The organism is Halomonas ramblicola (genome assembly GCF_030409215.1).
In the GTDB taxonomy this organism is placed as follows: Bacteria; Pseudomonadota; Gammaproteobacteria; order Pseudomonadales; family Halomonadaceae; genus Halomonas; species Halomonas ramblicola.
This window is the reverse complement of the sequence record NZ_JAUFPL010000028.1, coordinates 1-57,671: the sequence shown is the minus strand read 5'-3', so window position 1 is coordinate 57,671 and position 57,671 is coordinate 1. Positions and strand designations below refer to the sequence as shown.

The 57,671-nt window shown below is 60.1% G+C and carries 46 protein-coding genes and 1 pseudogene (1 of these 47 running past the window's edge); 40 read left to right on the top strand and 7 right to left on the bottom strand.

What is annotated here, in order from left to right; genetic code table 11:
• From QWY80_RS11320 to QWY80_RS11245, 16 genes and pseudogenes are all read left to right on the top strand, one after another.
• A pseudogene (locus tag QWY80_RS11320) lies at positions 1-247 on the top strand (UDP-glucose 6-dehydrogenase) (its annotated part extends 35 nt beyond the left edge of the window); the annotation flags it as partial.
• A gap of 143 nt (positions 248-390) precedes the next feature.
• On the top strand, positions 391-1,152 hold the full coding sequence (locus QWY80_RS11315; protein WP_290231500.1) for a hypothetical protein: 762 nt from the start codon (positions 391-393) through the stop codon (positions 1,150-1,152).
• Between the two features lie 128 nt (positions 1,153-1,280).
• On the top strand, positions 1,281-2,447 hold the full coding sequence (locus QWY80_RS11310; protein ID WP_290231498.1) for a nucleotide sugar dehydrogenase: 1,167 nt from the start codon (positions 1,281-1,283) through the stop codon (positions 2,445-2,447).
• Between the two features lie 27 nt (positions 2,448-2,474).
• Complete coding sequence (locus tag QWY80_RS11305) at positions 2,475-4,058, top strand: phosphohexomutase domain-containing protein (protein ID WP_290231496.1); 1,584 nt, start codon at positions 2,475-2,477, stop codon at positions 4,056-4,058.
• A complete protein-coding gene (locus QWY80_RS11300) occupies positions 4,055-5,488 on the top strand; it encodes a glycosyltransferase (protein WP_290231494.1) in 1,434 nt (477 codons plus the stop codon). Before QWY80_RS11305 ends, QWY80_RS11300 begins: the two co-directional genes overlap by 4 nt.
• Positions 5,489-5,515: 27 nt before the next feature.
• Positions 5,516-7,540 (top strand): glycosyltransferase family 2 protein, encoded by a 2,025-nt coding sequence (locus QWY80_RS11295; RefSeq protein WP_290231491.1) that lies wholly within the window; start codon positions 5,516-5,518, stop codon positions 7,538-7,540.
• A gap of 41 nt (positions 7,541-7,581) precedes the next feature.
• On the top strand, positions 7,582-8,493 hold the full coding sequence (locus QWY80_RS11290; RefSeq protein ID WP_290231489.1) for a glycosyltransferase: 912 nt from the start codon (positions 7,582-7,584) through the stop codon (positions 8,491-8,493).
• Between the two features lie 52 nt (positions 8,494-8,545).
• Positions 8,546-9,502: a hypothetical protein gene (locus QWY80_RS11285; protein WP_290231487.1), complete on the top strand. Its 957-nt coding sequence runs from the start codon at positions 8,546-8,548 to the stop codon at positions 9,500-9,502.
• 62 nt (positions 9,503-9,564) lie between these two features.
• Positions 9,565-11,343, top strand: a complete 1,779-nt coding sequence (locus QWY80_RS11280; RefSeq protein WP_290231485.1) for a hypothetical protein — start codon at positions 9,565-9,567, stop codon at positions 11,341-11,343.
• An 88-nt stretch (positions 11,344-11,431) separates the two neighbouring features.
• Entirely contained in the window at positions 11,432-12,169 is a 738-nt protein-coding gene (locus QWY80_RS11275; protein WP_290231483.1) for a glycosyltransferase family 2 protein, read from the top strand.
• 120 nt (positions 12,170-12,289) lie between these two features.
• On the top strand, positions 12,290-13,564 hold the full coding sequence (locus QWY80_RS11270; protein ID WP_290231481.1) for an exopolysaccharide biosynthesis polyprenyl glycosylphosphotransferase: 1,275 nt from the start codon (positions 12,290-12,292) through the stop codon (positions 13,562-13,564).
• 182 nt (positions 13,565-13,746) lie between these two features.
• Positions 13,747-14,271, top strand: coding sequence for a helix-turn-helix transcriptional regulator (locus QWY80_RS11265; RefSeq protein WP_290231479.1), 525 nt, complete (start codon positions 13,747-13,749; stop codon positions 14,269-14,271).
• Positions 14,272-14,488: 217 nt separating this feature from the next.
• On the top strand, positions 14,489-15,757 hold the full coding sequence (locus tag QWY80_RS11260) for an O-antigen ligase family protein (RefSeq protein ID WP_290231477.1): 1,269 nt from the start codon (positions 14,489-14,491) through the stop codon (positions 15,755-15,757).
• Positions 15,757-16,914: a glycosyltransferase gene (locus QWY80_RS11255; RefSeq protein ID WP_290231475.1), complete on the top strand. Its 1,158-nt coding sequence runs from the start codon at positions 15,757-15,759 to the stop codon at positions 16,912-16,914. Before QWY80_RS11260 ends, QWY80_RS11255 begins: the two co-directional genes overlap by 1 nt.
• 374 nt (positions 16,915-17,288) lie before the next feature.
• Positions 17,289-17,795 (top strand): hypothetical protein, encoded by a 507-nt coding sequence (locus QWY80_RS11250; protein WP_290231472.1) that lies wholly within the window; start codon positions 17,289-17,291, stop codon positions 17,793-17,795.
• 168 nt (positions 17,796-17,963) lie between these two features.
• Positions 17,964-18,794, top strand: coding sequence for a polysaccharide pyruvyl transferase family protein (locus QWY80_RS11245; RefSeq protein WP_290231470.1), 831 nt, complete (start codon positions 17,964-17,966; stop codon positions 18,792-18,794).
• A gap of 9 nt (positions 18,795-18,803) precedes the next feature.
• Here the strand turns inward: QWY80_RS11245 and QWY80_RS11240 are convergent, their stop codons facing one another.
• Genes QWY80_RS11240 through QWY80_RS11230 form a run of 3 tightly spaced genes read right to left on the bottom strand, consistent with a single transcriptional unit; the run spans position 18,804 to position 21,537 of the window.
• The gene (locus tag QWY80_RS11240; RefSeq protein ID WP_290231467.1) at positions 18,804-19,709 is read right to left on the bottom strand and encodes a glycosyltransferase family 2 protein; all 906 of its coding nucleotides are present in this window, start codon (positions 19,707-19,709) and stop codon (positions 18,804-18,806) included.
• Positions 19,710-19,745: 36 nt separating this feature from the next.
• A complete protein-coding gene (locus tag QWY80_RS11235; protein WP_290231464.1) occupies positions 19,746-20,456 on the bottom strand; it encodes a lipopolysaccharide kinase InaA family protein in 711 nt (236 codons plus the stop codon).
• 13 nt (positions 20,457-20,469) lie between these two features.
• The gene (locus QWY80_RS11230) at positions 20,470-21,537 is read right to left on the bottom strand and encodes a glycosyltransferase (RefSeq protein WP_290231462.1); all 1,068 of its coding nucleotides are present in this window, start codon (positions 21,535-21,537) and stop codon (positions 20,470-20,472) included.
• A 407-nt stretch (positions 21,538-21,944) separates the two neighbouring features.
• Here QWY80_RS11230 and QWY80_RS11225 point away from each other — a divergent pair, with 407 nt between their 5' ends.
• From QWY80_RS11225 to QWY80_RS11110, 24 genes are all read left to right on the top strand, one after another.
• Complete coding sequence (locus tag QWY80_RS11225; protein WP_494337375.1) at positions 21,945-23,033, top strand: polysaccharide export protein; 1,089 nt, start codon at positions 21,945-21,947, stop codon at positions 23,031-23,033.
• Between the two features lie 2 nt (positions 23,034-23,035).
• Positions 23,036-25,033: a polysaccharide biosynthesis protein gene (locus QWY80_RS11220; protein WP_290231457.1), complete on the top strand. Its 1,998-nt coding sequence runs from the start codon at positions 23,036-23,038 to the stop codon at positions 25,031-25,033.
• A gap of 29 nt (positions 25,034-25,062) precedes the next feature.
• The gene (locus QWY80_RS11215; protein WP_290231454.1) at positions 25,063-26,865 is read left to right on the top strand and encodes an ABC transporter ATP-binding protein; all 1,803 of its coding nucleotides are present in this window, start codon (positions 25,063-25,065) and stop codon (positions 26,863-26,865) included.
• 37 nt (positions 26,866-26,902) lie between these two features.
• Positions 26,903-28,966, top strand: a complete 2,064-nt coding sequence (locus QWY80_RS11210; RefSeq protein ID WP_290231453.1) for an acyltransferase family protein — start codon at positions 26,903-26,905, stop codon at positions 28,964-28,966.
• A gap of 8 nt (positions 28,967-28,974) precedes the next feature.
• On the top strand, positions 28,975-30,054 hold the full coding sequence (locus QWY80_RS11205) for an NAD-dependent epimerase/dehydratase family protein (protein ID WP_290231451.1): 1,080 nt from the start codon (positions 28,975-28,977) through the stop codon (positions 30,052-30,054).
• Between the two features lies 1 nt (position 30,055).
• Positions 30,056-30,835, top strand: coding sequence for a glucose-1-phosphate cytidylyltransferase (gene rfbF / locus QWY80_RS11200; protein WP_290231449.1), 780 nt, complete (start codon positions 30,056-30,058; stop codon positions 30,833-30,835).
• A 73-nt stretch (positions 30,836-30,908) separates the two neighbouring features.
• Positions 30,909-32,225 carry an NAD(P)H-dependent oxidoreductase gene (locus QWY80_RS11195; RefSeq protein WP_290231447.1) on the top strand — a complete coding sequence of 439 codons (1,317 nt, stop codon included), beginning with the start codon at positions 30,909-30,911 and terminating at the stop codon, positions 32,223-32,225.
• Positions 32,226-32,243: 18 nt separating this feature from the next.
• The gene (gene rfbC / locus QWY80_RS11190; RefSeq protein ID WP_290231445.1) at positions 32,244-32,792 is read left to right on the top strand and encodes a dTDP-4-dehydrorhamnose 3,5-epimerase; all 549 of its coding nucleotides are present in this window, start codon (positions 32,244-32,246) and stop codon (positions 32,790-32,792) included.
• A gap of 737 nt (positions 32,793-33,529) precedes the next feature.
• Entirely contained in the window at positions 33,530-35,065 is a 1,536-nt protein-coding gene (locus QWY80_RS11185; protein ID WP_290231443.1) for an asparagine synthetase B family protein, read from the top strand.
• A gap of 249 nt (positions 35,066-35,314) precedes the next feature.
• A complete protein-coding gene (locus tag QWY80_RS11180; protein WP_290231441.1) occupies positions 35,315-37,051 on the top strand; it encodes a PQQ-dependent sugar dehydrogenase in 1,737 nt (578 codons plus the stop codon).
• Between the two features lie 126 nt (positions 37,052-37,177).
• A complete protein-coding gene (locus QWY80_RS11175; RefSeq protein WP_290231439.1) occupies positions 37,178-38,155 on the top strand; it encodes a glycosyltransferase family 2 protein in 978 nt (325 codons plus the stop codon).
• Positions 38,156-38,483: 328 nt separating this feature from the next.
• The gene (locus tag QWY80_RS11170; protein WP_290231437.1) at positions 38,484-40,694 is read left to right on the top strand and encodes a polysaccharide biosynthesis tyrosine autokinase; all 2,211 of its coding nucleotides are present in this window, start codon (positions 38,484-38,486) and stop codon (positions 40,692-40,694) included.
• A gap of 16 nt (positions 40,695-40,710) precedes the next feature.
• Entirely contained in the window at positions 40,711-41,772 is a 1,062-nt protein-coding gene (locus tag QWY80_RS11165; protein ID WP_290231435.1) for an EpsG family protein, read from the top strand.
• A gap of 17 nt (positions 41,773-41,789) precedes the next feature.
• Entirely contained in the window at positions 41,790-42,590 is an 801-nt protein-coding gene (locus tag QWY80_RS11160; protein WP_290231433.1) for a glycosyltransferase family 2 protein, read from the top strand.
• 567 nt (positions 42,591-43,157) lie between these two features.
• Positions 43,158-43,829 (top strand): class I SAM-dependent methyltransferase, encoded by a 672-nt coding sequence (locus tag QWY80_RS11155; protein WP_290231431.1) that lies wholly within the window; start codon positions 43,158-43,160, stop codon positions 43,827-43,829.
• A gap of 51 nt (positions 43,830-43,880) precedes the next feature.
• Positions 43,881-45,053 carry a glycosyltransferase family 4 protein gene (locus tag QWY80_RS11150; RefSeq protein WP_290231429.1) on the top strand — a complete coding sequence of 391 codons (1,173 nt, stop codon included), beginning with the start codon at positions 43,881-43,883 and terminating at the stop codon, positions 45,051-45,053.
• 14 nt (positions 45,054-45,067) lie between these two features.
• Entirely contained in the window at positions 45,068-46,270 is a 1,203-nt protein-coding gene (locus tag QWY80_RS11145) for a carboxylate--amine ligase (protein WP_290231427.1), read from the top strand.
• Between the two features lies 1 nt (position 46,271).
• Positions 46,272-46,946, top strand: a complete 675-nt coding sequence (locus tag QWY80_RS11140; protein WP_290231425.1) for a sugar transferase — start codon at positions 46,272-46,274, stop codon at positions 46,944-46,946.
• Positions 46,947-46,989: 43 nt separating this feature from the next.
• Positions 46,990-48,147 carry a DegT/DnrJ/EryC1/StrS family aminotransferase gene (locus QWY80_RS11135; RefSeq protein ID WP_290231423.1) on the top strand — a complete coding sequence of 386 codons (1,158 nt, stop codon included), beginning with the start codon at positions 46,990-46,992 and terminating at the stop codon, positions 48,145-48,147.
• Between the two features lie 103 nt (positions 48,148-48,250).
• A complete protein-coding gene (locus tag QWY80_RS11130) occupies positions 48,251-48,661 on the top strand; it encodes an SRPBCC family protein (protein WP_290231421.1) in 411 nt (136 codons plus the stop codon).
• A 110-nt stretch (positions 48,662-48,771) separates the two neighbouring features.
• Positions 48,772-48,924, top strand: a complete 153-nt coding sequence (locus QWY80_RS11125; RefSeq protein WP_290231419.1) for a hypothetical protein — start codon at positions 48,772-48,774, stop codon at positions 48,922-48,924.
• A gap of 74 nt (positions 48,925-48,998) precedes the next feature.
• Positions 48,999-49,994: an NAD-dependent epimerase gene (locus tag QWY80_RS11120; RefSeq protein WP_290231417.1), complete on the top strand. Its 996-nt coding sequence runs from the start codon at positions 48,999-49,001 to the stop codon at positions 49,992-49,994.
• Positions 49,995-50,012: 18 nt separating this feature from the next.
• A complete protein-coding gene (locus tag QWY80_RS11115; RefSeq protein WP_290231415.1) occupies positions 50,013-51,341 on the top strand; it encodes a UDP-glucose dehydrogenase family protein in 1,329 nt (442 codons plus the stop codon).
• 2 nt (positions 51,342-51,343) lie between these two features.
• Complete coding sequence (locus QWY80_RS11110) at positions 51,344-52,252, top strand: LysR family transcriptional regulator (protein ID WP_290231413.1); 909 nt, start codon at positions 51,344-51,346, stop codon at positions 52,250-52,252.
• A gap of 70 nt (positions 52,253-52,322) precedes the next feature.
• Here the strand turns inward: QWY80_RS11110 and QWY80_RS11105 are convergent, their stop codons facing one another.
• Genes QWY80_RS11105 through QWY80_RS11090 form a run of 4 tightly spaced genes read right to left on the bottom strand, consistent with a single transcriptional unit; the run spans position 52,323 to position 57,291 of the window.
• The gene (locus QWY80_RS11105; RefSeq protein WP_290231411.1) at positions 52,323-53,879 is read right to left on the bottom strand and encodes an aldehyde dehydrogenase family protein; all 1,557 of its coding nucleotides are present in this window, start codon (positions 53,877-53,879) and stop codon (positions 52,323-52,325) included.
• On the bottom strand, positions 53,876-54,784 hold the full coding sequence (locus QWY80_RS11100) for an NAD(P)-dependent oxidoreductase (protein ID WP_290231410.1): 909 nt from the start codon (positions 54,782-54,784) through the stop codon (positions 53,876-53,878). Before QWY80_RS11100 ends, QWY80_RS11105 begins: the two co-directional genes overlap by 4 nt.
• Positions 54,785-54,796: 12 nt before the next feature.
• Positions 54,797-55,984: a M20 aminoacylase family protein gene (locus QWY80_RS11095; protein ID WP_290231408.1), complete on the bottom strand. Its 1,188-nt coding sequence runs from the start codon at positions 55,982-55,984 to the stop codon at positions 54,797-54,799.
• 11 nt (positions 55,985-55,995) lie between these two features.
• Positions 55,996-57,291 carry a DUF3100 domain-containing protein gene (locus QWY80_RS11090; RefSeq protein WP_290231406.1) on the bottom strand — a complete coding sequence of 432 codons (1,296 nt, stop codon included), beginning with the start codon at positions 57,289-57,291 and terminating at the stop codon, positions 55,996-55,998.
• Positions 57,292-57,671: the final 380 nt, after the last annotated feature.

Here is a 57,671-nt window from a genome sequence, read left to right as displayed (position 1 = left end):
CCTTTCCAATGCAATGTTGCTTGCGCAACAAAACAAGGTGGTGGCGCTAGATACCGTATCGGCGAAGGTGGCACTACTTAACGATAAGAAATCACTTATCGAAGATGTGGAGATCTCTGACTTTCTAGTGAACCGTGAACTGAATTTCACAGCGACGCTGGACAAGGAAGCGGCCTATCGCGATGCTGATTTCGTGGTGATTGCCACGCCGACGGACTACGACCCGGAGACCAACTACTTCAACACAAGCGGGAAGGCACACAACCTGCATTAGCAGCGTAGGGTTTGCAGAAACCAAAGCAAAGATTATTATTCAGGTAACCAAGCTTTTCAATGTGGCATGTTTTCGATAGCTTGTCTTAATATGGTGAGGGCTGTAGAGAGTAAGTTATGAAGGTTTTTATCCACGCGGGCTCTCATAAGACGGGAACTACATCAATACAAGTATTTATAAGGGAGAATGAAGATGCATTGAAAACTGCTGGCATTTTCATACCCCAATCAGGGACGTTAAATAAAAAATCGGGTCATCATAATATCGGCTGGGAAATGAGGAATGATCCACGCTTTAAGCCGGAGCGTGGCACTATTTCAGACTTAGTGGAGGAACTGGCTCAACGATCTGAATCTACAGCAGTCTTGTCTTCGGAAGATTTTGAATATTTCGTTGACAGGCCTGATGCCCTCACAAGATTTGAAGATATACTTGTAAGTAATGGGCATGACTTAGTATATATATACTTTTTCCGAAGGGCTGATATTTATGCAGTATCTTTGTATGCAGAGCTTTTGAAGCATGGGCTTGATTATAGTTTTAGGAAATTTGCGCTGGAAGCACTTCTCAAAGAAAAAGTGGTAATTAAGAATGATTGGGTATTTTACTTCAATTGTCGCGCATTCATAAAGAAGTGGAGGAAGCATAGTCGAGGTACTATCACGACTATAAGCTATGATCATGCCGTCGGTGGCGATGGAGTGTTGCCCTCGTTTTTTTCATTCATAGAGGCTCCCGCAGAACTGATTCAATTGTCTAAGAGCGCCGAGGTAAAGAATGTCCGAAAGCCTGCTGATGTATCGAGAATAGAGAGGGCGATATTTGGATGGCTCCTGCGTAGGAGGTTCTCAAGCACCTGTCGGCTCCCGGCTGATTGACTAGAAAGGGGCCCCCACAGTCAAGCTAGTTGGAGAAGAAATGCCGCTCTCGGGAAGTTCCACAGACCGGATGCTGAATTGTTTACCGGTTCCTTAGATGATGATTAATTACATTCTTGGTGGTGTATATGAAACTTGCTATCGCTGGTACTGGATATGTAGGCCTTTCCAATGCCATGCTCTTAGCCCAGCACAATGAAGTGGTTGCACTGGATATCGTGCCAGACAAAGTGGCGCTGCTGAACGATAGGCAGTCGCCCATCGAAGATGCGGAGATCTCTGACTTTCTAGTGAACCGTGAACTGAATTTCACGGCGACCCTGGACAAGGAAGCGGCCTATTTGGGGGCAGACTTCGTGGTGATCGCCACGCCGACCGACTACGACCCGGAGACCAATTACTTCAATACGAGCAGTGTCGAGGCGGTGATCCAGGATGTGCTGGATATCAATCCCGATGCAGTGATGGTGATAAAATCCACCGTGCCGGTGGGCTTTACCGCCGAGGCATGTGAGCGGTTCGGTACCCAGAACCTGATCTTCTCGCCGGAGTTCCTACGCGAGGGAAAGGCGCTTTACGACAACCTCTATCCGTCGCGGATCATCGTCGGGGAGCGCTCCGAGCGTGCCGAGACCTTCGCTAACCTGCTCAAGCAGGGGGCCGTCAAGCAGGATGTACCGGTGCTGTTCACCAACAGCACCGAGGCGGAGGCGATTAAGCTGTTCGCCAACACCTACCTGGCGATGCGCGTGGCTTACTTCAACGAGCTGGATACCTACGCCGAGACCCACGGCCTGGACACCCGCCAGATCATCGATGGGGTGGGGCTGGACCCACGCATCGGCAGCCACTACCACAACCCCTCGTTCGGTTATGGCGGCTACTGCCTACCCAAGGACACCAAGCAGCTGCTGGCCAACTATCAGGACGTGCCCAACAACCTGATCCAGGCCATCGTCGAGGCCAACCGCACCCGCAAGGACTTCATCGCGGAATCGGTGATGCGGCGTAACCCCAAGGTGGTGGGGGTCTACCGACTGATCATGAAGTCGGGTTCCGATAACTTCCGTGCCAGCGCCATGCAGGGGGTGATGAAGCGAATCAAGGCCAAGGGCATAGAAGTGGTGGTATACGAGCCGGTACTGGACGAAGAGCAGTTTTATGGCTCTCGTGTTATCAAGGACTTGCCTGTCTTCAAGTCGCAGGCCGATGTTATTCTCGCCAACCGCATGGTCGAGGAGTTGGCTGACGTGGCTGATAAGGTCTACACCCGCGACCTGTTCGGTAGCGACTGACGACACGGATCGAAGGAGGGCGTGCCGATGGAAGAAGTGGTTAAGGCGTTCCACGAACGCCATCCGGATCCGGGGCAAGCCGATCAGCAGGTAGGCTTCGGGACCTCGGGACATCGCGGCTCATCGCTGAAGGGTAGCTTCAATGCAGACCATATCCTGGCCATCGCTCAGGCGGTGGTGGATTATCGCCGCATGGTTGGGTACACAGGTCAGCTGTTTCTCGGTCACGATACCCATGCGTTGTCCAGGCCTGCCTGGGAAGTCGCCTTGCGGGTGTTGGCCGGCAATGGCGTGGATGTTCGTATCGCCCACGACGAGGGCGTCGTGGCAACCCCGTTGGTCAGTCGCGCCATCCTGCTGCACAACGCCGAACAACCCGAATGGCTCGCCGATGGCCTGGTCATCACCCCCTCGCACAACCCTCCGGAGGATGGGGGAATCAAGTACAACCCGTCCCATGGCGGTCCCGCGGGGACGGAAGCGACTGCCTGGATCGAGCACCAGGCCAATCGCTATCTCCAGGGACAGTTGGTAGGCGTTGAGTGGGTTTCGCTTGAGCGGGCCAGGGAGCTCTCCCGGCCCTATGACTACGTTGCCGCCTATGTCGCGGCCCTCGACCAAGTGGTGGATATGCCGGCCATCGCCACAGCAGGGTTGAAGCTGGGCGTAGACCCGATGGGGGGAACGGCCCTGCCGGTATGGCAGGCGGTGGCCGAGCGCTTCGAATTGGATCTTTCCATCGTCAACACCGAGCAGGATCCCTCCTTCGTGTTCATGCCGCCGGACCACGACGGCAAGATCCGCATGGATTGCTCCAGCAGCGCCGCCATGGCCAACCTGCTCGCCATCAAGGATCAGTTCGACCTCGCCTTCGGCAATGACCCGGATGCGGATCGTCACGGCATCGTGGATGCCTTCGGGCTGATGAACCCGAACCACTTCCTGGCGGTATGCATCGACTATTTGCTCGACCATCGCCCCGAGTGGGGGAGTGAGTTGAAATTCGGCAAGACGCTGGTGTCATCCTCGATGATCGATCGCATCCTCGCCTCCCGGGGGCGCGAGTTGCACGAGGTTCCGGTTGGCTTCAAGTGGTTCGTGGATGGCTTGCATCATGGCTGGTTGGCCTTCGGCGGAGAGGAGAGCGCCGGAGCCAGCTTCCTGACGCGAAGCGGGCAGCCCTGGTCCACCGACAAGGATGGCATCATCCTGTGCCTGCTCGCCGCCGAGATCACCGCGGTGACCGGCAAGACGCCGGGTGAGTACTACCGAGAACTGGTACAGCGCCATGGCGAGCCGCACTATCTTCGTGTCGATACGCCCTGTGCCCCGGAGCGGAAGGCCGCCTTCAAGCGCCTGTCGCCCGAGAACCTCGCCATCGATTCCCTGGCCGGTGAACCCGTTCGAGAGGTGCTGACCGAGGCACCGGGGAATCAGGCCCCCATTGGTGGCGTGAAGGTGGTTACCGAGAAGGGCTGGTTCGCCGCACGGCCAAGCGGCACCGAGGCGCTCTACAAGGTCTATGCCGAGAGTTTCAAGGGAGAGTGGCACCTGGAGAAACTGGTTGGGTCAGCTCAGACGCTGATGGATCAGGTACTGGTGGCGGAATGACACCGAATCGTGCCTCCTTCCTGGCCCAAGGCAACCAGGCGTTTCGTGACGGGGATTACAAGCTAGCCACTCGCCGCTATTTGGCCGGTGCGCAGTCGTTGAATGGTCAGAGTGAGCTGTTTCCGCTTCTCGAAGCCAACCTGACCCTGGCTCGTAGACATTATCTCCGGCAACGCATGGCAGCTCGTCGGGGAGGGGCTCCCGCTCGAGTTGCGGTATGTGGTTGGGACCTGGCACACAATCCCGCTGGCCGGGTACTGACGCTGGCCGATGCCTATCGCCGCGTAACCCCCCGGGTGGAGATCATCGGTGCGATCTTCCCACGCTGGGGCCGTGATCTGTGGCCTCCCATGCAGGGTAGCAAGACGCCATGCCATAGCATCTTCGTTGAGGATGAGGCTGACTTCGTGTCCCAGGCATTGCAATTGGTGGCTGAGCATCCATACGATCTGGTGCACCTCTCGAAGCCACGCTTCCCCAATTTGGTATTCGGGCTGCTCTACTCCTTGGTATGGGGAGCTCAGGTGGTTTGGGACATCGACGATGAAGAGCTGGGCTTCGTGGCGGCGTCCGAGCCGTTACCCCTGAAACAGGCCTTGGGGGAGCTAGGGCGGTTGCCTCCGTTCAATAAACTGCATGCCAGCTATTGGACGCGATTGACGGTTGGCCAGGTGTCACGCTTCGGCGTGGCCACCGTTTCCAATCCTGCACTTCAGCAGCGCTATGGTGGCAAACTGGTCCCCCATGTGCGTGACGAAACCCGCTTTGTGCCAAGCCAAAATCGCCGGGCTCGTGCCCGTCGTCGCTGGGGGATACCGGAACATATCAAGGTGGTACTGTTCTTCGGTACGCCGCGCAGACATAAGGGGCTACTGGAAACGGCCCAGGCCATCGCTGCCTTGGGCCGAGACGATGTTTGGTTCGTGATTGTGGGTGAGTTTCCCGATGCCAGCCTGAAGAATGAACTCCAACAGGTTGAAGTTGTGAATTGCCGCTTCATTCCTGACCAGCCCTATGGTGATATTCCCGATATTGTTGCTATCGGGGATTACACAGTTCTACTTCAGGAGGGCAGTTCTCTGGTCGCTCAATTCCAGTTGCCGGCCAAGCTGGTGGATGCCTTGGCCATGGGATTGGTTGTGTTCGCCCATGTAACCCCCGCGACGCAGTGGCTTGCTGATGAAGGGGCCATTATTCCAGTAAAGCCTGAGACACTTGGGCTCGCGCTACGCAGGCAACTTGGTGAAGAGGAGCATTACGAGAAGAGAGGGAGCGATAGAAAAATTTTCCTGGAGAAGCTAAGCCTGTCTTCCTGTGAAGATACTCTAAGAGACATCGTGTCGCTACCTGTGGTAAACTCACAAAGTTGGCAAGAAAATCTCCTTCCTTTGATAAGTGGAAGAATCGAGGGGCTGCTTGTTAGTAATTAAATATTTTTCTTTTATTTGAGATAATCAATGGATCTATCTTTTTATTATCGAGTCAAGTCAGCGGTAAAGAGACGTATCCTGCGTCCGGCACTGAATAGGGCGGTGAAGTTTGTGCCTGTTTCGATTCAAGACGCTTTGGGTTTGAATCTGGAGATGGCGCCTTTCTCTCCCTTGGCGCTGGAAAAGAAGCTGTGGTCGGGGTATTCCACACATGCCTTGCAGGACCTGCACTCCATTGTCAGCGCGCGGCGCATGATGGCCGGGGTGAGGGCCGATGCCGCCTGGGCATTGGCGCGCTGGCACGCCTCCCGGGCTGAGTATGCGCTGGGTTTGCAATATGCCTTGCTGATGCGGGCGCTGGAAAGGAACCGGGCTTGGGACAAGGGCCAAGTGCTGCTGGAGGTGGACTGCCTGAATCGTCTGGGAAGGGCCGACGAGGCGCGCCGAAGCCTGTCGCATGCCATCCAGCGGCAGGGGGAATTATCCGACTACTGCCTGGCCTATTCGAACGTGCTGTGTGCCGCCGGAGCCGATGACGCCGAGCGCCTCGACTGGATCAACCGTATCCTCTCCCGTAACGGGTTCGTCGAGGTGGCGTTGCTGAACGAGCAGGCTCCGTTGGCGATCGACAACCTCCGTGGCCAAGGCGATATCCCCGGTCGGGACGGCCCCAGGGTCAGCGTATTGATGCCGGCCTATAATTCGGCCGGGACCATCGAGAAGTCGATTCGTGGCCTGCTGGCGCAATCCTGGCGAAATATCGAGATCCTGCCGGTGGATGATTGCAGTACCGACGACACCTGGGCCGTGCTGCAGGCCTTTGCCGAACGGGATCCAAGAGTGGTGCCGATTCGCCATGAGGTGAACACCGGGGCCTATGGGGCTCGCCTGACCGCCCTGACACACGCCACGGGCGACTTCATCACGGTGCACGATGCCGATGATTGGTCTCACCCCCAGAAGGTCGAGACCCAGGTCCAGGCGTTACTGACAGACGATTCGCTGGTGGCCTGCATGAGTTCCTGGTGCCGGGTGTCGCGGAACCTCTACGTCAACCGGGTCGGGGCGATTCCCGGCCCCAACCTGCAGCGCCAGAACGAATCGTCGCTGATGTTCCGGCGCTCCCTCGTCGAGAGCCTGGGCGCCTGGGACCGGGTGAGAGCGGCAGCCGACACCGAGTTTATCTGGCGTATCCAGGCCGCCCATGGCCATAAGGCGGTCAAGGTGGTGCATGAGGATGTGCCGCTTTCGTTCTCCCTGAGCCAGGAAGATTCGCTCACCCAGACTGGGCCGACCCACGTGAAGACGATCTTCTACGGCACTCGTCGGGTCTACCGCGAAGCACAGAAGTGGTGGCATCGCCATGCCGCTGCGGAAGGGGAGCTGCGTATTCTGCCGACGGACAGCGACAGGCGCTTTGCCGCCCCCCCGCATTTGCTGAGGAAGAATCCAGAACCCGGTGAGTACGACTTCCTCTTCGTGGGCGACCTGGCCTTGACGAAGGGGGTCGGCGAGCTGCAGCAGGCACTGATCGGGGCTCTTGCCGAGTCCGGCGAGTATCGGATCGGCCTCTTCCACTGGCCGAGATACGAGAAATCTGTCCATCGACCGGTCGCGAGCTATTATCAGGAACTGGCTGCCGTGGGCAAGGTCGATGTCATCGCTGCAGAGGACGCCCTGAAGGCGCAACACGTCATCGTGGCGGATGTCATTGCGACCGAGCACTTGCTGGACAGGCTGCCGACCTGGGAGGTCCAGAAGGTATGGGCCTGTGCCGGGCATTGTGATGGCAGCGACTTTCCAAACGGCCGGATAGAAAAGGAGATGGTAGAAGCCAACCTGAAATCGGCATTCGGCATGAATGCGGTCTGGTTGCCGGTGTCACGTGAAGATGCCGACAGAATGCACAACGACGATAGTTACGAGATGGTCTCTACCGTGTTCATTCCATGGCACATGGGCGAATCCGACAGTGCTATTCGTCATGAGATACGGCAGGCTCTGGACGGCCTTGCACTAGAGTCCGTTGGCGTCCAGTCGGAAGTCGAATAATTGTTTTGAATTAACTTTTTATTTTATTGGTGATTGACTTTATGACGATCAGGGCTCTTCACGATAAGGGATTGGTTGACCTGAAGATAGAGGTGCAGGACAGCAACAGCACCACCACCGTGGCGTTTGCGCTTGATAGCGGTTATCTGGATTGCCTCAAGGTTATGTTATCCAGCATGGCGGTTGCGAATACGCTGGTTGATTGCCCTATCGCGATTTATACGGATGACCCCGAGGTATTGGAAGACCCTGTGGTCAAGCTCGTTGCCGACAAGCCCGTGCTGATATCAGGAAAGAGAAAAGAAGTCATCTACACCCTGGCCAGAGATAATGTCAAACGACCTGAAAGGTCTGCGTGGAATAAGGGGACTTTTCTCAAGTGGAGCATATTCGAGGAGCAGGAAACGGAGCAGTTGCTGTTCCTTGATGTCGATATGCTGTTTCTGAATCCGGTCGAGGCTCTTCTTGACTTCTACCCCAGGAAATCCCTGCTGACGTGCCCACAGTTCCAGAGCTATCTGAAGGAGCAGAACCCGGAAGCAAACCTCCGGGCAATGTTGGAAGGAAATTTTGATGGCAATCATCTTCGCCGTATCAACTCTGGCGTGATGCTGGCGCGGAAAGATCTGCTGAGTAATGGTTTTTTTGATGAAATAACTCATTATGCCAGTCAGCGTGTGGCGATACATGAACAAGGCCTCCTGAGCGATTTTTTCAAGGGAAAATCGGGCACGCATCGGATGGTGTCATCGGCATATAATTTCCAGGAGCACTACTTGAATGCCGTGTCCCCGGATGTGCAGGAAAAGTTGTTGAATGATATTGCAATACTGCATTATGCGGGAGGCAACAAGCCATGGACGGTACCTACCTCTAAGCTAAAGCAGAGGAAGTCCCTGAACCTATGGCACACCCACAAGGACAATGCCGCAAAAATCATCGAATTTTCCTGATTTTCCGGCCTTACATGATGGCTGAACCATTTTCTGGTTTGAGTGCTGTGGGATGAAAAAACTAGTCATACATATTGGTGCCAAGAAAACCGGCAGCACGACACTGCAAGCCGCGCTAAAGGAGAATGCCAGGCTGCTATCGGTGGAGGGGGTCTTTGTTTCCAAGATATGCGGTGCCACTGAAGATCTATGGGCTACGAGACCCTACATGGCTTGCCATGTCGAAAAGAGTAGAGAACGGATTATCCAGTGGTTCGACGGCGCGAGAAAATTCCAGTCGAAAGGCGCACCCTTGGCGATTCTCACGGCTGAATCATTCTCGGACCTCACCCTAGATGAGATCCTGAGTTTTAAAGACGATATTCCCGATATCTTTGATGATATCAAGGTCGTGTTTTACGTAAGAAGGCAGGATCTTTCAGCGGTAAGTCACTATAGTACCGCTTTGAAAGGAGGAGGGGATTCCAAGTCTCTCATGTCCAAGAAGATGGGGAAAAGAGGAAGGCGACCCTTTTCGTATGGAACCATTGCTTCGGACTGGGCCAGTGCATTCGGAAAAGAGAATGTGTTGGTAAGGCGTTATGTTGAAGGTAGGGTAGGCGGATGGGATATCGTAAAGGACTTTTTGGATCTCTTCGATATACCTTTTGATAGCCATGATCTGAAATACTCATCAAGAAACAAGTCTCTTGGCCGAGTCGAGGCGGCGTGCCTGAGAAGATACAATGAAATGGTCAAGAAGGGAGATATCGTATATAGCCAGAAAGTAAAGAGTGAAATATTAAAAAAGGCCCGCTCTTATGGTGACAATGCCGAAAAAGTGCCTTTCCCGAAGAAAGCTCATGCGTATCGGTTCTTTAGAAGTTTTGATGATGAGAACAGGCGGCTGAAGGACATGTTTTTCCCTGATTCTGAGTTCCTTTTTGATGAAGATTTTGGTATGTATCCCGAGGTTCAGTGTGATATCGATACATATGTCAAGGAAGATGTTTTTGGCAGTCAGGAGTAGTTGTTCGTTGTGATAAAATATTGAAAAGGTAATATTGTTTTTTTGTTTCGCCCTGAGGGGGCATGTCATTCATGAGTATTTTTTTAGAGACTTTCCAGGCGTTCTGCTGGGTGTCGAAGGTGCTGTCTGCCTTTTGGCGTGTTCGCGCTTGGACCACCTTAGGCATTATTCTTGCCAAGGTGATAGGTCGCTTTGCCAATCTACTTGCCTTCTTCCTACCTCTGAAGGTGATCCTCCTTGCAGGCTCGGAGGGTGTTCCTCGATATTTTCAATTCTTTGTTGGTCCAGATGACAAGGCCTTCTGGATTATCGTATTCGCTATTGGAGCAGTTGGTTGCTATGCCCTGAAAATGTTCATGGACTTTGTGGTCAAGGCTCTTGCCGAGGCTGGGGGAGTCGAGGTGCTACAGGGAGCCAATGAGATTGCTGTTGCCAGCCACCACCGGAATGAGATCAAGGGGTACTATGCGCGTTTTTCCGGTCTCGCGGCTAATGTACTAATTACGGTGCTGAGCTTCTCGGTATTGGGGATGGTGAATCCGGCACTGGGGATGGCCTTGGGTGGACTCGCGCTTCTGGAATACTTGTTTACCGCCTGTATCGTTCAATATGGAAATCCCCTGCAGCCTGGGCGTCTTTTCCGGATAATCAAACGAAAGCTTCAAGGTTATCTGGATGTTTTAGGCTCGATTAATTTTCTTTGTGGCTTCTTCGTTATCCTGATTCCTTTCCTGTCTCCAGAAGGTGGAAACCTTCTTTTCGCTATTCTATCGATCCTGATCATGCGTCAATCGTTTGGGGCGATGAAAGGAATTGCCCGAGGGACCAGTGAGCTTTGGAAAGAGCGTCCAAAGATTGATCCCATGGTGTTTCGCCACCGCCAGACGATACTTCGTGAACGGGCAGTAACCCTGAATTTGCGCCAAGCGTTTCCGAGGGATGGCAGGGCAGAAACCGCCAAGAAATACTTGGCCGATCATGAAGGATATGAGGATATCGTAATTGATTCCTTGTGGAAGGACTCGCCGGTAAAGGGTATTTATACCTTCCATTTGCAGGGTTTCGGTAGTCGGGTGCATTTGCTTCAGCAGGTCTTTCCCAAGAGCCAGCTCCATTTGCTCGAACATGAAGAGTTCTTGTTTGATATCCTTCCCCGAAAGTTCCTCAAGGCTCCCCCCATTGTGGTGAGATTCAGCGTAGGGCCTTTTGAGTGTCAGATATGTGAGTATGGCGATGGAGTTGGGGTGAGCCAGGCTGAGTGGGAGCAGCACTTGCCGGAGCTAACGCAGTACTTCTGGTCGATGGCAGTCCCGGATGAGTTGCTGAAAGCCTTTAGCACCTCACGGCATACTCTTGAAGGCCGCCTTACTGCCGAATATTTGCAACGGTTGGAGGTTGCCCTGGACTCTCCTGAAAAGGAATCGGCCTATGGAAGGTTGCTCGAGGTGCTTCCTGCCGTGAAAGCTTGTTTGTCTCAGGTGCCTTTGTATATTTACAATCCGGACCTTTCACGCGGAAGCGTCGTCAGGAATGGCAGTGATATCTTTATCATATCATGGGGGCGCTGGAGCATAGAGCATATCGGCGTATCGATTCCCAGGTTTTTTAGTAATGATATGATAGAAGAATTATTGATCGGCGTTAGAAGGGTAAGAGATCTTCCTGAATGTGAATTGACCCCTGCGCATCTCGATCTAGTCAACTCATGCCGAACGCTGGAGAGGCAGATAGCGCAAGCGGCTTATGGGCAGGGCCTTGAGGAAATCGTCAATATCGTTGAGAACCCCCTTCTGAAAAAGGAAAGTGAGCTTGTGGAAGTTCACGAGAGCAGTCAGCTATAAGGCTCTTTAAGTTATAAAGCGATTGGGATTCTGGGGTGGGTGTAAAAAAGGTGGATAGGGTAAGTACTGTCTTGGTGCAGCCGAATATATGTATGTATCCGTTGTAACGCCTGCTTATAATGCTGAAGCCTGTCTTCGGCTTACCATTGCTAGCGTCGGAAAGCAGGCCGGATGGGTTCGGGAACAGATTATCATCGATGATGGCTCCTCGGATGGGACGGCTGAATTGGTACAAGAGTTACAGCGTGACTTTCCTTGGGTGAAATACCAGTATCAATCCCACCTAGGCGCTAGTGCTGCAAGGAATCTTGGTATCGAGGCTGCAACCGGCCGCTATATTGCCTTCCTTGACAGCGATGATATCTGGCTACCCGGTAAACTCGAGGCCCAGGTAGGCTTCATGCAACGGGAAGGGGGCACACTCAGCTACGGGGACTACGAGCGTCGTGATCGTGAGTCGGGGACGACGCTTGGTACGTACGTCTCGCCGGAGCGGGTCAGTTACCACGACCTGCTGCATGGCTGCCCGGTCGGGTGCCTGACCGCCGCCTACGACCAGCACGCCCTAGGGAAGGTCTATATGCCGGACGTGAAGCGAGGGCAGGATTGGGGGCTGTGGTTGGCGCTCACCCGGTTGGGCGGGCCGGCTCGAAAGTATCCTGGCGTACATGCCGTCTATCATACCGGCGGGGTCAGCCTCTCGGCCAACAAGCTGGCCAAGGTGCGTGACGTCTATCGGATCTATCGCGACCAGGAGGGCTTCGGTCACTTCAGATCCAGTTGGTATCTGCTACATCATGCCGCCAGCGCCTTGCGAAATTCCTGAGCACGCCTTGCCTATCGTTTTCGTGGCGGGGTTGTGAGACCATTCGGCTCGTTCGGTATGGGGCCATTGGATGGTGTGCCAGGCGTCGTCGTACGGATTTGCAAGGGGCGTTGGACGCCGATGAGACATCAATATCAGCGCCGCCATTCGCGGTGGTACGAGGTGCTGCTGCTGGGGCTGTCGTTTCATGTGCTGGTGGGGATGCCGCTGGCGATCATGCTGCCTGGGTTGGAGCGCTGGGGGTGGGGGTTCTGGGAGTACCTGCCGGACGTGCGCCGCAACACCATGGCGGCCATCGGGTTGGCCTTCCTGGCCTCGGCGCTGACGCTGCGGCGCATGGCGCGCTTCCCGGGGGCGCACCTGGCCGCCAACATCATGCCCACGGTGTCCGTCGCCTTCCTGATCTGCGTGGCGGTGCTGTTCTTCACCCGGGAAGGCTACACGCGCCAGGTGATGTTCGGCGGTTACCTGATGTGCCTGGCCTGGTTCTACCTCGGCTACTTCATCGGGCGGCGTTTCCGCCGGCTCAAGATGGCCCTGGTACCGTTCGGGGAGACGCATCGCTTGCTCGGTACACGCCAGGTGGACCTGCGATTGCTCGAACGCCCCGACCTGGAAGGCATCCGGGTGGACGGCGTGGTCGCCGACCTGCGCGCGGCGGACCTGCCTCCCGAGTGGGAGACCTTCCTGGCCCGCTGCACCCTCTGCCATATCCCCGTCTACCATATCCGCCAGGTGTCGGAGTCAATCTCGGGCAGGGTGCAGATCGACCATCTGTCCGAGAACGAGTTCGGCAGCCTGCTGCCGCCGCTCTTCTACATCGGCTTCAAGCGGGCGGTCGATTTCATCGGTGCCGTGCTGTTGCTGCCGTTGCTGTTGCCGGTGATGGCGGTGGTGGCGCTGGCTGTGAAGCTGGACAGCCGTGGCCCGGTGCTGTTCCTGCAGCCGCGCATGGGCTACAAGGCCCGGCCCTTCCTGATGTACAAGTTCCGCAGCATGCATCACGACATGAGCGGCGAGGACTTCACCATCTCCGAGGACGACCCGCGCATCACGCGGGTGGGGCGGGTGCTCCGCAAGTATCGCCTCGACGAGTTGCCGCAGATCTTCAACATCCTCAAGGGCGAGATGAGCTTCATCGGCCCGCGGCCGGAGTCGGTGTCGCTCTCGGAGTGGTATGAGCAGGACGTGCCCTTCTTCAGCTACCGCCATGTGGTGCGGCCGGGTATCACCGGCTGGGCCCAGGTGGAGCAGGGCTATGCCGCCGAGGTCGATGGCATGACCCGCAAGCTGCAGTACGACTTCTACTACATCAAGCACTTCTCGCTGTGGCTGGATGTGCTGATCGTGCTGAAGACGGCGCGGATCCTCTGGACGGGGTTCGGGGCCAGGTAGGTCAGGGGGAGCGGATAGTGGCGCCCCGATGGTTGTCAATTGACAACCATCGATGGGCTCCCCTATGCTGACCATCAGGAGCTTTCATGAAGCGCTCACGTCATAGCAAGAAAGAGATTGCAGTTACGTCGTGTCGTCGACAACTGTACCGGTGGCGCATCCTCCGAGGAGGACGACAGATCATGACTGACTATGACTTTACCCTGAAATTTGCCATTCCCTACGGCCTCGACATGGAAGTCTTGGAGACCCGACTCTTCAAGGCAGGCTGTGATGATGCACTGGTCGGTCTCGGGCAGCAGGGCCGCTTGGCGCTGGAGTTTTCTCGTGAAGCAGCCTCTGCCGAAGAGGCGATCACCAGCGCCATGGTGGATGTGAAGCGTGCTATTCCCGGGGCGCGCTTGATTGAAGCGGGGCCCGATCTGGTCGGTGTGACGGATATGGCGGAGTTGTTCGGGTTCAGCCGACAGAACATGCGCAAACTGCTGCAGTCGCACCGCGCCACCTTTCCGCTGCCGTTGCATGAGGGGCGTGCTTCGCTGTGGCATCTCGCCGAGGTGCTGGAATGGTTCCGCACGCATCAGCAGAAGCTCGTTGACGAGGCCTTGCATGAGGTTGCCCGGGTCAGCATGCAGGCCAATGTCGCGCGCGAGGGACTGCGGCTGCCGGCCGAGGAGACCCGGCGCTTCGAGGCACTGGCCTCGTAACGGCTTCTATGCCCCAGTGTCAGGATGAGTGACGGAGTAGCCGCGCAATGCGCGGCTACGTCGTGTCTGGGGCGGGGTTTCTGCTACTATCCCCGCTTCCGTGGTAACGCAAAGAGTGACATAGGCAGTGAGGCATCCCCTTTCCCTTATCGAGCCGGGCGGCACGCCCCCCGCCTGGGCTTCTCCCCTTTGGTTGTGGTGGCTGGGCCTGGGATGCGTGCTGCTCTATGCCGGGTTGCGCCTGGTGGAGCCCGGCACCGGCGAGCTGGCCGGTACCCTGATGGCCCTGACCGGGTTGTTCGCTGTGCTGCGCTGGGGGCGTGGCATTCGGGGGGGCGGGGCGCTGTGGTTGCTGCTGGCAGTGGTCGTGGTGCAGGTGATCTCCTGGGTGGCGGGGTATCTGCATCATCCCGAATGGATGACCGACAATCCCCAGGTCGACCGGCTGGCCAAGTGGTTCCTGTTCATCGGCCTGGCCTGGTGGCTGGGGGGCAACACGCGCGCCACCCTGCTGGCCTGGGGGTTGGGGCTCGCGGGCCTGGTGGCGGTGGTGTTCTGGCCCGAGGGCAGCTTGGAGCAGTGGCGACTGGGGCTGCAGGGCGTGCGCGCCGAGTTCGCCATTCGCAACTCCCAGCACGATTCCATGCTGTTCGGCAGCGGCCTGCTCGGGCTGGTGTGCTTCGCCGGGCGCTGCTGGCACGGGCAGGGCGCCCTGGCCTGGAGCCGGCGCCTGCTGTGGACGCTCGCCCTGGCGGTGTGTGCGGTGGGCATCGTGATCACCCAGACCCGCGCCGTCTGGCTGGCGCTGCTGGTGGTGCTGCCGTTGCTGCCGGCCCTGGCCTGGTGGGGGGCGGGGCGACGCCTGCCCCGCAAGGCCTGGTGGGGGCTGGCCGCCGCGGCCGGGATGATCGTGGCCGGGGCACTGGCCTTCCATCAACCGGTGACCGAGCGGCTGGCCGACGAGAATCGCATCATCGCCCGGGCGCTGGAGGGCGACTGGCAGTCGATTCCCTACAGCAGCGTGGGCAACCGCCTGCTGACGTGGCGGGCCTCGCTGGACTGGATCGCCGAGCGGCCGCTGGTGGGCTGGGGCGAGGAGGGGCGCAGCCTGGTCATCGAGCACACCGACTGGCTGCCGGAGAAGACCCAGGCGCTGTATGGCCACCTGCACAACACCTTCCTCGAGCTGCTGGTGAGCTATGGCCTGCTGGGCCTGGCGGTGGTGTTGGCACTGATTGCCTGGATCGGCCTGGGCACCTGGCAGGCCTGGCGGGCGGCGGTCATGCCGGGCGACATGGCGCTGTTCGGCGCGGGATTCTTCGTCTTCTACGCCATCGTCAGCCAGTTCGAGTCCTATGGCACCTTCTGGACCGGGGCCTATGTGCAGAACCTGGTCGCCGGCGGATTGGTGACCCATATCTGGCGTTGGCAGGTGGCGACCGGCCGGCGCATCTTTCCTTCCCTGACAGCCAAGGCAAGTCCCTGATGCGAACGCTGGTGGTGGTCCGCTCCCTCAAGATGGGCGGTATGGAGCGGGTGGCGGTGAACCTGGCCGATGCCTTCGCCCAGGCCGGCCACGAGAGCCATCTGCTTAGCCTGAGCCGTGCCAAGCGGCCGCTGGCGCCGGAGGAGCCGAGCGTGGTGTGCCACTCGCTGCGACTGAAGCGCTGGGCGAGGCTCACCGGGATCGGCCTGGTGCTGGAACTGCTGGTGCGGCTGTTCATCAATCCGTTGGTCAGGCGCTCGCTGTTTTTGGGCTCGGGAGTGATAGGCGGGGCGGTGTTCCGCTTGTGGCTGCGGCGTTTCGAGGCGCGCCACGGGCGGGTGGACCGCATCGTGTTCCGCGGCGTGGGCACCTTCGAGCTGGTGTGGACGTTCCGCGATGCGCGGGCCCGCTATGCGCTCGAGAACATCCTCAACATCCATGAGCGACGCTGGTGTCGCTGGCTGTTTGCCCGCTGCCTCTACCAGGGGCGGCACCTGGTGGCGGTGTCGTCCGGGGTGGCGGAGAGCGTGCGCCAGGCGCTGGCGGCCAGTGGTTGCGAGCCGGCGTCGCTACAGGTGATCGTCAACCCCTGCCCGCTGGCCAGCATTCGCCGGCAGATGCGCGAGTCCGAGCCCGACCTGCCCGAGAGCCCCTATATCGTCAACGTGGCCCGCCTGGTACCGGCCAAGGACCATGCGCTGCTGGTTCGCGCCTATGCCCGCTCCGGCGTCGAGCTGCCGCTGGTGCTGGTGGGCGACGGCCAGGAGCGCCCGCGGCTGGAGGCGCTGGTGGAGGAGCTGGGCCTGGCGGGGCGGGTGATCTTCGCCGGTCAGCGTGCCAACCCCTATCCGTGGATGCACCATGCACGACTGTTCGTGCTCAGTTCGCGCTTCGAGGGCATGGGCATCGTGCTGTTCGAGGCGCTGGCCTGCGGCACGCCGGTGCTCAGCGTGGACTGTCCCGGGGGCATTCGCGAGATCCTCAAGGGCGAGCTGGCGAGCTGCGTGGTGCCGCACGACGAGGAGGGCCTGGCCGAGGGCATCCGCACGGCCGTGCAGGGCGAGAAGCCGGCCCTCGACGAGGCCTGGCTGGACGACTTCCGGCCCGAGACCGTGGCCAGCCGTTTCTTGGAACCCGAGCAACAGGGGGCCTCATGAGGCGAGCACTACCGATGCCACCCGGCGGTGACCCGGCGTTCGCCCCCCTGGCAGATGCGAGGATGTACTGGCCGGTGCAGCGGGCGCGCGTCCAGCACGTAGTTCGAGAAGGGTTTCAGTCCTGGGTGGGGCTACCCCTGGAACGGGTGTTGTTCGATGTGTGGAAGTGCGGCCTACCAGGGGCGTCCCAAGTGGAGAGGTTTGGTTTGCCGCGGCGGGTGGTCGAACGGGTGATAGGGGACGATCTCGTGCTCCACGTGAATCCGCAAGAGCTGGCCCAAGGTACCGATTGGCGAGGTTTCCTGCCCAGGCGCCGTCGACCCAGGTCCTCGGCATTCATCTGGGGTGGCGATTGGGACCTGCGGCGTGGCGGCTTGCAGTGTGTCGACCAGCGCAATGGGTCGCGCTACCGCTTTATCAGCGACCTGGAGACGCATCGCGACGACCTGACCGGCAGCGAGGCGTTCCGGAAGTTCAAGGCACGACTGGAATCCGGCAGACCGTGGCGCTCCCACCAGAAGGGCGTGTTGCTGGACAGCGAGGAGCGCATCCTGACCTACCTGCGCGTCTACCTGAGCTTCATGGACGACATGGCCGCGCGCGGCTTCGATGCCCAGCGCGGCAAGGACGACTTGGGCGTGGCCGTCAGCCGGGAAGGGCGCCTGATCAAGATCAATCGCGGCCTGCACCGCCTGGCGATGGCGCAGCGGGTGGGGCTGGATTCGGTCCCCGTTACCGTCAAGGCCGTGCATCGCGAGTGGTGGCAGCGGGTTACGGCGGGCACGACCGGCCAGGCGGCCCTGGAGCGCGTGAAAGCGGCGCTGGCGGAGTGCACACCGGAAACCGAGCCGGGGCCACTGGATCCGGCCGTGAACTCGTAGGGGAGCAGTTTAATCATCAATTATATACAGCTTTTCCAAAGCCGAGGTAATGGCCTGAACCGATACCTGCGACCATCGGGAAGATAAAATGCTAGCCGTCCTTGGGTCGTAGGCGATTTTTGTGAATGTAATAGCAGTCGGTTAACCAATGCTTTGCCAGGAGTCGCCGTGGAGCTGAAAACTTATTACTGGTATCACCGAATTGTGCCGAATTGGAAGCTCAAGCTCAGGCACATCGTTTTCCGTGATTCTCATAAGTACTTTGCAATTGGAAATGCCGGTGATATTTTTGCCAAGGATATCATCCAGCGAAGATATGGAGTGACGCCTGTCAATGCCAATAGCATTGACGGTGGAAGGCTGCTGCTAATAGGTTCCGTTTCCCATCGAGTTCAGCATGGAGACATTCTCTGTGGAATCGGGACCCAAGGAAAGGCTGCGGAGCTTCCCAAGAAAAACAATGTCAAGATACTAGGACTACGTGGACCGATTACCTATGACGAGTTCCGGGGTAAGGGATATGATCTTTCCCGGGTGAGGTTTTTGCTTGACCCCGGGCTGCTTGTCAGGTTCATGTATCAGGACGATACAATTCAGCCTGAGACTGGTTCGGTGGCCTTTATACCCCATTACAAAGAGCGTGGCCACTACCGAAAGCTTCCCAAGAGTATCCGGTTGATAGACATTGACGACTATCCGTCGAACGTATGTCGTCAGATACAGGAAGTGGAACATGTCTTCAGCTCATCTTTACATGGGGTAATCTTTGCCCATGCCCTAGGTCGACCTGCTACACTGGTTACGCCTAAAACCGAGTCCTTGTTGAAGTACAAGGACTACTATGCGTCTGTAGGCTTGGATTTTCCTGTCCCACTCCGTGAATTCAATGGAAACGAAATGAGTGGTCTCAAGACAAGCCCTGAACACCTTGTCTACCGTGAAGAAGATTTTGCATTTCCTGACTTGAATACGTTGGTTGCACAGGGTGTGGTGGGTTGATAATAACTGCTACCGGAAGAATGACAACAAATAGCGTTTGGTCATGCGAACATCTAGGCGTAGCTTTCCGCTGGTGAACGCCTCACGCATCGTGCTTCGGAACCTTTGACCCTGCTTCATCCGGTAGAGTGACTGGAGCACGGACCTCGTATCCGCTTCCACGAGTTTCTTGATCTGATCCTGAGTCAGGACACTGGTAAGACTAGGATTGTTCTGGATTGCGTCGATAAAGCGCTCACCCTGCTGGATGATTCGCTTATGATCGTGCCGAGCCCTGTGCGTATCCACATTCCGCACCATGCAGCATGGCCCCTTGCCATAGAGTGCTTCCCGCTTCCCTAGTGCCCGGAGAAAAAACTCTACATCCTCTTTCTTTCGAAGCTTCTCATTGAACCCCTTTAGAGTTTGGAACTCTATTCGCTTCATGATGAAGCTGTTAGTGTGCAGCCATCCCATGTCCTCGATATATTCGCTAAGTGTCAGGGGAGATGAATCTTCCTTCTCACCAGGAAGGAGAGACTTCTGTGAGTCTTCGTCGATCTTGTCGCCGAAGATGATTCCCTCGAAGTCGGGGTGGTCCACTGCCAGTCGCATGCGGCTGGCCACGGCTGTCTCGACGAGGAGGTCATCGGAGTCCAGAAATCCTATATAGTCAGCATTGCTGCGATCTACGCCGAAATTTCTTGCGGCTGACTGTCCCCGGTTAGTCTCCAGCTGATGGACCGATACCTTGGGCTCAGATCCGTAGTTCTCCTTTAACCGCGAGTAACTGTCGTCTGTGGAAACATCATCCACGATAATGCAATGAGTATTTTGCCAAGTCTGTGCGAGTACTGAGTCGATAGCCTCGCGGACATGGGGCCAACGGTTGAAGCAAGGAATAATGATAGCCACGGAGGGCTGCTGGTTACGCATGGATTCGATTACCGTGCCATTTCATTGGAGACTGGGTCAGCAAGCATGATGCCACAGTGCCTGAAGTTGTTGCTCTACCTTTTCACGATAGGTTTCCCCCCTGAGCTTGCTTACCGTCAACGAACGCTTTAGCGCCGGCCATTGGTCGGCGCTTTTCGTTGGTAGCCGGCGCACGTGGGCGTCGATCCACAGCAGGGTGCCGTCTTGGGCGACGAGCAGGTTGTTGTAGTGGAGGTCGCGGTGCACGTAGCCGGCGTGGGCGAGCCGGGCCACTTCCTCGCAGAAGCGTTCCAGGAAGGCGAGGCGGCCGGGCTCGTCCAGGGCGTCGAACACCTCGCCACCGGGACGGGCGTCCTGCACGTGCTCCATCAGCAGCAGTGAGGCGTTGCGGTTGGCGGGGTTGAGCGAGATGCCCCAGCCGTGGCAGCGCGGCGCGGCCAGGCCGGCACGGCGCAGGATCTGCAGGCTGCGGTACTCCTTGCGGGCGTCGGACTGGGCCAGCCAGCGGGTCTCCAGGTAGTCCTGGAGGAGCCACTTGACCGGCGCCTCGCGCCTGGCGTACTTGTCCGGTACCACCTTGGCCAGCAGCGCGCCGTCCCGGGAGACGAAGAACCGGCTGCTGCCCACGGCCTCGAACTCCCGGGTGGTGGCGGTGCTGGCCAGTGTCAATTCTGCCGGCAGGGCCTGGGCGTGGAACACCAGGTAACGGCGGCGGCGGTCGTCGAAGGGGATATCGAGTAGTTTCACGCGGCTGGCTCCGTCATAGCGCCTCGAACTGGGGGATGACGGTCTCGGTCAGGAATTGACGATAGTAACGGGCGTCCACCTCGAGGGGGGCCTGGTCCATGCGAGCGATCGCCTGGGCCAGGCCCCCTTCGTCGTTCTGGGGCACCAGGAATCGGGCCAGTTCGCCGGTGAGGATCTCGCGGGGGCCGCTGGGGCAGTCGGTGCTGATCACCGGCACGTGCAGCATCAGCGCCTCGATGAGCACGCGGGGCAGGCCCTCGGCGTCCGAGGTGAGGATCACCGCCTTGGCGCCGGCGATCCAGGGGTAGGGGTTGGCGTGGTAGCCCGCCAGGGTGACACGATGCTCCAGCCCGAGCTCATGGATCTGACGGCGTATCGCGGCCTCGTGCTCGGGCTTGCCCTTGCCGAGCAGGATCAGCGGCGTGACCACGCCGCTCTCGGCGTAGGCACGCAGCAGGCGGTCGTGGCGCTTGCGGGGCTCCAGGGCGGCCAGGCAGAGGAAGTAGTCGCCCTTGGGCAGTGCGTCCGGCTCCCGGGCGAGTTCGACGAAGGGCTCCCGCTCGTAGGGGTTGTAGATGGGGAGGATCCGCTCGGCCTGCAGGCCCACCACCTTCTCGAGGTTCTCCTTCACCCCGTGGGAGACGGCGATGACCTGGCGGCCGCGGTAGAAGCGGCGCACCTTGGCGAAGGCGCGTTCGCGCTTGGCCGGGTCGTCGAACTTGGCCGAGACGTCGGACTTCACCCAGAAGTAGAGGTTGGGATGGCGCAGGTGGCGGGTGATCTTGTCGCAGGAGCAGGAGATCACCACGTCGGGCCGCCAGGCCTCGAGTGCCCGGGCGATGCGGCCGGCCTGCCACTTCTCGGTGAGCGTCGTGGTGGTGGCCTTGGTGAATCGGGTGACTACGCCTAGGTCGACGATCTCCAGGCCCTCGGGCAGGCGATGCTCGATCAGCTCGCGCAGGGTGAAGACGATGACCGCGTGGCCGCGCTGGCGCAGCTGGTCGGCGGTATAGAGAAGCGATTTCTGGGCGCCGCCGCCATACAGGTCCTCGATGACGAAGGCGAAGCGTTTGTGGGCCACGTGACTGTCCCTGCTTGCGATGATGACAGGCGGCGAGCCTACCACAGCTCAGGAATTTCATCCTGCCCGGGCTGTGCTCCTGATACCTCGACGCATGTCTTTCTCATTGTTCCTTCATGGCTACTGGGTGAGAAAAAACCGTCAGTACCATCGTGTGTGGTTATGTAAGCTTTTGTTAGCTCTTTCGGTGTTCTCCTCTCGGTCTGTAACCGGAGGGGGTGGGCATGTGTCCGCCAACGAACATCTGTAGGCGCACGGGAACAAGAAGGCTTCGGGGATGCGCCATATAGACCACCCCGGGGCGGTAGCGTGAGCGGAACCTCGGGGAGGCAGTGATGAACCTATATGATGATACACCCACTGAGGGCGACCGGAAGCCGACAGGGCGCGCACCTCTGGTCGGGCTGATGGCCGTCCTGCTGGTGTCGGGCTGGCTGGGAGGCTGTGCCATGTCGCCCGGTGGCCATATCGAACCGGACGAGGTCGGGGAATCGCTCGATGAACGAGTCGATCTCGAGCCGATAACGCCTCAACTGGTGTCAGCGATGGCCTCTCCACAGGAGTCCATGGCTCAGGCCCTGCCTACCGAGGTGCGTAGCGAGATTCGTGACTACCAGTACCGCGTGGGGCCGGGGGACATCCTGAGCATCATCGTCTACGACCATCCGGAGTTGACCATACCGGCGGGCTCCGAGCGCGATGCCGCGGATACCGGCAACCGGGTCCAGCCGGATGGCACCATGTTCTATCCCTACGTGGGGCGTCTGCAGGTCGCCGGCAGGACCCTGGAGGAGATACGGCGGCTGCTGACGAGTCGCCTGTCCAGCGTGATCACCGACCCGCAGGTGGAGGTGAACATTGCGGCCTACCGCTCCCAGAAGGTCTATGTGACCGGCGCTGTCGAGGAACCCGGTACCCTGCCGATCACCGTCGAGCCGTTGACCATCCTGGATGCCATCAGCCAGTCGGGGGGCGCGACCCCGGAGGCAGACTGGCACGCCATGACCCTGGTCAGGGACGGCCGGGAACAGCGGATTTCGCTCTATGAGCTGCTGCGGCAGGGCGACCAGAGCGGTAATCGCCTGCTGCGTGATGGTGACCTGCTGCATATCCCCACGTCTGAGAACCAGAACGTGGTGGTGCTGGGTCAGGTCAACCGGCCCGGGGCCATTCCGCTGGGCAATGAGCGTGTCAACCTGACCGATGCCCTGGCCAGGGCGGGGGGCATCAACGAGAGTCGTGCCGAGCCTTCCGGTATCTTCGTGGTGCGCGGGCACGGTCCCGAGAGCGAAAAACTGGCCACCGTCTATCAGCTCGATATCAACGATGCCACGCGGCTGATGCTGGGGACGCGCTTCCCGCTGCAGGCCCAGGACGTGGTCTACGTGACCTCGGCGCCGCTGGCTCGCTGGAACAACGTGATCAGCCTGCTGCTGCCATCCCTCACTTTGCCGGGTGACATTGGTTCTTCCGTCGACGATGCAGGCAGCCTGTGATCATGCCGGCAACCGGATGGCTCGAGGCGCTGGTGCGGTTGCCGCGCCGCACCAAGCGCCGGCTGCTGCGGGTGGCGGACACGCTGCTGGTGGGCATGGCCATGTTCATGGCCATCCTGCTGGTAGGCGATGCCCAGATCTTGCTGGATGGGCAGACCAGTGCCGTGATGGTGCCGGTGGTGCTGGCGGCGCCGCTGTGTTTCGAGCTGTTGGGCATCTATCGGGTGGTGCTGCGTTACATGAACCGGCGCGTGATCAAGGCCATGACGGTCGGGGTGGCATTCGTCGCCGCGGCCCTGGTCCTGTTGAACCTGGTTCTGGGGCAGCCCCTCGCCATGCGCGTGGTGCCGGTGTTCGCCGTCCTGGCGCTGCTGGGAATCGGCGGCCTGCGGTTGATGCTCCACGAGCTCTACCAGCTGAGCTGCCGGACCCAGCGCAAGCCGGTGATCATCTACGGCGCCGGTGCGGCGGGCTGTGAGCTGGCGCGAGCGCTGCAGCAGGGTGGGCACTACTGGCCACGCGCCTTCGTGGACGACTGGCGGGGGCTCCAGGGCTCGCTCGTGGAGGGGCTGCGCGTCCATCCGCCCGAGGAGCTGGCCGGGCTGGTGACCCGGCTTGACGTGGAGTTGGTCCTGTTGGCGATTCCCAGTGCGCCACGCTGCCGACGCAGGGAGATTCTCGAGGACCTCGCCGAGCTCTCCATCCCGGTGCAGACCATACCGGGGACGGAGGACCTGGTGTCCGGGCGTTCGCTGGTCAACGAGACCCGCGACGTGGCCGTCGAGGACCTGCTCGGCCGCGAGCCCGTGCCGCCTTTCCTCGACCTCATGGGCCAGGATATCCGGGACAAGGTCGTCCTGGTGACCGGTGCCGGAGGATCGATCGGCTCCGAGCTGTGCCGGCAGATCCTGTGGCAGGAGCCGCGGCGCCTGGTGTTGGTCGACAATTGCGAGTTCGCCCTCTACTCCATCGAGCAGGAACTGCTGTCGGCCACGACTCCCGACGGTAAGCCCGTATGCCGTGCGGCGCTGCTGTCGATCCAGCAGCAGGCTCGCCTCGAGGCGCTGATGCGTTGCGAGGGGGTGCAGACGCTCTACCATGCCGCCGCCTACAAGCACGTTCCGCTGGTGGAGAGCAACCTCACCGAGGGCATCCGCAACAATGTGTTCGGCACCCTGGGTCTGGTGAAAGCCGCCGTGGCCGCCGGGGTGGAGAGTTTCGTGATGGTCTCCACCGACAAGGCGGTGCGCCCCAGCAACGTCATGGGGGCGACCAAGCGACTCACTGAGCTGATCTGCCAGGCCTTCGCCAGCCGCTATCCCGATGCGATGGCGACCCGCTTCTGCATGGTGCGCTTCGGTAACGTGCTGGGCTCCAGTGGTTCGGTGGTGCCGCGCTTCCGGGAGCAGATCGCTCGGGGAGGCCCGGTGGAGGTGACCCATGCAGAGATCACTCGCTACTTCATGACCATTCCCGAGGCGGCACAACTGGTGATCCAGGCCGGGGGCATGGGGGAGGCCGGCGAGGTGTTCGTGCTGGACATGGGCCAGCCGGTGCGGATCGCGGACCTGGCCATGAGCATGATCCGGCTCTCCGGGCTGGAGGTGAGGAGCGCGGAGAATCCGGGGGGCGATATCGAGATTCGCTACACGGGCCTCAGGCCCGGCGAGAAGCTCTTCGAGGAACTGATCATCGGCGACGATGCCAGCCACACGCGCCATCCCAGGATCCTCACCACGCGCGAGCGCTACTGGGCCTGGGAGCGATTGGAGCCCTTCCTGGGAGTGCTGGAGGCGGCGGTCGAGTGCAGCGATGAACAGAGGATCATCACCCTCCTGAAACAGGCACCGCTGGACTACCGGCCCGGGCCATCAGCACCCGTTGCCCTGCCTTCCGTACAGGAGCCTTCACCGGTGGAGGATGCGTCGGCTTCTGGTGCGCCGGAAGGCGGCGATGAGGCGTGGCGTGGCGTGAGCCATGCCGCCAGGTCACGGATGTAGCAAAACGACCATCGAGGAGCAGGGGCACCATGTTCAATGATCTCAGGGCACTCTATTCGCTGCTGACACCGGGCCAGCGTGCACGGCTGTTGCGGTTGCAGGGGCTGATCGTGGTGATGGCATTGGCCGAGATTGCCGCTGTACTTTCCATTGGCCCCTTCATGGCGGTGGTGGGCGACATGGGCCAGCTGCAGGGAGAAGGGTGGTTGGCTACTGCCTACCAGATGAGCGGGGCCAGCAATCCGCGTACCTTCCTGTCACTGATGGGGATAGGGGTGCTGCTGGTGCTGATTCTGGCGGCGGTAGTCTCGACACTGACAACCTGGCGACTGTCGTTGTTCAGCTACAGCGTCGGGGCCGAACTATCCTGCCGACTCTATCGGCACTATCTCTACCAGCCCTGGTTGTTTCACTGCAGAGAGAACAGCAGCCGGCTAATCAACAAGGCTTCCCAGGAAGTACAACGCGTTACCCAGAAGATCATCAGTCCGGCCATGCATGTGAATGCTCGCCTGGTGCTGGTGATACTGATGAGTGTGGCGATCTTCACCTATAACCCGGTGGTGGCAGGCGTTGGCCTGCTGATCTTCTTCGTGTCCTACATGCTGCTCTACAAGACGGTTCGCCGCTTCCTCATTACCCATGGGCGGCGTATTTCCCGGACCCAGGCCCAGCGCTTGAAGCTGATGTCCGAGGGCTTCGGGGGCATCAAGGACGTGCTGCTGATGCATCGCCAGGAGGCCTTCGCCAGGCAGTTCGACAAGGCCAGCCGTAAGTGGGCGAGGGGACAGGGCGTGACCCAGGGGCTCGGAGAGGCTCCGCGCTATGCCATCGAGCTGGTGGCCTTCGGGTCGGTCATCCTGCTGGTGCTGTATCTGCTGAACCTCCATCAGGGCAACTTGGGAAGCATCCTTCCGGCCCTGTCGATCTATGCCCTGGCCGGTTTCAAGATGCTGCCCGCCTTCCAGAAGATCTATTCCGGCATCTCCAGCATACGGGGCAACCTGGCCGCCTTGGAGGAGGTCCGGGAGGACCTGGTCGCCAGCCGGGTCGAGCGACCCGATAAGAGCTTGGCCGAGATCGATTCTCCCCTGCTACCCGCTCGGGAAATTCGTCTTCAGGACGTGGTGTTCCGCTATCCGGACAAGGCGGAGCCGGCACTGGACGGGCTGAGCCTGTGCCTCCCCGCGCGCAGCATGGTGGGCATGGTAGGGGCCTCCGGTGGTGGCAAGAGCACGGCGGTCGATCTCCTCATGGGGCTGATGATGCCCGAGAGCGGCAGCGTGACGGTGGATGGCGTGCCGATCGGCGAGGACAACCTGGCTCACTGGCAGACCTGTATCAGCTATGTGCCGCAGCATATCTATCTGACCTCCGCCAGCATTCGCGAGAACGTTGCCTTCGGCATCGAGCCTGCCGAAATCGACGATGCGCGAGTGTGGGAGGCACTGAGGGCCGCGCAGATGGAAACCTTGGTGATGAAGGGCCTTCCCGACGGGTTCGATACGCGTGTCGGGGAGCGCGGGGTACAGCTTTCCGGTGGCCAGCGTCAGCGTATCGGCATTGCTCGTGCCCTCTATCATGCCGCCCCCATCCTGGTGCTGGACGAGGCCACCAGTGCCCTGGACGGTACCACCGAGCGTAAGGTCATGGAGGCCATCCAGGCCTTTTCCGGCACCCGAACCATCATCATGATCGCCCATCGATTGTCGACGGTGCGCCACTGCGACTGCATCTATCTGGTCGAGAAGGGGTGTGTCATCGGCCAAGGGACCTATGACCAGCTGGCGGCCCGGAATGAGGCCTTCCGTACCCTGTTGGCCAATGCCTGATGAGAACTTCATACAAGCCAGTGGGGGAATAAAGAGCATGAGTCTCGCGTATCGACCTGAAATCGATGGCCTGCGGGCCGTGGCCGTGGTGCCGGTGATCCTCTTCCATGCCGGTGTCGATGCCTTCTCGGGCGGCTATGTGGGAGTGGACGTCTTCTTCGTGATCAGCGGCTATCTGATTACGGCACTGATCTACCGTGAAATGGTGACAGGCCGCTTCTCGCTGCTGCGTTTCTATGAACGACGAGCCCGACGCATCCTTCCTGCACTGCTGACGGTCTGTGCGCTCTGCATTCCCTTCGCCTGGTGGTGGTTACTTCCCGATGATCTCGAGATGTTCAGCCAGACCCTGATAGCGACCAACCTCTTCGCATCGAACATCTTCTTCTGGCGCACCATCGACTACTTCTCGGCCCCGGCCGAGATGACGGTCCTATTGCATACCTGGAGCCTGGCGGTGGAGGAGCAGTTCTACCTGTTGTTTCCGTTGGGGCTCATGATGCTGCACCGCCTGAGTCGTCACGTGTTGTTGGGTGTCATGCTGCTGGCGTTTCTGGCCAGCCTGGCGCTGGCGGAGTGGGGCACGAACTACAATCATGCCCATGCCAGCTTCTACCTGTTACCGACACGGGCTTGGGAGTTCATGGCCGGAGCCATGGCGGCCCTGTTGCTGCACGAGGGACGCCGGCCATTCCTGGGCCGGTGGAATGGAGTCGCCGCCCTGCTGGGCGTGGCCATGATCATGATCGCGGTGCTGGCCTTCGACGAGGAAGTACCTACCCCTGGGCTGTTGACTCTGGTGCCCGTACTGGGGACCTGCTTGGTCATTCTCTTCGCTGGGCGTGACGACCTTGCCGGGCGGTTGCTGAGTCTGAGACCAGTAGTGGGGATCGGTCTGATCAGTTACAGCGCCTATCTATTCCATCAACCGGTGCTGGTCTTTGCCCGGGAGCGCCTGATGCAGTCCTTGACTCCTTGGACCATCGTCGGGCTTTGCCTGTTGATCCTGGTGCTGTCGGTATTGTCCTGGCGCTTCGTCGAGCAGCCGGTGCGCAACCGTCAGCTGGTCGGAGTTCGTCAGGTGGTACAGGGCAGCGTGGCGGCTACCTTGGCGTTGGTGGCCTTTGGCTTCTATTCGAGTATGACCGATGGGCTTCCGGGTAGGATTATGCCAGAGGTTGTGGCAATAGCCGCCGAAAAACATCACACGAATGATCGGGCCAACGGTTGTCAGGTCAATCAAGGTCAAAGGCAATCCATCGATACACTCTGTGTGTTCCATGGGGATAGTGATCAGTTGGTTGCCGTTTGGGGAGATAGTCATGCGACTCCCCTGGTAAGGGGGTTGGCAAAAGAGTTGGTGAGGCATGGATATGGCGTCAAACAAATGGTCCACACCAATTGCCTTCCCTTTGTGGGGTACCAGCGTAGCGATGGTAATTCGAGCTGCACCCGTTTCAATGAGATGATTCTGGATTATATGATACATGCCGATGAAATAGAATATGTAGTGATGTTGGCGAGATTCCCCATGCAACTGACAGGCGAAATGTTTGATAATAATGAGGGAGGTGTTGAACTTGGTCATCCTATCAAGGCACTTCCTCTCGAATCCTTTGACGGTGATCAGGATCGTATCGCTCTGCTTCGAGAGGGAGCACGTAGCACCATACGGGCGCTGACTGATAGCGGAAAGAAGGTCGTACTGGTTTATCCAGTGCCGGAGGTGGGCTGGGACGTACCGAAATACATTGCCAAGTCAAAGCTCTACGAGACACCCATCACACGTCCGGTTTCCACAAGTCACGAGATATTCCTTCAGCGCGTGGCAACCAGCTATGAGTTTCTTGATTCACTGGGTGAGAACGAGGCTTTGGTGCGGGTGAAACCCGAATCTCTGTTCTGCAATACCCATCTCGAGGCGCGTTGTGTGGCCGAGTTGAATGGGGAAATGCTCTATTACGATGACAGCCATCTCAATAGCCTCGGATCGAAGTTGTTGGTAAGCCATATCCTGAAACGCATGGACGCGAGGGGATGGTCGTTGGATGATCGGCAGGCCACAGTTCGCTTGAGTGAAGGAATTCGCAGAGGGGACTAGGGGGAGACATGAACATCTTGATCGTAGGAAACATGGGTTATGTGGGGCCGGTTCTCGTGGAAGCCCTGGCCGAGCGCTATCCCGAGACCACGCTGGATGGTTTCGACAATGCCTATTTTGCCCACTGTCTAACCGGGGCGCCCGTACTGCCCGAGCGGCACTTGAGAACCCAGTATTTCGGGGACGTTCGCCACATCGAGGCGGAGCATCTCGAGGGCTACTCGGCGGTGGTGGATCTGGCGGCGGTTTCCAACGACCCGATGGGGCATCGCTTCGCCGAGGTAACGGCCAGGATCAATGCCCAGGCTGCGGTGGAACTGGCCCGGAAGGCATCCATCGCCGGCGTTGGGCACTTCGTCCTGGCGTCCAGCTGCAGCCTCTATGGGGTGGCTTCCGGGCCACCCAGGCGCGAGAGCGATCCCGTGGCGCCGATCACCGATTATGCCATCTCCAAGGTAGAGGCCGAGCGTGGCCTCGCCGCCCTCGATAGCGAGATGATCATCACCTGCCTGCGTTTTGCCACGGCGTGCGGGATGTCGCCGCGGCTGCGCCTCGACCTGGTGCTCAATGACTTCGTGGCCAATGCCTTGGCCACCGGCGAAATTCGGGTGCTCAGCGATGGTTCGCCGTGGCGCCCGCTCATCGACGTTCGGGACATGGCCCGGGCAATCGATTGGGCGATGCAGCGTTCCGAACGGGATGGCGGCAGGGTGCTGAACATCAATGCTGGGGCCAACGCCAGCAACTACCAGGTAAGAGAGCTCGCCCATGCCGTGGCCGATGTGCTGCCCAGCGTGGAGGTGAGCATCAATCATGAGGCGCCTGTCGACAGTCGCTCCTACCGGGTGGACTTCGGGCTCTTCGAGCGCCTGGCGCCCGACCATCTTCCCGCCATGACCCTGGCCGATTCCATTCATGGGTTGGTCACTGGCCTGCAGGGGATGGGATTCGATGACAAGGCATTCAGGTCCTCCGACCTGATGCGACTCAATGTCCTTCAGGGGCATATCGAACGGGGCTGGCTGACCGAACAGCTGGAGTGGGTCAGGCAGTCGGACGTGACAAACCAGCGAGCCGGGGAGGTGTGAGATGAAGGTAGCGATCTTGGCGGGAGGGTTCGGGACTCGCCTGAGCGAGGAGACATCCATCAGGCCCAAGCCGATGGTGGAGATTGGGGGCAAGCCCATTCTCTGGCACATCATGAAGATGTACGCCCACCATGGCTTCCGGGAGTTCATCATCCTGGGCGGCTACAAGGTGGAGTACATCAAGAAATACTTCATCAATTACCGCGGCGACTGCACGGACTACACCATCGATCTGGGCACCGGAGACATCGAGTGGCTACAGCCGACACATGAGGACTGGCGTGTCACGGTGCTTGATACCGGCTCGGATGTCATGACCGGGGGACGCTTGAAGCGGGCCATGCGTTACCTGTGTGATGCGCCCTTCTGTCTCACCTACGGGGATGGCGTCAGCAATGTGGATGTCGCCGCCCTGGTGCGCCAGCACCAGGAATCGGACAGCTGGTGCACCCTCACCGCCGTCGTGCAGCCCGGGCGTTACGGTGCCCTGCGCGTCAGCCGGGACGGTCGCCATGTCAACGGCTTCAGGGAGAAGGGGGCGACCGATGGAGGGCTGATCAACGGTGGCTTCTTCGTCTGCAACCCGGAGGTGTTCGAGCTGATCGAGGGCGACCAGACAGTATGGGAGAACGACCCCATGGAGCGCATGGTGGAGATGGGCAAGCTCGGCTATTACCACCACCAGGGGTTCTGGCAGAGCATGGACTCCCTCAGGGACAAGATGCTGCTGGAGGAGCTCTGGACTACCGATCCGGCATGGAAGGTATGGAAAGACAAGTAGGGAAGGAGAGAGCCACGGCATGCATCGCGTACCGTAGCCATATCGGGGGCAGTGGGGTAATCGGGGAGTTGCCATGATCATCATCGACAGGGCTCTGGCACGCTACCGGGATGAGGGCAAGGTCATCCGGGTCGGCATGGTGGGGGCGGGGTTCCAGGCCAGCGGCATCGCCCTGCAGTTCCTGACCGCGACACCGGGCATGGTGCTCAGCGCCGTGGCCAATCGCCACCTGGACAAGGCGCATGCCGCCTACGCCCAGGCCGGGGTAACGGCGGTAGCGTGCGAGACACGACAGGCACTGGAAGAGGCGATTGCGTCGGGGCGGCCGGCCGTGACGGAAGATGCATTGGCCCTGGCTGAGGCAGAAGGCATCGACGTAGTGCTGGAGGTCACCGGCTCGATCGAGCATGCGGCGCATGTGATCGTGGCGGCCATCGATGCCGGCAAGCATGTGGTGCACATGAACGCCGAGCTCGACGGCACGGTGGGGCCGATCCTCAAGGTGCGTGCCGAGGCACGAGGGGTGGCCTACACCTTTGCCGATGGCGATCAGCCCGGGGTACAGATGAACCTCTATCGGTTCGTCTCCGGCATCGGTGTCACCCCGGTGCTATGTGGCAACATCAAGGGGCTCCACGACCCCTATCGCAACCCCGATACCCAGGCCGCCTTTGCCCGCAAATGGGGGCAGAAGCCGCATATGGTGGCTTCATTTGCCGATGGTACGAAGATCTCTTTCGAACAGGCGATCGTTGCCAATGCCACTGGTATGCGGGTGGCGCGCAGGGGAATGCTCGGCCCGGACTTCTCAGGCGGGAACCCGGATGCCGAGCCCGTGCAGATCGAAAAGGTCCTGCCCAGCTTCGAGCCCTACCTGGATCCCCAGGCGCCAGGGCTAGTGGACTATGTGGTCGGGGCGAGACCCGGCCCTGGCGTCTTCGTGATCGGACATACGGAGCATCCCCGGAAGCGCCACTACCTGGACCTCTACAAGATGGGTAAGGGGCCCTACTACTGCTTCTATACGCCTTATCACCTGTGCCATTTCGAAGTGCCCAACAGCGTGGCCCGGGTCGTGCTGTGTTCGGATATCGTGCTGGCACCGGCCGGTGCCCCTCGGGTGGGGGTGATCGCCGTGGCCAAGAAAACCTTGCCGCCGGGAGAGCGGATCGGGGACTTCGGTGGTTTCGAGGTCTATGGCGTGGCAGAGAACATGGGGGCGATCCGCCGTGACCGCCTGTTGCCCATCGGCCTGGCACTGGAGGCCACCGCCAAGCGGGCGGTGAGCCGTGACCAGGCGTTGACCTTCGACGACGTGTATCTGCCGGAGGGACGCCTGGTGGATGAGCTCTATCGTGAACAGGAGCGCCTGTTCCGTCCGACCGTGTGAATATCAAGGGAGGTGACGGTGAAATTCCTGGAAACCGAGCTGGCGGATGCCTGGCTCATCGAGACCGAGCCCCATGGGGACCAGCGCGGCTTCTTCGCACGAATGATGTGCGAGGAGACCTTTCGGCGCCATGGGCTGGAGTCTCGCTACGTGCAACAGAACACCTCCTATTCGAGCTCGAGGGGCACCTTGCGGGGACTGCATTTCCAGAAGCCCCCTCATGCCGAGGCCAAACTGGTCAGGTGCCTTCGTGGCAAGATCCTGGATGTCATCGTGGATATCCGCCGCGACTCTCCCACCTACCTGCGCCACCAGGGGTTCGAGCTGACCGATGTCAATCGTCGCCAGCTTTATGTGCCGCCGGGGTTCGCCCACTCCTTCATCACCCTCTGTGATGATGTCGAAGTCAGCTACCTGGTGTCGGCTGCCTATGCGCCGGAGGCGGAGGATGGCCTTCGCTATGATGACGTGAGCCTCGACATCCACTGGCCAATTCCCGTCCAGATGATCTCAAGCAAGGATGAGAGCTGGCCACTGATTCGCAATCGCTCCCATGCGCTGTTCTGAGGGCCGGCCATGGATATGATGCACGAACGTGACGGTCCGGTGGGCAGTGATCCTGACCGTACCTGCTCGATGCAGGAGGAATGCTGCGGGCCTTGAGCATTCGCTATTCCTTCCTGATTTCTACGGCCTTCTCGGAATGCGGTGACGTTACCAACACCCCGCTCCTTAGTCTGAAGCTCAATCGAATTGGTTACGGGGAGTGCCGGGGCTGCTTGCCCATGGCCTGGTGCCCGTGGATCGTGCCACCTTCGTGTCGATTCTGGTCCCTCGCGAGGTCCTGGTCGAGCGTGGTCTGCCGCTTTCCGAAATGTTCATCTGGGGGAAAATGTCGATTTCACCCTGAGGGTCACGCAGCAATACCCTGGCTACCTGATCGGTCCTAGCCGTGTCGTTTTTCTCCGCCAAGGGGCACGGGGCTACTGAGGATCATGAAAGAGACGAACCCTCGCCAGATTGGATACTTCAAGAATTACTATCGGAATAATATCTATATCGCCAGGAAGTATTATGCCGCCTACCGCTTGCTGGTCTCTGTGTTCAGAGCAATTTGGAGAAGTGGAAGGCTACTAGCCAACACTAAGCCAAGGCTCGCAATGATAGTGATGAAGGGAATCTGGGAAAGCTTCTTCTCCCATCCCGTTACTCCGCCTGCTAATTCACAAGCCAGTGAATGTGCGGTTCTTATCAAGGCCAAGGCCGAATAGAAGTCCATTCCACTATTCAAGGGAGAGCGTAAGGTGAACATCGCGAATGGTGTTTCCAGATTTAGTGGTTTGCTTTACAAGAGGCAGTTCGTGTTATCGAAATATCCACCAATATGCGACGGTAGATGGAGCTGCAATTCATTTGGTGACTATACTATATATACCCACCCTGACGATAAAAGCATTGTGCTGGATGCTCCGCGTGGCGGTTTTCAGGTTGCCATGGTTGGATACATGATAGACCCGTATAGTGATGAAAGCGATGACGAAGACATTCTTCTTGAAATAGCGAGTCAAGACTGCATCGCAGGGGTGATAGCTGTTCTCAAAAAAATATCTGGCCGTTTTGTTCTCTTTTTAAGGAGTCACGGAAAGATTCTTGTATTCCACGACCCGTGTGGACTGAAGAGCGTTTATTATACGGGGTGTGGTGGAAATGTGTTTGTGGGTTCCAGTCCAGGTGTTTTATCTGAGTTCATTGATGTTAAAAAATCCGAAGATTTTTCTCATTATCTGAGTACTAAGTATTACAGGAGTGATCGAGAGAACTGGCTGCCCAGTGGTATGAGCTTGTTCAAGAATGTTATGCATCTTGTCCCCAATCACTATCTGGATATGGCAACACTTTCTCAACATCGATATTATCCTGATCGCATGTTGGTTGATAACAGAGAGGAAGATTTAGCTGTTACGTCTGCCGAACTTCTTCGTGCACTGATGAAAGCGGCAAGAAGAAGGTACGAATTGGCTATCCCTATAACATCTGGATGGGATTCCAGGCTACTTTTCTGTGCTTCAAGAAGTTTTTCAAGTGAGAATTTTTACTATACCCTTCGCTATAGAGGAATGGACTCAAATTTTCCTGATCTCAAGGTTCCTGGCAAGATGTTGTCAAGATTAGGTCTCAAGCATCATGTCATAGATTGTAATAAAGATGTCCCCGGTAGCTTTATTGGTTTTTATGAAAGAAATGCTCCTCTTTCCCACTATGATGACTGGGGGAAAATGGCTTATGCAATGATGCTCGAATATCCTATGGAAAGACTTTGCATCAAGGGAAATGGCTCTGGAATATTAAAGTGTAGTTATTATAAGAGAAATGTGCTTCGCAAAGTGGAAAGTCACTATGACCTGTTAAATATAATTTATAAATGGAAGGGGTTGAACTATGCCGAGGCCGCTATACGGAGGTGGTACTCGGCGACGGCGCCCGTGGCAAAATATTACAACTTTCACATCTTGGATCTTCTTTATTGGGAGCACCGAATGGGAAGCTGGCAGTCACAAAGTCAACTTGAGTGGGGGTTTCTGCAAGAGACATTTACACCGTTCAATCATCGCCCCTTACTTGAAAGCCTGATGTCATCTCCTGCCTTTTGCAGGCTTCCACCAGAGTGCCCTGTTTTCAGGGACATGTGTACTTATCTCTGGGAGGATGCGATGGACTTCCCTGTAAATCCTTTGTCAAAAAAAGAAAGGATAAACAGTAAAGCAAAGAAGTTGCTGTGCAAGATAGGAGCGTATGAGTCTATAAGAAATCTCAGGAACCTGGTCTTGGAAGGCCGTTGAGATTATCTGTCAGGGAGGTGGAAGTGAATATGGGTTTCAATGATAATAAAGTACATATCAATCAGCTTGTTAGAAATGACAGGCTGTCATGTTTCATCCATGAAGCATCATATGGCTGTCGAGCTTATATCAAGTAATGGGAATCTAATGTCGTTTTGCTATCGCTGCCCCAACAGGAACTACACTTACTGCTGAGGCTGGGGTTTAATGTTTCATTGTGTGCATTATTATAAATATTAGGGTGTCTAAATGAGTAAAATCCTGATAGTCGTCGCCTTGTTACTTACTGGCGGCGCCACGGTCGCAGGATCGTTCTTCGCCGGGCATGTTGTCAGCACTTACAAGTTGCCGACTCATCAGTTCCTGCATGACCGAGGTCGCGAGTTGGTCCAAATCGTTAGATGGGTGAAAAAGGACCGGGATTGGGACCTGGATTGGATCATGGAGGGTCGTTACGCGGCCGAGATCAAAACTATCTTCCTGAGGCTTCGTGGGGACGGGGCCCGTGTGCCGGTAGAGCGTGAAGGAAATGGAGGGGGAATGACTTCGTTCGGCGACACGGTGCTGTTGGTCACCCATGAAGGGAGAATCTTTTCTGCCCGTTCGGCCAATGACGTTCGCGAAACAAGCATCAAGACTCCGGACAGTGGTTTTGATGGATACGTCGGGGTTTCCGAGATGGCGGAATATCAGGATTACGATCATGCCAATGTATTCGGGAGTTACCGATACAATGACCTCCTGTTTTTCGACACTCCGGCTGGGCGAGGGTTGGCTGTGTCCTATACCGAGTTTGACGATGATGCCGTCTGCTACCGCAATGCCATTGCCACATTGTCAATCGATGAGGGGGTTTCATACGTCGACCAGATCGAAGCTGAACCTGGGGATTGGAACATCCTTTATCGGTCCGATCCATGCCTGCCCCTGAAGCATCAACGCCGTGCTATCGAGCCTGAAATGGCTGGTGGCCGCATGGTTTTTTCACCACCATTCACAATCTACACCGCCAATGGAGATTATCACTGGGATGGAGTGCAAGGCCCTGAGGCCGTGTCCCAGAACTCTGACATGGATTATGGAAAAGTGGTGAGTATCGATCTGGAAACGGGTGAGGCACGCAATATCTCCTCGGGGCATCGCAATGTCCAAGGCATCGCTCTGGATCGTAAGGGGCAGCTATGGACGGTCGAGCATGGTTCTAGAGGAGGGGATGAACTTAACCGAATCGTGGAAGGCAATGACTACGGCTGGCCACAGGAAACCTTAGGCACTTCGTATGATGGTACGCCTTGGCCGTTGGCAATTTCATACGGCCATCACGACATCTTTACCGCACCCACCTTTGCCTGGCTGCCGTCGGTGGCGATCTCCGCCATGACGCGGATCGAAGGGTTCGACGATAGCTGGGATGGTGATTTGTTGATGGGGTCATTGAAAGACTTGAGCCTGCATCGCATACGAATACGTGACGATCGCGTCAAGTTTGTTGAGCCCATCCATATCGGCAAGCGGTTAAGACATGTGCATCAGCATACTGATGGAAGGCTTGTGTTATGGACGGATGACCATTATCTGATCTTCATGATGGTATCTGATAGTGAATCCTTCGAGGAGTTTGTCGATCGATTTTTTGATGAAAAGGGCTATGATGCCGAACAGTCTCAAAGGGTTCGTGAGGCTCTGGATGGTTGTATGAAGTGTCATTCTTTCGAGCCCAACGTTATCGGAAATACTGGAGAGGCTGAAACGCCTAATTTGAGTAGAGTGTATGGAAAGCCAATTGCATCAAGTGATTTTAAATACTACTCAACAGCTTTAACGGGGAAGAGCGGTAGATGGACGTCGGAGAATCTTGAAGCCTTCCTGACTGACCCCCAAGGGTGGGTGCCTGGTACCTTAATGCAGGGAGAAAATATCGATGATCCCTTCGTAGTCACCGAAATTGTTGGTCTACTGGAGGAGCTAGCCAAGGCTGATGAATGATCTATTTGCTTTGTACGCCAATACCTCGCCATTGACTGGCCGATCCCCGTCCAGGTGATCTCGAGCAAGGATGCAAGCTGGCCCCTGCTTCACAAACGTTATCATGCCTTGTTCTGAGGGTTGACGATGAATGCCAAATTTGAACATGGAGAGGTTGTGGTCATTGCGGTGATCCTCACCTATAATCGTAAGGACTTACTGGAGCGCTCCCTGGCGGCGGTGATGGCCCAGACCCGAGCCTGCGACCAGGTGCTTGTGGTGGATAATGCCAGCCAGGATGGAACATCAGAGATGCTGGCGGAGCGTGACTATCCCGGTGTGACCACTTATCGGCTCTCGCGTAATCGAGGCGCTGCCGGGGGGTTCAATGCTGGTTTCCGTCTTGCCTACCAACATGGTGCGAACCTGGTCTGGATGATGGATGACGATGTCATCCCCGATTCCGATGCCTTGGAGAGTTTACTGGAAGCGGGAGGCCTGCTGCGCGCCCTGAGTGCGCGTTATTCCTTTCTGATATCCACGGCTTTCTCGGAGAGCGGAGCCGTGACGAATACTCCCATCATCAGCCTGAAACCAAACCGAATCGGCTATCGCAACTGGCCATCGTTGTTGATGCACGGGCTGGTGCCGCTCGAGCGAGCTTCCTTCGTGTCGATCCTGGTCCCTCGAAGCGTACTGGATGAGTACGGTCTGCCGTTGTCGGAGATGTTCATCTGGGGGGAGGACGCCGAGTTCACCTTGAGGATTTCACGTAAGCATCCCGGTTATCTTGTCGGCAGCAGTCGCGTCGTTCACCTGAGACAGGAGGCCGGGCCGCTGAGCATCATGAAGGAAACGAATCCCGTCAGGCTGGGTTACTTCAAGAAGTATTACAGGAACAACATCTATATCGCCAGGAAGTATTATCCAGCTTACCGTTATCTGATCGCGCTCATCAGGGCTCTATGGTCCGGCAGCCGGCTGCTGGCCCGCGGAAAGCCAAGGTTGGCTATGGTGGTACTGAAGGGAGTGTGGGAGAGTATCGGCTTTTCGCCTACTACCCAGGCTATCGATTCGTCTATCGAGTCATTGGATCCCGGCTGTAAGGTGGTGTGTCGATCATGAGGATGCATGCAGTCACGGGCGGGGGGCCACCGTGTGGGTCGAGAAGTCCATTTGACCCTAGGTTGATGTTCATTACTAGGACTTGGGTGCCAGTCAAGCCTACGTCGGGTGAATGCCATCACACTTCAGCATGATGTTTCTCATCTTCAGGTTGTTAGGAAAAACAGAATGTGTCTGCTCAGTAACTATGTAACCTAATGGTGTCGCCGCCGTGGTTTTTTGTAAACCGAATCGGAGGCTGTATTCCAGGCCGTGCGAAGGTACTTTGGGGGCCAAGGCTGGCCAGTGAGCCATGGTCGAGGGACTAAAGTAGAGGTTCATTTTCCGAATGAATAAAGCTTCTATTGTCACCCAGACGCGAGACGAAGAGATCGATTTTCGTCGACTCTACGGTATTCTGGTCGACCGTCGGTGGAGCATCTTTTTCATCACGATGCTGTTCAGCCTGTGTGGCCTCGGGTACGTGCTGCTTGCTACTCCCATCTACCAAGGAGATGCACTGGTTCAGGTAGAGCACCGCTCGACTCTCAGTCCCCTGGGGGATGTCGGGCAGTTCTTTGGCAAGATGACCCAAGAGGCTGAGGCACTGACTTCGGCGGAGATCCAAATCCTCAAGTCACGCATGGTGCTGGGGCAGGTGGTGGACCGGCTGGAACTCGATGTTTCCACCAGCCCGCGTACTCTGCCGGTGATCGGCGGGTTCATCCTTCGCTATGGCATCCCGCGTCCCGACTTCATGCAGGGCAAGCCGTATGCCTTCGGCGACGAATCGATGTCGGTCGGGGTCTTCCAAGTGGCCGAGCACCTGCGGGGAACAACTTTTACGCTGCGTTCCCTGGGAGATGGCCGTTATGACCTCTTGTTCAACAAGGAGCCTCTCGGCAGGGGGGAGGTGGGCAACCTGCTGCAGGTTGGCGACGACATTACCCTGCGCATCTCCGACCTGGAGGCGGCCCCCGGCGTGGAATTCCACCTGATACGCCTGAGCCGGGCGGAGGCCATCGATTCCCTGGAGAGGCGGCTCGGCGTGGTTGAGGTCGGCGGTGGACGAGGGCCCAGTACGGGGATCCTCAACCTGACACTGACCGGTACCGAGCCAGGTGAGATTCGTGACACCCTGGATGCGGTGATTGAGACTTTCCTTACCCAGAACGTACAGCGTCAATCCGCCGAAGCGGAACAGAGCCTGGAGTTCCTGCGACAGCAGTCGCCCGAGTTGAAGAATCAGTTATCTGCCGCCGAGGAGCGTTTGAATAGTTACCGCTCCGAGATGAACAGCGTGGACCTTAACAGTGAATCCCAGGCAGCCATCGATCAGTACATCGAGATCGAGCGCCAGCTCAACGACCTCAACCTGGCCGAAACCGAACTGGCTGAGCGTTTCACCCCCAACCACCCCAGCTACCAGACACTGTTGCGCAAGAAACAGCAGCTGCAGAATGAGCGGGCTGAGCTGGACGAGCGGGTCAACGAACTGCCGGCGGCCCAGCAGGAAGTCGTCCGGCTGACTCGGGACGTCGAGGTGACCCAGGCCATCTATGTCAATGTGCTCAACAAGATGCAGGAGATGGAGGTGGCCAAGGCCGGTACGGTCGGCAACGTTCGTATCATCGACCATGCGCTGGTCAAGTCAAACCCGATCCAACCGGCCAAGAAAGCCGGCCTGGTGTTTGCCACCATACTGGGGGTGGTGGTGGCCACCGGCTATGTGCTGTTGCGCGGTCTGCTTCAGCGCGGGGTCGAAACTCCTGAGCAGATCGAGGCCCTGGGGCTGCCGGTATATGCCACGGTGCCCCTTTCCGAGGCCCAGAGCAGCCTTACCAAGCGTATAAGGTTCAAGAGCGAACGCCATAGCCAGGAGGTCACGGCGGGCCTTCTCGCTGAGCACAAGCCTGACGAGGTGGCGGTCGAGGCCGTGCGGGCTCTGCGCACCAGCCTGCATTTCGCGATGCTGGACAATCGTAGTAACCGCTTGGTGATCACTGGCCCCAGTCCCGGCACAGGCAAGAGTTTCATTGCCTTGAACCTGGCCGCCGTGTGTGCCCAGGCCGGCCAGCGGGTACTGATAGTGGATGCCGACATGCGCAAGGGGCATGTGCACATGGCCTTCGGAGGACACGGCGCCATGGGGTTGTCGGAGCTGCTCTCGAACCGCCAGGAACTGGATGAGGTAATCCGCTCCACCAGCGTGCCGTCGCTAGACTACATCAGCAGGGGATCGGTCCCACCCAACCCTTCGGAGCTCCTGATGCATGAGCGTTTCGGGCATTACCTGAAAGAACTGAGTGAACGGTACGACCTGCTCCTGATTGATACGCCGCCGGTCCTGGCGGTGACCGATGCGGCGGTAATCGCCAAGCAGTGCGGTACCACTCTGATGGTAGTGCGCTTCCAGCAGAACCCGCTGCGCGAGGTGCGCATCGCCCAACGTCGTCTGGAAATTTCCGGCGTAACCGTCAAGGGTGTGATCCTGAATGCCATGGAACGCAAGGCGGCGACCAGCTATGGCTACGGCTATTACAATTATGCCTACAAATGATAATAGCGGGTGGTTCATGCTACTCCCCCGCGATGACTGGCGAATTGAGAGAGCGTCTGCTTGGCAGGAAACTCCGATTCTGCCTCCTTCTCGGCTTTTCCTGATTGCCGCTATCTTGTTGATCAGCATAGTGGTGAGTTCGTTCGTGGCTAATCGTCCGCTCCACATAGGTGCGGATGCTGACGGATATATCAGTGTGTTTAATAGCCTTAACTATGGCCACTATACCAGGATATCGGAACCGTTATTTGTCGGGCTTGCGTTGGCGGTTGGTAGTCTGACTGGTAATTACAAGTTTTTCTTTTTTGCCTGTTCCCTGATTCTATTCTTTTCCAGCCTCTATGCGAACCATAGATTGATTAATCGTGTCGTCATGACTCCCTATCGAGGCAGGTATATTACCTACCTCGCCTTTGGGTTGCTTCTTTATTCCCCATTCTATTTTAATATGCATGTCAATATCCTTCGTCATGGAATGGCTGTACCCTTCCTGTTGCTGGGATATCTCATGGTGATGGAGAAGCGCTACCCTTCGGCTGCTTTGTTGCTTCTTGCTTCTCTGGGGTTTCATGCTTCATCGTTGATACATATTCTTCTCGTGCCATTGTTGTTTCTCAACCTGAGAATTCTAGTAGGGCTTTTCCTGGCATTCTCGGCCATTTATCTCGCCAATTTGTCGAGTGCCGTCTTGGGGCCAATATTTGCATTTCTTAATATGGCTTCATCATTTGAGACAATATCCGAGTATGGTGCCTCATCCGGCCATCGATCAGGAGTTCGGTTTGATTTCTGGTTGTTTACCACGTTTTTCGTGGGGCTGTCGGTAATGGCCGCATGGAGGAATGTCGTAGCAGAAGCTTTACCACGAGTCATGGTTACTTCTTCTATTCCATTCTTGCTGTTTGGTTATATTTCTTTCTCGGACAGGCTTCTCGTGTTCTCATGGTTTATCATCGCAGCAATAGTGGCCTGCTGCTCTTCCTGGATTTTGATGAATATTGAAAGGAATTTCTTGTTCGTTGTCGCGGTTTTATTGAACTTGGTAGCTATGGGGATGTTTATTGGGAAACTTTTCTGAAGCCATGGAGAGCATCGATGGATCAGGTTGAAGTATCTGTAATAATGACTGTCAAGAATGGGGCGAGATTCCTTGAGTCAAGCCTCTCTTCTGTTTTTTCGCAGACCTGTCCTCCGCAAGAGATCGTGGTGGTGAATGATGGCTCCGATGATGATACTTGGGAAGTACTCCAGAGATTGCGTCTCATGGCACCCATACCGGTTCAGCTATTGAATACGCAAGGGGTCGGTCGCTCGGCGGCGCTGAACCTTGCCGTCAGCCATGCCCGGTATTCGTGGCTGGCCAACATTGATGCGGACGACGTCTGGCTACCCGAAAAGCTGGAACAGCAGGCAATTGCGGTCAGGTTGTTTCCAGATGCAGATCTGGTCGTCACTGCCAGCCACATCGTTTATGGAGAAGTAGAAGTGAGGCTGGATGCCAGGGGAGCATTCTCAGTCACCCTACTGGGATGTGACAGCTTTTATATTCGTAACCCGATCAACCATAGTTCCATCCTTTTTTCACGGCGATTTTATGATCAGGTAGGGGGCTATGATGAGGCATTGAGCCGGCAGATAGATATCGACCTATGGGTTCGTGCACTTAGAGAAGGCTACGTATTCTATCGGGTCGATTTTCCGCTGACTATCAAGCGTCTTCACGATGGTCAGAGTTATGAATTTGGAAATCGCTTGGGATATACATTCAATTCGTTCAAGCTTAGCTTGAAAAAACTATGGCAGCTCAAGGCGCCTTTCTATTACCTTCCCATCCCGTTTGTTAAATTTATCTATGATAATCTGCCAAGAAACGTCAGGCGTCGTATTGCTCGTTAATACTGTTAGTTGAGTTTCATAGGAGATGATTGATTTAAACAAGGAGCCGGAGCAGCTTGAAATCGCCAAAAAATCCGCTTTTTTATCAATCCGGATCATCCGCGGGCTTATACGTACCCCCCCCGGTGCTTGTGAATAAAGTTGTTATTTATCTTGATATGTTTCTCTATAGTCTGTTTAGCACAGAAACAGCAGCTTTAATTCAGGATACAATTAAATATAGATATGGGGCTGTGGGAAAAGTTTTCCATGCAAGTCTTTATTCCCTTTTTTAAGCTGTTCCAGATAAAGCAAGAGTAAGAATGCTATTCTGAAGGTGATTAAAAGGCTTCCAAGCCTAAAAGCCTATCACATTCAATAAAAAATCCAGGAAAAGAAAATCTTTGATCGATATTCAGATGCTATAGCCATGGTGGATAAGTTGGCAGATAAAGGATACGTGAATAAATGAGTTTCATTTGTAAAATTTTTAGAAGCATTATGGGTGACGAGCTTGGCACTGAGACTTACTTCAGGAGACTTTGGGTTGTCTTATTGATTCCGTTGAAACCAATTGGAAAATAACTGATGATGAATACTCCAGTCGCAGCTATAAAGCCAGAAGATATCCCGAAATCCTATTATGATTTTTCCAGTTATAATTCCAAACAGAGGATGCTTACATACTGGTATCAACTTTCCATGATCCATGAATGTCATCCTCGGGATGTCCTGGAAATCGGGGTGGGAACGGGGCTGGTGGCTGCGTACTTGCGACACAATGGGATCCATGTCACGACCCTCGATATCAACTCCCAACTGAATCCGGACTATGTCGGTTCGATTCTTTCGCTGCCCGAAGGGCTTCCGATCGAGGCATTCGATATGGTGTTGTGCTCAAGGGTTCTTCATCATATCCCTTTTGACGATATGGAACGAGCGCTCTGCAACCTGTCGGCTCTGACGAAAAGGTATTGTCTGATCACCTTGCCGGTTAATGATTTTCGCGTCTACGTGATGTCGCGCATTACGTCTTCCTCCATTTCGACACTATCGCTACCGCTACCCTTGGCACTGAAAAAAGTTCTGGCCAGCTTGAGGGGGCGTGGCGGTGGTAGTGGTGTCTGGCAGATTAACTCGAGCCGTGAGACCTCCGAAAAGAAGGTGGTCGTTGTCATTGCGAGAAGGTTTAAAATCATAAAGATGTTCCGGATGCCTGAAGATCAGTCGCACATGATGTTTTTATTGGAAAAACAATAAATCAGTCTCTGATGCCTTGCACGCGCGCTGTCGATCTGGAGGTCTCCGGTTATGCCTGAGTGTGTCCTGTTTCGCGAGGTCGAGGGGGCGGTCACCCCCCGACGTGTACTGGTGATCGGGGGCGTAGCGCGCTCGCTGGTCAATTTCCGTGGTCCGTTGCTGCGGCTGTTGAGCGACCGTGGCCATCGGATCGTCGCGGCGGCCCAGCCGGACGCCGCCACTGAGGCCGTTAGCCGTGCGCTGGCTTCATTGTCGATACCCTTCGAAGCTCTGGCCATCGGGCGGGGTGGGCTCAATCCGCTGGAGGACTGGCGTACGGCACGGGCGATTCGTGCCTTGGTCGAACGTCACCAGCCAGAGGTGGTGATCGCCTATACCGCCAAGCCAGTGATCTACGGCGGCCTGGCGTCACGCGACCTGCCCGGGGTGCGCTTCTACCCGATGATCACCGGCCTGGGTTACGCCTTCTCCGAGGGTGGTGGCGTGAAGCGCACATTGCTGCATGGGGTGCTCTGCCGGCTCTATCGGCGTTCGCTTGGTCGGGCCCATACCATCATCTTCCAGAACCCAGACGACCAGGCGCTGTTCCGGACCCTGGGCTTGCTGCCGGCGGCTGCCCGTTCGGTGGTAGTCGATGGCTCGGGAGTTGATGTTGGGCTCTTTCCGCCGATTCCACTGCCGCGCGAACCGGTGTTTTTGATGCTGGCGCGGCTGATGGCCGATAAGGGCGTGCGTGTCTATGTAGAGGCAGCGCGTCTTGTTCGTTGGCGCCATCCCTGGGCGCGCTTCCAGCTGGCCGGGGCGCTGGACCCCAACCCCTCGAGCATTCGTCAGCGGGAACTCACGAGTTGGCAGCGGGAGGGCGTCATCGAGTATCTCGGCAAGCTGGAGCGAGTCCAGGAGGCGCTTGCCGCTTGCCGCTGCTACGTGCTGCCTTCCTGGTATCGCGAGGGCATTCCCCGCTCGGTGCTCGAAGCGATGGCCACCGGGCGGCCGATCATCACCACGGATACGCCTGGTTGCCGGGAGACGGTGGAGGCGGGCGTGAACGGCTTGCTGGTCAAGCCGCGTGATCCCCGGGCCCTGGCCGACGCCATGCTGGCCATGATCGACGCCGACGACTCGGTGGTGGAGGCCATGGGGCGGGCCAGCCTGGAGAAGGTGGCACGGCAGTACGACGTCCGGCGGGTCAATCGACGGTTGCTCGAGATTACCGATCTGTAGCTGCGGGGGGTGTCATGCGTGACGAAGCGACGGTGTTGTTGACCCACGGCTGGTGCCGCAGCAGCTATTCGGCGCTGCGCGGCCTGGCGAAGCAGGGAGTGCAGGTGGTGGTGGCCGACACCGCGAGGATCGGCATGTGTCAAGCGTCGCGCCTGGCCCATGCCCGCGGGGGGTACCGCTCGCCCTATGCCGATCCCGATGGCTTTGTGGCGGATATCGCCGAGCTCTGCCGTCGCCACGGGGTGGGGCTGATCATCCCCGGGCACGAGGAGGGCGAGCTGCTGGTCCAGGCCCGGGAGGCGGGACGCTTGCCGCCCGGCGTCGCCTTGCCCATGACCGACTCGACCAGTCTGGCGCTGGTCAACGACAAGGACCGCATGAGCCGCCTGGCCAGGGGGCTGCGCGTGGCGGTGGCGCCCATCGTCGAGTATCGTACTCCGGCCGAGGCCCAGGCCGTCACGGATCCGGACCGCTGGTACGTGGCCCGGGCGAGGCGTGGTAACAGTTCCAAGGGCGTGCGGTTTTCCCGGGGTGGCAAGGCGCTGGCCGGTGAGCTCGAGCGCATGGCCGTGGACTTTGGGCTCGACCAGGAACGCGCGCCGATCGTGCAGGAGCGGGTGACGGGCGACGGCTGGGGGGTCTCCTGCCTCTACTGGCACGGCCGCCGGATCGTCTCCTTCACTCACCGCCGTCTTCAGGAGAAGGTCTCGACCGGCGGGACCAGTACCCTGCGAGTTGGTGCTTCCAACCCGGTCCTGGAGGCGGATGCCCACCGCCTGCTCGACGCGCTGGACTGGCATGGCCTGGCGATGCTGGAGTTCAAGCATGACGCCGAGAGCGGACGCCACCATTTCATCGAGATCAACCCGCGGCTGTGGGGCTCTATCGATCTCTCGCTAAGTTCGGGCGTGAACTTCGCCTGGTTGCTCTACCTGGCCGAAACCCGTGGGCTTGAGGCCGCGCTGGAAGCGGCTGGGCCGGCACGTGACGGGGTGGTGGAGAGGTGGCTGCTGGGCGATGTGATCCGCCGTCTCGATCTACTGCGGCGGGGCCGGCTTGCGGAGGCCCTGCGGCTGCGTGACGGGATGAGGGCCGATGCCTTCGACGACTTCAAGCTCGACGACCCGCTCGTGCTGTTCGGCGAGGCGTTCTACTACCTGGCCAAGGGGATGAAGACCCAGAGCATGAACCCTCTCGAAGCCGGGATGGTGCGCTGAGATGGCCCTGCTCGAGCGGCAACTGGGCGAGAGGCCGGCGGGGTGTGGGGCCGCCGGGCTGACGCCCGGGCAGCGTGGCTTGAAGCGCGCCTTCGACTTGGTGGTGTCACTGCTGCTGCTGGCATTGCTGTTGCCGGTGATCCTGCTGGCGGCCTGGGCCGCGGCCCGGGACACCGGTGCTTCCGGTTTCTTTCTGCAGGAGCGCATCGGACGCGGAGGGCAGCCGTTCCGGGTGGTCAAGCTGCGCACCATGCGGCCGCTGGCTGGCTCCACGGTGACCACCCTGGGGGATCCGCGCATCACTCGATTCGGCCGCCTGCTGCGCCGCTCGAAGCTCGACGAATTGCCACAGCTGTTCAACGTGTTGGCTGGCCAGATGAGTTTCGTCGGCCCGAGACCCGACGTGCCGGGGTTTGCCGATGCCCTGGGCGACGAGGAGCGGGTGATCCTCTCGGTACGGCCCGGCATCACGGGGCCGGCGACGTTGAAGTATCGCAACGAGGAGGCGCTTCTGGCCGGCGTGGCCGCCCCGGAACGCTACAATCGCGAAGTGATCTTCCCCGACAAGGTGAGGCTCAACCGCGACTATGTCCGGCACTGGTCCTTCACCATGGACCTGGTCTACCTGTGGCGCACGGTTTTCCCGGCGCCGTATCGCGAGAAGACGGATGCCTGAGGCGCCGCGACTGGAAGGGCGCCCGAGGCGCCGGGAGGAGTGAATGGAAGGCTGGCCATGTTTCGAGGAGGATGAACTGCAGGCGGTGAGCCGGGTGCTGCTCTCCAACCGGGTCAACTACTGGAGTGGCGAAGAGGGGATCTCCTTCGAGCGGGAGTTCGCCGCCTTCCATGACGTGCCCCATGCCATCGCCCTGGCCAACGGCACCGTGGCCCTGGAGTTGGCGCTTCACGCCTTGGGTGTCGGCCCCGGTGACGAGGTGGTGGTGACGCCGCGCAGCTTCATGGCCTCGGTTTCCTGCGTGGTGGCCCGGGGCGCGCGGCCGGTGTTCGCCGATGTCGATCCCGATTCCGGCAACCTGACTGCCGAAAGCGTGCGTGCAGTGCTCACGACGCGTACCCGGGCGATCATCGCCGTGCACCTGGCCGGCTGGCCCTGCGACCTGGATGCGCTGAGGGCGCTGGCCGACGAGGGCGGCCTGTGGTTGATCGAGGACTGCGCCCAGGCCCATGGCGCCACCTGGCGAGGTCGCCTCGTGGGCAGCGTCGGCGATGCCGCGGCCTTCTCCTTCTGCACCGACAAGATCATCTCCACCGGCGGCGAGGGGGGCATGCTGCTGCTGCGTGACGAGAAAGCCTGGCGGCGCGCCTGGAGTTACAAGGATCACGGCAAGTCCTGGGAGGCGGTACACGCCAAGCACCCCCCGGGCTTTCGCTGGTTGCACGAGAGTTTCGGCACCAACTGGCGGCTCACCGAGATGCAGTCCGCGATCGGCCGGGTGCAGCTGCGCAAGCTGCCGGCCTGGAACCGGGCGCGGCGAGCCAATGCCGAGCGGATCTGGGCCGCGGCGCGGGCCTGTCCGGGGCTGCGGGCGCCCCAGCCGCCGCCCCATCTCGAACACGCCGCCTACAAGGCCTATGTCTTCGTGGAGCCCGAGCGACTGTGCCCGGGCTGGGATCGCGACCGCATCCTCGCCGAGATCGTGGCGGCCGGGGTGCCCGGCCTGTCCGGTTCCTGCTCCGAGATCTACCGAGAGAAGGCCTTCGAGGGCAGCGGGTGGGCTCCGGAGCGGCCGTTGCCGGTGGCCAGGCGGCTGGGCGAGACGGCGCTGATGTTCCTCTGCCATCCCACGCTCACCGAGGCCGAAGTGGCGTTGACCTGCCGGGTGCTGGGGGAGGTGATGCAGCGCGCGGCGCGATGACCAGAATGAATGCCTTGCAACCGAACGCCGGTGTGGACATGGTGATGGCTCCCGCTCGAAGATACGCAATGGGAAACCCCTCGACAAGGAGCCCAGGGAGCGCATGGCCACCATCGAACACCGCACGATACTCAAGGCCCCCCCGGAGCGGGTCTTCGCCCTGCTGGAGCGGGTCGAGGACTTCGCGGACTACTCCGACCTGATCCACAGCATCGAATCCCTGGGCGAGGGGCGCTACCGCTGGCACGTGCAGGCCGTGGGACGCGACTGGCACTTCGACGTGGCGATCACCGAATGCCGCGCCCCCGAGGTGCTGGCCTGGGAGTCGCTGGAGGGGGTGGAGAACCAGGGCTGCTACCGCCTGACGCCGGTGGAGGAGGGCACCGAGGTGGCGCTCACCCTCAACTACACCCTGCGCAACAAGCTGGTGGAGAAGGCGGTGAACCGGGCCGCCTCGCCACTGGTGGGGCGGGTCAGCCGGCAGATCCTGGAGCGGGTCGAGGCCAGGCTATGAGCCGGGCCGTATGGATCGGTAAATTCTATTAGGCGGCTATCTATCTGCTCGGCACCGGCGCGGCTATCATGGAGTCGATGAGGCCACCGGCCTCTGCCGAGGATACCTCCATGCTCATGGTGTTGTTCTGGTGCTTCGCCGCGCTGGCCGCCCAGCTGGCGCTGCTTCACTACATCGACCTACGGGTCGCCCGCATGAAGCGTCTCGCTCCCGAGGGGGCCGAGGAAGCCGCCGACTCTACCGGCCCCGAGCGGCCGGCCTAGGCAGTCCGGATTGGTGCCGATGGGCGCCGGCTTGGTATCCTTAGCGCCATACCCGTCCATCGCGAAGACCCTCTATGAAACTGCTGATCACCGGCATGGCCGGCTTCATCGGCCATGCCGTGGCCAGGCGGCTCGCCGACCAGGGACACCAGATCGTCGGCATCGACAACCTGAGCGACTACTACGACGTCTCGCTCAAGCGCGCGCGCCTCGACGACCTGGCCGAGTTGCCGGGGGTACGCTTCCAGCGGCTGGATCTCGTCGATCGCCCGGGCATGGAAGCGCTGTTCACCGAGCATGGCTTCGACGGCGTGATTCACCTGGCGGCGCAGGCCGGCGTGCGCTATTCGCTGGAGAATCCCCACGCCTACGCCGACAGCAACCTCGTCGGGCATCTCAACGTGCTCGAGGGGTGCCGCCGGCACGGGGTCCGGCACCTGGTCTACGCCTCCTCGAGTTCGGTGTACGGCATCAACGACAAGGTCCCGTTCTCGACCCGTGATGCCGTCGACCACCCCATCAGCCTGTACGCCGCGACCAAGAAGGCCAACGAGCTGATGGCGCACAGCTACGCCCACCTCTACGGCATTCCCACTACGGGGCTGCGCTTCTTCACGGTCTATGGCCCCTGGGGGCGCCCCGACATGGCGCCCTTCAAGTTCACCAAGGCGCTGCTGGAGGGGCGGCCGATCCGCGTCTTCAACCATGGCGACATGTCGCGGGACTTCACCTACATCGACGATATCGTCGAGGGGGTGGCGCGGATCCTCGAGGTGATCCCCGCGGGTGGCGGCGACACGGCGCATGCCGACACCAGCAGCGCGCCCTATGCCTTGCACAACATCGGCCACGGCAGCCCCATGGCGCTGATGGACTTCATCCGCGCCATCGAGGAGGCCACCGGCGTGAAGGCCGAGTGCGATTTCCAGCCCATGCAGCCCGGCGACGTGCCGCGCACCTGGGCGGACACCCAGTCGCTGTTCGAGGCCACGGGCTACCGGCCGCGGGTATCGGTGGCCGAAGGCGTGGCGCGCTTCGTGGCGTGGTATCGTCGTTTCTATAACGTCTAACGGTTCACGGTGACCCTAGTGAAGATCACGATTTTCGGAAGCGGATACGTCGGCCTGGTGACGGGGGCCTGCCTGGCCGAGGTGGGCCATGACGTCCTGTGCATGGACGTGGACGAGGGCAAGATCCAGCGCCTGCGCGATGGCGAGGTGCCGATCTACGAGCCCGGCCTCGAGAGCATGCTCCGGCAGAGCATGGCGGCCGGCCGCCTGCAGTTCACCACCGACGCGGCCGAGGCGGTGGCCTTCGGTATCCTGCAGTTCATCGCCGTGGGCACCCCGCCCGACGAGGACGGCAGCGCCGACCTGCAGTACGTGCTGGCGGTGGCCGACACCATCGGCGAGCACATGAGCGAATACAAGGTGGTGGTCGACAAGTCCACCGTGCCGGTGGGCACCGCCGACCGGGTCCGCGGGGCCGTGGCGGCGGCGCTGGAACGGCGCGGCGTGACGCTGGACTTCGATGTCTGCTCCAATCCGGAATTCCTCAAGGAAGGGGCGGCCATCGACGACTTCTCGCACAGCCCGCGTATCGTGGTGGGCACCGACGCCGAGCGGGTCAAGGAACTCATGCGCGAGTGCTACGCGCCCTATATCCGCCTGCACGACAAGCTGATGTTCATGGACATCCGCTCGGCGGAGCTGACCAAGTACGCCGCCAACGCCATGCTGGCCACCAAGATCAGCTTCATGAACGAGATCGCCAACCTGGCCGAGCGGCTGGGCGCCGACATCGAGCAGGTGCGCCGCGGCATCGGCTCCGACCCGCGCATCGGCTACCACTTCATCTATCCCGGCTGCGGCTACGGGGGGTCCTGCTTCCCCAAGGACGTGCAGGCGCTGTCGCGCACGGCCGACGAGGTGGGCTACCGGGCCGAGCTGATCGGCGCCGTGGAGGCGGTGAACCGCCGCCAGAAGCAGACGCTGTTCGACAAGCTCTCCAGCGGCCTGGGCGGCGAGCTGGCCGGCCGCACCATCGCGGTGTGGGGCCTGGCCTTCAAGCCCAACACCGACGACATGCGCGACGCGCCCAGCCGCACCCTGATGGAGGCGCTGTGGGCGGCCGGTGCCAAGGTGCAGGCCTACGATCCCCAGGCCATGAAGGAGTGCCGTCGGCTGTATGGCGAGCGTGACGACCTGCTGCTGGCCGGCGACCGGGTCCAGGCGGTCAAGGGCGCCGATGCGCTGGTGATCTGCACCGAGTGGAAGGAGTTCCGCGCCGTGGATTTCGCCTGGCTCGCTCAGCAGCTGTCCCGGGGCGTGGTCGTCGACGGCCGCAACCTCTTTGAACCCGAGGCGATGCAACAGGCCGGGCTGCGCTACTGGGGCGTCGGGCGCGGCATGAGCTGAGCATGGAGATTCCCCATCAGCGCCTGATCTACTTCCAGCTGACGGTGGAGACCGGCTCGATCCGCGCCGCGGCCTCGCGGCTGGACATCGCCCCCTCGGCGGTGAGCCGGCAGATCGGGCTGCTGGAATCGGCGCTGGACGCCACCCTGCTGGAGCGGCGGCGCGACGGCGTGCACCCCACCCCGGTGGGCGACATGCTGCTCGACTACTGCCAGCGACGCACCATGCTGGATCGCCGCTTCAGCGATGCCCTGGATGCCTACCAGCGCCTGGAGACGGGGCAGATCACGCTGTGCGTGGGGGAGGGCTTCGTCGGCGACCTGATCGACCACCCGTTGCGCGAGTTCACCGAGGCGCATCGCGGCATCCGCCTGGAGATCGATACCGGCAGCACCCGGCAGATCATCGAGTCGGTGGTCAACGACGAGGCGCACATCGGCCTGATGTACCACGAGCAGGTGCATCCCCACCTGCGCTTCTGGCACTCGACCCGCCAGCCCCTGGTGCTGCTGATGGCGCCGCAGCATCCGCTGGCGGCGAGCGACGAGCCGCTCACCCTCGACGCCCTGGCCGAGCACCCGCTGGCGCTATGGCACCCGGGCCACGGGGTGCGCGAGCTGGTCGACCTGGCCTTCCGCGAGGCCAACCATCGGCCCATCGTGGCCATCCAGACCGGCTCGCTGGAGGTGCTCAAGCACTCGGCGCGGGCCTCGCTGTGCGTGACGCTGCTGCCGCGCTTCGCCGCCGCCCGCGAGCTGGAGGAGGGCACCCTGGTGGCCCGCGACGTGGTGGGCAAGCACTTCAGCGAGGCCAATGCCCACATGGTCACCCGCATTGGGCGGCGCATGCCGCGGGCCGGGCTGCAGCTGCTGCGTCACCTGCAGCACTGGATGAGCGCCTTCCGCCTATAGCACCGCAGGAGGGAGCGGTCCGGCGCTCAGGCTCCGCTTCGCGATGGAGGCCGCAGGCCTCCCGGTGGTGTTAACCCTCGCCGCTGCCGTAGCCCATGGCGGCGCTGGCGTTGGGGGCGGTCTCCACCCAGACGCTGCGCGTGGTGGTGTACTCGCGCAGGCCGTCGGTGCCGCTGGAGCGCCCGTAGCCACTGTCGCCGAAGCCGCCGAAGGGCGACATCACGTTGATGCTCTTGTAGCCATTCACCCAGACGGTGCCGGCGCGCAGCTGGTGGGCGACGCGCAGTGCCTTGCCGGTGTCGCGGCTCCACACCGCGCCGGCCAGCCCGAAGCGGGTGCCGTTGGCCAGCTCGATGGCCTCCTGCTCGTCGCGGAAGGTCATCACCACCAGCACCGGCCCGAACACCTCCTCGCGGGCGATGGCCATCTCCGGGGTCACGCCGGTGAGGATGGTGGGGGCGAGGAAGTAGCCGTCGGTGGCCTCCTCGGGCAGGCCCTCGGGGCGGCCGCCACCGGTCAACAGCTGCGCCCCCTCGGCCAGCGCCTCGTCGATCAGCCGGCGCACCCGCCGATACTGGGCGGCGTTCTGCAACGGGCCCATCCGCGTCGTTTCATCGCCGGGCAGGCCCACGGCGATGGCGTCGGCGGCCCGGGCCAGGCGTTCGCTGAAGTCGGGCGCCAGGCCCTCCTGCAGCAGCAGCCGCGAGCCGGCCACGCAGCTCTGCCCGGCGGCGGCGAAGATCGCCGCCTGGGCGCCGGCCACGGCGTCGTCCAGCACGGCGTCCTCGAAGACCAGGTTGGCGGACTTGCCGCCCAGCTCCAGCACGCTGGGCACCAGGCGGCGGGCGCCGGCCTCGGCGATCAACCGCCCGGTCTCCGGCGAGCCCACGAACACCAGCTTGGCGATGTCGGGGTGGGTAGTCAGGGCGCCGCCGGTGGTGGCGCCGAGGCCGTTGATGATGCCAATCAGCCCCGCCGGCAGGTCGCCGGCGCGTTCCAGCAGCATGGCCAGCAGCACCGAGGTGAGCGGGGTGAGCTCCGAGGGCTTGAGCACGGCGGCGTTGCCCGCCGCCAGGGCCGGGGCGAGCTGCCAGCCGCAGGTGAACAACGGCGCGTTCCAGGGCGTGATCTGGCCCACCACGCCATAGGGCACGCGCTGCACATAGTTGAGGTGGGTGCTCGGTACCTCGATCACCTCGCCATGCTGCTTGTCGCACCAGCCAGCGTAGTACTCGAACATCTCGCGCACCTTGTCCACCTCGCCGCGACAGTCGCGCCGCGGCTTGCCGGCGATCAAGCTCTCCAGCTCGGCGAGGCGCTCCTCGTGGCCGGCCAGGCCGCTCGCGGCCCGCTGCAGTCGGCGGCCGCGCTCGCTGGCACTCAGCGCCATCCACTCGCGCTGGGCGCGCCGCGCGGCCTCCACCGCCAGGGCCACGACCTCCTCGCCGGCATCCCGATAGCCGAGCAGCGGCAGGTCGGTGACCGGGTCCTGCAGGGTGATGGTGTCGCCGGTGCCGGCGGTGAGTCCGCCGTTCACCCAGTTGGCGCTGGGCAGGTGCGGGTCCATCCCGTAGGCGTCGAGCAGTTGGGCCAGGCGCTCGCGGGCCTGCTGGTTCAGGGCGTTCATGCGGGGCTCTCCTCCTCGAGGCTGGCGGCATGCCGGTCGGCCGCTTCCAGCAGCCGGGCGGTGATGCGGTTGAAGTCCTCGGCGTCATCGAGGCCGTGGCGCTCGTCGTGCCAGGCCTCGACGACCTGCTCTAGCAGCCCGCCGGATAGGTCCAGGTCCCGGGCGGCCTGCTGCGCCAGGCGCAGGTCCTTGCGCATCAGGCCCATGGTGAAGCCGGAATCGAAACCGCCGGAGAGGATCCAGCGCGGGAAGTTGACCTCGCTGACGGCGCTGCGGCCGGAGCCGCTGTTGAGGCCGTTCAGGCAGGCCTCGGGGTCGACCCCGGCGCGCTGGGCCATGGCCACCGCCTCGGCGGTGGTCAGCAGGTGGGCGGCGCACAGGTAGTTGTTGGCGAGCTTGACCACATGGCCGCTGCCGGCCGCGCCGACATGGGTGATGCGGGCCGCCATGGCTTCCAGCAGCGGGCGGGCGCGCTCCAGGTCGGCCGTCTCGCCACCCACCAGCATGCCCAACTGGCCGCTGTGGGCGCCGCTGGGGCCGCCGCTCACCGGGGTGTCCAGCCAGGCCAGGCCGGCCTCGGCCACCTTCGCGGCCAGCTGGCGCGACTCCGCCGGGTCGCCGGTGGAGGTGTCGATGATCAGGCTGCCGGCGGGGGCACGTTCCAGCAGGCCCGGGCATCGCTCCAGCACCTCGCGCACTTGGGCCGAGGTGGGCAGCGACAGGAGGTAGGCGTCGCTCGGCGCCAAGGCCTCGGGCGCGGCGGTGGCGATGCCCTCGGCGGCCAGGCGCTCGCGGGCCTCGGTGGCGATATCGCTGCCCTGCACGGCGAAGCCGGCGCGATGCAGGGTCATGGCCATGCCTCGGCCCATGTTGCCCAGGCCGATGACGGTAACGGTCTTGATCACGGGGAACTCCTGTCAGGGGGTGTCCGGATGGCGGGCGAGCAGGGTGCGCACCAGCTGCACCCAGTAGTCCACGCCGAGCGGCGTCAGGGCGTCGTTGAAGTCGTAGTGGGGATTGTGCAGGGCCGCGCTTTCCTCGCCGTTGCCCAGCCAGATATAGGCGCCGGGGCGTTCGTTGAGCATGAAGGCGAAGTCCTCCGAGGCCATGCTGGGCGGCAGGTCGCGATGCACCCGGGTGATCTCCGGCATGGCCTCGAGCACCGCGGCACAGCGCCGGGCGTGCTCGGGAGTATTGAAGGTCGCCGGGTAGCGCTGCTGGTAGTCGAGGTCGACCTCCAGGCCGTGGAAGCGCGCCTGGGCCTCCACGGCATCGCGGAAGCGCTGCGCCAGGCGCTGGCGCAGCGTCTCGTCGAAGCAGCGCAGGGTGCCGCGCAGCTCCACGTCCTCGGGGATGACGTTGAAGGCGTCGCCGGCATGGAATTGGGTGACGCTGAGCACCGCCGTCTGGTGGGCCGGCGTCTCGCGGCTGATCAGCCCCTGCAGCTGGCTGACCAGCTGGCAGGCGGCGAGGAGGGTGTCGCTGCCTAGGTGGGGCATGGCCGCGTGGCAGCCGTTGCCCCTGAGCCTGAGGGTGAAGACGTCGAAGGCGGCCATCACGGCGCCGTCGTGCACCGCGGCCTCGCCCACCGGCAGCCCCGGCCAGTTGTGCACCCCGTAGATGGCGTCCATCGGGAAGCGCTCGAAGAGGCCCTCCTCGACCATCACCCGGCCGCCGCCCTCGCTTTCCTCGGCGGGCTGGAAGATGAAGTGGACGCGCCCGGCGAAGTCGGGCTGCCGGGCCAGGCGACAGGCCGCGCCCAGCAGCATGGTGGTGTGGCCGTCGTGGCCGCAGGCGTGCATCTTGCCCGGGGTCCGGGAGGCGTAGGGCAGGGCGTTGGCCTCGGTGACGTCCAGGGCATCGATGTCGGCGCGCAGGCCGATGGTCGGGCCCGGGCCGAGGCGTCCCTCCAGGGTGGCGACGATGCCGGTGCCGCCGCCCAGGCCGGTGACGAACTCGAGGCCCGCCTCGCCGAGGATCTCGGCGATCCGCCGGCTGGTGCGGTGTTCCGCGAAGGCCGTCTCCGGGTGGCGGTGGAAGTCGTGCCGCCACTCGCGCAGGATCTCGGCATCGATGGCGGGCACGGCGGTTGCGGTCAGGGTCATGGCGTCCTCGTTCACAGCAGCAGGTCGGCGATCATGGCGGAGGCGACGAAGGTGCCGGTGAACACCAGCAGGGCGATCAGCACCAGCTTCCAGCCGGCCTGGCGGAACATGGCCAGCTCGCGAGTGGAGAGCGCCAGGCCCGCATAGGCCAGCACCGGGGTGACGATGGCCAGGAAGCTGACCGCACTGAGTTGGTCGACCAGCCAGGCGTTGCCCGGCACCCACGGCAGGGTCAGCAGGATGCTGACCAGCGAGACCCAGGCCACCCCCGGCAGGTAGAAGGGCGCGTAGCGGGTCACCACCAGGCCGATCATGGTCATCACGTAGAGGATCAGCATGCCCGGCAGCGCCTCGATCAGGCCGGCACCGTTGATGGTATTGGCGACCCAGGCAACGGCGCAGGCCGCGGCCATGACGATGGCGGTCTTGCCCAGGTTGCGTTCCGGGCGCTCCTCCTCGGGGGCCTCGCTCGCCTCTGCGGTGGCGTTGACCTGGGCGCCCACGGGCTTGGCCTGGCGCTTGCCGGTCAGCAGGGTGTAGAGCCTCTCGGCGATGGGCAGGGCGACGAACAGCGACAGGTAGAGGCCGGTGGCATAGGTCATCAGGTTGCTGGCGCCGGCGAAGGCGAGCAGCTCGTCCTTCATCTCCGGCAGCGAGCCGGCGATGGCCGCCGAGCAGGCCGCGACCATGCTGCCGCTGCCCACGCCGCAGGCCATGGCCAGGGCGCGCGGGTCGAAGATGTCCAGCGAGGTCAGGTAGCCGGCCATCAGCGCGAACCATAGGGTGCCGAACATGGTGCCCACCACATAGGTGCCCATCACGCCGATGCCTTCGGGGCCCTTGAGGCCGTACTTGTCGGAGATCACCGCGATGTTGGGCTCGCGGGCGATGGAGTAGGTGGCGCCGATGGCCTCGCGGCCCATCTTGAACACCAGCACGGCCACCGGCAGGGCGATCAGCATGGTGCCCAGGTTGCCCAGCTCCTGGAGGACCAGCGCCGGCCCGGCGTTGATGAGGTCCTCGATGGCGGGGCCGATGGTCGAGCCGAAGCGGGCGATGAACGGCAGGATCGACAGCAGGATCAGCGGCCCGGCCGCCTGGCTGACGCGGTTCGGGATGAACCTGCCGGCGGTGCGCGTCACGTTGGGGTTGACGAGCACGCCGATGATGAAGGCGTAGAAGAGCGGCAGCAGCAGCAGGGTGCCGGGGCCCATGGGCACCCGCAGGATGCCGATGGCTTCGGAGATCAGCGAGACGAGGATGACCAGCGCATGGAGGCGCCAGTCCAGCAGCTTGGAAAGGGGCATGGGTCGTCCTTCCGGGTCGGTTTGTGATTGTTGCTATACCAGCAGCGTACCCATCGGAGTATTGTGAAGCCCCCTGCGCTAATGAAAGACGAGTGGTGTTGCAGTTATTAGAACACTTTGGGGTCAGACCCTTAAATTCGCTTTGGGGTCAGGCCCCTAAATGTACCGTCGTTGATGACACCACCGAGCGCCGGGTGGCGCCGACATGTAGGAGGGCACGGTCCGACGTTTCGGCTCGTTGAGCGATGGAGGCCGCAGGCCTCCTGGCGGTATCCACCGGCGCCCCCGAGTTCGACAGATAGAAGCGTAAACCACTGATTAGCCTGGAAACGCGTTTTCAAAATTGGCACTACAAGCGTGATGCGGCAGGTGCCGGCACG

Excerpts from the sequence above, each read along its gene's own strand:
- QWY80_RS11315 (WP_290231500.1), top strand. The coding sequence starts at position 391 with ATGAAGGTTTTTATCCACGCGGGCTCTCATAAGACGGGAACTACATCA.
- QWY80_RS11310 (WP_290231498.1), top strand. The coding sequence starts at position 1,281 with ATGAAACTTGCTATCGCTGGTACTGGATATGTAGGCCTTTCCAATGCC.
- QWY80_RS11305 (WP_290231496.1), top strand. The coding sequence starts at position 2,475 with ATGGAAGAAGTGGTTAAGGCGTTCCACGAACGCCATCCGGATCCGGGG.
- QWY80_RS11300 (WP_290231494.1), top strand. The coding sequence starts at position 4,055 with ATGACACCGAATCGTGCCTCCTTCCTGGCCCAAGGCAACCAGGCGTTT.
- QWY80_RS11295 (WP_290231491.1), top strand. The coding sequence starts at position 5,516 with ATGGATCTATCTTTTTATTATCGAGTCAAGTCAGCGGTAAAGAGACGT.
- QWY80_RS11290 (WP_290231489.1), top strand. The coding sequence starts at position 7,582 with ATGACGATCAGGGCTCTTCACGATAAGGGATTGGTTGACCTGAAGATA.
- QWY80_RS11285 (WP_290231487.1), top strand. The coding sequence starts at position 8,546 with ATGAAAAAACTAGTCATACATATTGGTGCCAAGAAAACCGGCAGCACG.
- QWY80_RS11280 (WP_290231485.1), top strand. The coding sequence starts at position 9,565 with ATGTCATTCATGAGTATTTTTTTAGAGACTTTCCAGGCGTTCTGCTGG.
- QWY80_RS11275 (WP_290231483.1), top strand. The coding sequence starts at position 11,432 with ATGTATGTATCCGTTGTAACGCCTGCTTATAATGCTGAAGCCTGTCTT.
- QWY80_RS11270 (WP_290231481.1), top strand. The coding sequence starts at position 12,290 with ATGAGACATCAATATCAGCGCCGCCATTCGCGGTGGTACGAGGTGCTG.
- QWY80_RS11265 (WP_290231479.1), top strand. The coding sequence starts at position 13,747 with ATGACTGACTATGACTTTACCCTGAAATTTGCCATTCCCTACGGCCTC.
- QWY80_RS11255 (WP_290231475.1), top strand. The coding sequence starts at position 15,757 with ATGCGAACGCTGGTGGTGGTCCGCTCCCTCAAGATGGGCGGTATGGAG.
- QWY80_RS11240 (WP_290231467.1), bottom strand. The coding sequence starts at position 19,709 with ATGCGTAACCAGCAGCCCTCCGTGGCTATCATTATTCCTTGCTTCAAC.
- QWY80_RS11225 (WP_494337375.1), top strand. The coding sequence starts at position 21,945 with ATGGCCGTCCTGCTGGTGTCGGGCTGGCTGGGAGGCTGTGCCATGTCG.
- QWY80_RS11220 (WP_290231457.1), top strand. The coding sequence starts at position 23,036 with ATGCCGGCAACCGGATGGCTCGAGGCGCTGGTGCGGTTGCCGCGCCGC.
- QWY80_RS11215 (WP_290231454.1), top strand. The coding sequence starts at position 25,063 with ATGTTCAATGATCTCAGGGCACTCTATTCGCTGCTGACACCGGGCCAG.
- QWY80_RS11210 (WP_290231453.1), top strand. The coding sequence starts at position 26,903 with ATGAGTCTCGCGTATCGACCTGAAATCGATGGCCTGCGGGCCGTGGCC.
- QWY80_RS11205 (WP_290231451.1), top strand. The coding sequence starts at position 28,975 with ATGAACATCTTGATCGTAGGAAACATGGGTTATGTGGGGCCGGTTCTC.
- rfbF (WP_290231449.1), top strand. The coding sequence starts at position 30,056 with ATGAAGGTAGCGATCTTGGCGGGAGGGTTCGGGACTCGCCTGAGCGAG.
- QWY80_RS11195 (WP_290231447.1), top strand. The coding sequence starts at position 30,909 with ATGATCATCATCGACAGGGCTCTGGCACGCTACCGGGATGAGGGCAAG.
- QWY80_RS11180 (WP_290231441.1), top strand. The coding sequence starts at position 35,315 with ATGAGTAAAATCCTGATAGTCGTCGCCTTGTTACTTACTGGCGGCGCC.
- QWY80_RS11175 (WP_290231439.1), top strand. The coding sequence starts at position 37,178 with ATGAATGCCAAATTTGAACATGGAGAGGTTGTGGTCATTGCGGTGATC.
- QWY80_RS11170 (WP_290231437.1), top strand. The coding sequence starts at position 38,484 with ATGAATAAAGCTTCTATTGTCACCCAGACGCGAGACGAAGAGATCGAT.
- QWY80_RS11165 (WP_290231435.1), top strand. The coding sequence starts at position 40,711 with ATGCTACTCCCCCGCGATGACTGGCGAATTGAGAGAGCGTCTGCTTGG.
- QWY80_RS11160 (WP_290231433.1), top strand. The coding sequence starts at position 41,790 with ATGGATCAGGTTGAAGTATCTGTAATAATGACTGTCAAGAATGGGGCG.
- QWY80_RS11155 (WP_290231431.1), top strand. The coding sequence starts at position 43,158 with ATGATGAATACTCCAGTCGCAGCTATAAAGCCAGAAGATATCCCGAAA.
- QWY80_RS11150 (WP_290231429.1), top strand. The coding sequence starts at position 43,881 with ATGCCTGAGTGTGTCCTGTTTCGCGAGGTCGAGGGGGCGGTCACCCCC.
- QWY80_RS11145 (WP_290231427.1), top strand. The coding sequence starts at position 45,068 with ATGCGTGACGAAGCGACGGTGTTGTTGACCCACGGCTGGTGCCGCAGC.
- QWY80_RS11140 (WP_290231425.1), top strand. The coding sequence starts at position 46,272 with ATGGCCCTGCTCGAGCGGCAACTGGGCGAGAGGCCGGCGGGGTGTGGG.
- QWY80_RS11135 (WP_290231423.1), top strand. The coding sequence starts at position 46,990 with ATGGAAGGCTGGCCATGTTTCGAGGAGGATGAACTGCAGGCGGTGAGC.
- QWY80_RS11130 (WP_290231421.1), top strand. The coding sequence starts at position 48,251 with ATGGCCACCATCGAACACCGCACGATACTCAAGGCCCCCCCGGAGCGG.
- QWY80_RS11125 (WP_290231419.1), top strand. The coding sequence starts at position 48,772 with ATGCTCATGGTGTTGTTCTGGTGCTTCGCCGCGCTGGCCGCCCAGCTG.
- QWY80_RS11120 (WP_290231417.1), top strand. The coding sequence starts at position 48,999 with ATGAAACTGCTGATCACCGGCATGGCCGGCTTCATCGGCCATGCCGTG.
- QWY80_RS11110 (WP_290231413.1), top strand. The coding sequence starts at position 51,344 with ATGGAGATTCCCCATCAGCGCCTGATCTACTTCCAGCTGACGGTGGAG.
- QWY80_RS11105 (WP_290231411.1), bottom strand. The coding sequence starts at position 53,879 with ATGAACGCCCTGAACCAGCAGGCCCGCGAGCGCCTGGCCCAACTGCTC.
- QWY80_RS11095 (WP_290231408.1), bottom strand. The coding sequence starts at position 55,984 with ATGACCCTGACCGCAACCGCCGTGCCCGCCATCGATGCCGAGATCCTG.
- QWY80_RS11090 (WP_290231406.1), bottom strand. The coding sequence starts at position 57,291 with ATGCCCCTTTCCAAGCTGCTGGACTGGCGCCTCCATGCGCTGGTCATC.